Here is a 57,671-nt window from a genome sequence, read left to right as displayed (position 1 = left end):
TCGATCATCGCCAGGCCGATGCGGTCCTTGATGGAACCGCCGGGGTTTTGCGATTCAAGCTTGAGAAACAGGGTGCAAGGGCCAGTGTCAAAGCGGCTGACCTTGACCAGCGGCGTGTTACCGATCAGTTCAAGTACGGCGGGGCGGGGGAGGTTAGGCATGTCGTCACCTGGTTACGGAATGGGCGTAGGGTGGGGGACAGCAGAATGCACAGCATGGCTAGAAACATAGGCCGGTCCCGCCCGGGCTGCAACCAGGCGGTCCGATGCATGACTTTTTTTGGCGCATGGAGGGTGAGGGGGGAGGTGGATGGCGGGCACAGCACCCGCAGGCAATGCAGATCAAATGTGGGAGTTGTCGAGCCCCAGCGAGGCTACGAAGGCGGCGGTACTGCTGGCCTATAAACCACCTGACCCACCGCTATCGCGGCCTCGCTAAAGCTCGTGCGCTCCCACATTCATACACCCCATCAGCGCCCGGCGATGGCGGCTTCAATAGTGGCAATGTCAATTTTGCCCATGGTCATCATCGCGTCAAACGCTCGCTTGGCGACCGCCGGGTCCTTGCTTGTCACCGCATCGACCAACACCCGTGGCGAGATCTGCCACGACAGGCCCCATTTATCCTTGCACCAGCCACACGCGCTTTCCTGCCCGCCATTGCCGACAATGGCGTTCCACAACCGGTCAGTTTCCTCCTGGTCATCGGTCGCCACCTGGAAGGAAAACGCTTCACTGTGCTTGAACATAGGGCCGCCATTCAGGCCCAGACAAGGGATGCCCAGCAGGCTGAATTCCACGGTCAATTCATCGCCCTGCTTACCGGCCGGGTAGTCGCCAGGCGCGTAGTGCACCGCCTTCACTTCGCTATCCGGAAACGTCTGGGCGTAGAAGGTCGCCGCCTCCAGCGCATCGCCGTTGTACCAGAGGCAAATCGTATTTTTATTGTTCATCGCAGGCTCCTCAGGTTGAAAGGTGCCTGGAGTCTAGACGATCGCTACGCCAGGGCGTCTTTACCACAAGCACCCGCGCGCCGCGAACGCCAGCCCAACCCGAGCACCATCAACAAACCCAGGCCAGCCATCAACGCACCTGCCAGGGAAATGGCGGGGTAGCCCAGCCCGGCATTGATCACCGCACCGCCCAGCACCGCACCGATGGCATTACCGAAATTGAACGCGCCGATGTTCATTGCCGAGGCCAGGTTAGGCGCATCTTTGGCGGCCTCCATCACGCGCATCTGCAACGGCGGTACCAGGGCAAAACTCGCGGCGCCCCACAGCAGGATCGACAGCGCGGCGGGCAGCGGCCATTGCATCAGCACCGAAAAGGCCAGCAGCACGGCGATCAACACCACCAGCGAGGTAATCAACGTGCGGTCTACCGAACGGTCCGCCGACTTGCCACCCCACACGTTGCCCAGGGTCAGCCCGATACCGAACAGCACGAGCATACCGGTGACGAAGTTGGTCGACGCATGGGTGACATCGCGCAAAATCGGCGCGATGTAAGTGAACACCGTAAACATTGCACTGGAGCCCACCACGGTCAGTGCCAACGCCGCCAGCACCGGCCCGCGCCCCAGTACGCGGATTTCCGCCATCAGGCTGCCACCCTTCGGCGCGGGTGCATTCGGCAGCGCCCACCACAGCGCGGCCATCACCACCGCGCCCAGCCCGCTGATGCCCCAGAACGCCGTGCGCCAGCCGAAGTTCTCGCCAAACCAGGTGGCCAATGGCACGCCGCCAATGGTCGCCAATGTCAGCCCCAAAAACATCGCGGCCACAGCCCCCGCGCGCTTCTCCGGCGCGACCACACTGGCCGCCACAATCGAACCGATACCGAAAAACGCCCCGTGGTTCAGCGACGTCACCAGCCTGGCGATCATCAAGGTCTGGTAATTGGTCGCCAGCGCCGACAGCAGATTACCCAAGGTGAAAATCGCCATCAGCCCGATCAACAGATACCGACGCGGCACCCTGGCCGTCGCGAGCGTCATGATCGGCGCGCCGATCAGCACGCCGATGGCATAGGCACTCACCAACAGCCCGGCGGCGGGGATGGATACGCCAAGGTCGGCGGCAATACCGGGCAACATGCCCATGGGGGCAAACTCCGTGACCCCGATGCCAAAGGCACCGATGGACAAGGCTACAAGGGGTGGATTGATACGCATGGGTGACTCCTCATCTGTGTGCCGAATGCTACAATCCAGCCTTTTGCAGCAGTAGCCCCTGGTTGGGAACTACACCTTTGCGCAGGAGGCACAAATGGACATCGGCGGCCGCTCGGGAGAGATGGAAGTGTTCGTCATGGTCGCCGAGCACGGCAGCCTGTCGGGCGCCGCGCGCGCCCTGGGGCTGACGCCGTCGTCCATCAGCCGCATCATCACCCGCACCGAACGGCGCATCGGCACCCGGCTACTGCTGCGCACCACCCGCGCCATCACCTTCACCGCCGAAGGCGAAGCCTACCTGCGCGGCGCCCGGCGGATCCTGGCCGACATGGCCGAAATCGAAGACGCCATCACCGACCAGGGCGCCCCCCGCGGACGCCTCAGAGTCAGCGCAGCCCTGGCCCACGGCCGCCTGACCGTTGTGCCACTGATCGCCGCCTTCAGCGCCCGCTATCCCGCCATCGTGGTCGACCTGATGCTCGGCGATGAACTCGTGGATATCCTCGCCGGCCAGGCAGACGTCGCCATCCGCTTCGGCCACCTGGCCGACAGCCCCCTGACCGCCCGCCATATCGGCTCCACCGGCCAAGTCATCGTCGCCTCACCGGACTACCTGGCCCGCCACGGCACCCCGGTGACGCCGCAGGATTTACTTGAGCACAACTGCCTGCGCTTCAACTTCCGCAGAGCGGCGCCGGATTGGCCGTTTCGGGTGGATGGGCGGGATTTTTCGTTGAAAGTGACGGGGACGATTGAGGGGAATAGCGGAGAGGCGTTGGCGCAATTGGCGAAGCTGGGCGCGGGGATTGCGCGGGTGGGGGCGTTTAGTGTGGCGGAGGATCTGGAGCGGGGGGAGTTGGTGCCGTTGCTGGAAGCGTATAACCCGGGGGATGTGGAGCCGATTCATGCGGTGTTTGTGGGTGGGGCGGCGATGCCGGGAAGGGTTAGGGCGTTTGTGGATTTTTTGGTGGGGTGGGGTTGGGTGTGAGGGGGGAGTGACTGGCGGGTTTCGGCAAGGAGCGGTCATTCATGCATTAAAGCAAGTCATAGGCAGTGTGTTGCTCCTTGACCATCTCCAGATACGCTATGAACGCGGCCATGGCGTAGCCATGTTCCTGTTCAAAAATAGGCAGTAGCTCACTCAGTTGCATTGGCTCCTGTTGCCCGAACGACCAGCCGACCCGCCCGTTGATTTCGATTCGCCTGACCACATTGATGTGTCCTAACGCGATTGAGCGAGGATGGCCATGCTCATGCTGATTCCGAAAGTCGCTTGTCGCCTCATTAAAGGTTTGTTCTGCCATTCGATTCAATGAGGTAGCAAGCACTGGCCAGCGGGACCACGCTTCGCTCATGGTCTTGGCCTGCTTCATACTTGTATGACCACCATTCCAGGGCGGCGGGTTTTCAGGCCATTTCAGGAATGCATTTGCATGAAAAGAGGTCGCAGTTGCTGCATGTATTAGTCGGCCACGCAGGGCTTGCGGCGCCGAGAGGCACAGAGTGGTCAGCGGTTTGACATGGTCCAACAGCAGATTGTATTGATCCTCCTCTGAAGCCTTCTCGTAGATCGGATGCCAAGCGTGCAAGAAATGAATGTATCTCACGAAGCCGTTAATTGAGTTGGCAATCTCACGCAATGCATCCTGCGCAACCGCATGAAAAGGCATCGCCACCATGTTGAAGCTCTCCCCTCCAAACAGTTTCGGGTAGGGTGCCAGCTCCAGTAGCGGCGTACTTCGCCGATTGCCCCTGAACGCTGCATAAAGCTCAAGGGCGCGATCATCTGTATATGTGTCGACCATGGCTACGCTCAGCAAAGGTATTCGCTGAAGACTATCTTATATGCATGGAAACTCGAAGTGTGAACTCACCAATCCGCCGGAAAGGTTTGGATTAGCATGGTCCAGCCTTCGCGCCCGGCCCGGAGCAAATCCGAGGTGAGGCCTGCGCAGGCTGCCAGTGTGAATCGTCCCTACTGTCGAAGACAATTTCAAGCGTCAGCTTTAGAGTGGAATCTACACTTGGCAAGTGTCCGCTTTTGACCGATAGCCGTCTTCCGCTCCGACAATGGCGCGTCCTGTTCTACTCTCCGATCAGATCTCATGCCCTCCAGCTCAAGGGCATTTCGAAAACTTTCGCAAGCCGAGCCAGCTTCTCGGCAGATCTGTAGATAGTATCGGTGTTAGGCCACTTCGGTGTGATGCTGATGCAATGATTACGCCCTTCTTTTTGCTCCACCACGAAAACTCCATGAAGAATTCGTCGTCTGGGAAGAGCACCCCATTATCAACCGCACTGTATTAGCCACACTGGCTCCGCCCCCTATGCTCCTGATTTCAGCTACGGACGCCCTTAAGCAGAAGCTCAAGTGCCCCCAGGGCCTGCAACAGCCTGCCTGAACCTGGCTCAGCTTCTGCGATCCAGAATGCTGCTTCGCACAAGGCACCATGGATCAGCATTGCCAATGCTTCGGGATCGGTTTGTACAACCGTCTCTTGCAGCATCAGTTGCTCAAGCATCTTTTGTAGGGAGGCTGCACAGTGCTGATGCGCTTCTGGTGGGGAGCTACCCAGAACAGCGCGCGCATCCCGCAATACGATGCGCTGTATTTCAGGCTCCTGTGCCATTTCCAGGTACATGCGACAGCGGTCCCTGAAAGCCTCCCATGCGTTGTCCGTACTGTCCGAAATCACTTGTAGCCGCGTGTCCATCTCCGCATCAATTTGAGCGACCACGGCCGTGAGTAAACCTTTCTTGTCGCCGAAATGATGGTAAAGCGCGCCCCTCGTCAGGCCAGCCAGCGCTGTCAAATCATCCATGGACGTTTCGGCATAGCCATGTTCGCTGAAAACCTGGCGCGCGGTCTTCAGCAACGTGGCACGTGTTTCTTCCATACCAGCGCGTGTACGTCGAACCATAATATCTCCCAGACCAACAAGCTATTTACATTCACTGCGTATGATTATAGGATTTTAATCATACGTAATGAATGTATATTCCCAGTTCAGCGACGGCCCGACAAGCTGAACTCATTCGATAAGGAGTATCGAGCATGGCCAATCCGTACCGAATACTGTTCCAAGCCCCCGGCACCAAGGGATTCTCCCTGGCAGGCCTCCTCGCCCGTTTACCGCTCCCCATGACAGGTATCGGCATCATCACCATGCTTTCGCAGTTGCGGGGCAGCTACGCACTGGCAGGCGCGGTTTCTGCCACCTTCGTCCTGACGTATGCATTGATGTCACCGCAAGTTTCACGCATGGTGGATCGATACGGTCAGCGCAGGGTACTGCCCTTGTCTGCTGGTATCAGCGTTTTGGGTATTCTTTTACTGCTTGCCTGTACTTACTGGCATACGCCCGATTGGACTTTGGTCGTGGCCGCTATGTTAGCGGGCTTCATGCCGAGCATGTCGGCCATGGTCCGCGCTCGCTGGACTGCGATCTACAGGGGCAAGCCGCACCTGCAAACAGCTTATTCACTCGAAACCGTGCTGGACGAAGTGACATTTATTGCAGGCCCCCCGATTTCTGTTGGTTTGAGTGTGGCCGTCTTCCCCCAGGCAGGACCGTTAGCGGCAGTTGTACTGCTGGCGATTGGCGCACTTGCTTTGGCAGCACAAGTATCCACCGAACCGCCAGTAGAATCCGCTGAAGAAAAGAGCACGCGAACAACCTCGATTTTTCGTCTGGCGGACGTCCGGCTATTAACATTGCTGATGGTCGCGATGGGCGTCATCGTTGGAACGGTCGATATCGTGAGTGTCGCGTTCGCTGAACAAATGGGCAGTCCGGCGGCGGCCAGTATCGTGTTGTCCTGTTACGCCATCGGCTCGTGCGCCGCGGGCTTGTTGTTCGGTGCGCTAAAACTGAAAACGCCGTTGCACAAACTCCTGCTGTTGGGTGGCGTTGCAACTGCCGCAACGACACTGCCCTTGTTGATGGCTGGTAACATTGCCAGCCTCTCGGGAGCAGTGTTGGTGGCCGGGTTATTCTTTGCGCCCACCATGATTGTGGCAATGTCCTTGGTTGAGCGAACTGTGCCGGAACGACAATTGACCGAAGGCATGACTTGGCTACTGGCAGGCTTGAATGTTGGGGTGGCGATGGGTGCTGCGGCGTCGGGCCAACTCGTGGATATGGAAGGTGCTCGGTATGGGTTTAGCGTTGCTCTGGCAGCCGGAGCCGCTGTATTGCTAGTAACTATTTGGGGGTATCGACGGATGCGAGAGCAGTCGCTTGCGGCATCGTACTCGGTATGAAGTCCCTGCTGTGACGCGCCCTGCTCAGAGTAATCTGCAGAAAGAAAAGCCACTTGTGAGAGTGGCTTTTCGTTAACTCAGAGCGAAGAGTCGGCTCTTCCACATAGCCTTTACCACAAGCAGCTTGAACGCTGCGCGGAGTTAGAGTCGCTGCTTTCTGTGTATTAGCATTTTGGATGACCGCTTTTGGCCGATAGCTGCCCTTCGCGACAGGCAGTTATCGATCCCCAAGGGACACACCGGAGCAGGTTATCTACCAGCAGTGTGTTTGGAGGTGTGTATTGTTGAATTTGCCGTTACCTTCTGGGACATCACGCAATAAGGACTATGCACATGAATGTCGGAATGGCTCATGCGATTGAGGCCGCAGAAAGCGAGTATTTGTGTGCCCGCGTCGAGAGTTTGTCTCGGATAAGTGGAAACCCTTTTGGTGCTCGTGTGTTTTTCAACGAGGCTTTTCCATGCTTTCAGGTGAAGGCATCACCTAGCCCGATGCTCAATCGCATCTACGGCGATAGTACCGACAGACCCAAGTCACTATTGAGCTTGCTCAAGGAATCAGCAGAGTATTCGACAGTAACGCCTCTTATCGGAAAGGCCTCGACTTTGGAACAGTACGCTTTGGTGGGTGAGAAGCGGCTGGAGCGTCTGAGGGGGTGGACGCATCTGCAACTCGCGTGCACCATCGAAAATGTGGTCTTGAATCACCACTCATTCGAAATCGAAGAAGCCACCTCACAAACGCTTCCTGAGTTCGCAGCCGTGCATGCGAGTGGATTTCATACCAAGCCAGAGCATCTTCAGTTGAGCCAGGCTTCGTTCGCAGGACTGATGTCAAATGAACGTCTGAAAATCTACGTCCTTAAAGCTGATGGAAAGGTCGTGGCAGGAGCGTTGATGTACCTTGCCTGCAATGGAGTTGCCTACCTTGGGACGGCTGCCACCCGAAAAAATGCAAGAGGCCAGGGCTACCATGGAGCCCTGATATCTCATCGGATAGAGCAAGCAAAAAAACACGGCAGTCTTGTGATCGCCGCAACCGCGCTTCCCAGTTCGCAAAGTCGCCGAAATTTGCAGCGTACAGGGCTAGCGACATCCCACGCTCAAGCGCTATATCGCCTGGTAGATAGCTGAAGTCTGTTCTTGGCAGAAAGCAGGCGCCGCTCTCGTCATCGCAGAGGGGTTTGTGCCGAGGCAGGGATCCCCCAAGGCCATCAAACGCCAAATCGCCGAGTCGTTGTATGTAGCTTGCGACGACGCGGCGAGTCATCGGTCTAATGAGTTGAGAAGCTGATCATCAGCCAGGCAGGGCACTTCTCGGTCAAGGAGTCTGGCGGTGAGGAGTACGCCCATTTCGCTCAGTTGGTGGATGGCCAGGGCGACGTCGCGGTGTTTGCCGTTGAGGTCTTCGGACAGGTCGAGCAGCAGGGTGCTGACGCTGGTGAAGGTTTCGTAGCTGTTGGTGATGAGGCTTTCGTTGCTGGCGTTGGGGTCAACATCGAAGAGGGCACTTGAATCTGATTTGAGCATGTTTGAATTCCTGTTTAGGGCCACCATCCTTTAGCTACTAAACATAAGGGTGGCGGCTGTGCGCAGGTTAGTAGACCGGGGAATCCAAACAAAGCCGGCGCACCCGAAGGTGCCCTGCGCACAGCCACCATCAAACACAGACGCAATGTCTGATCGATGAAGCTTGTGCACATTGTTTGGATAAACCCTCAGGCTACTAAACCCGATCACTGAACAATTCAGCGACCGAGCCACCTTAGAGACAGCCTCTCTAGCGCACAAGCCGGCGGATTCTGACGCACGCGTAGGCAATGGAGCAAGCCGCGGCGAGGGAATCGGATTTTGCCTTCAGGCGCTGCGAATTGCGGCGAAAGATGCGGTGCTCAACAGCACGCCTGACCCTTTGCAGCCCCTTTAGTACAAGCCCTGCGGCGAATGCGGGTTGAAGACAATGGCCCCATAACTTGGGTGATTGGTCAACAGCGGGTTGTTATCAAGGTGCGGGTAGCTGGACAATAGGTCCGGCCGAGCCGGCAACGAGGGACCAGGTGTGCGAACTTTTAGTTCGCTCGGCTGGGATCTACGAACTGCAAGATTACTGATCGGAAAAAGACCAATGCTAGGGAAAGTCAGCAGTAAACATCTTGTCTGGGCCGCAGTCGCACTTTGCGTGACCCTTCTGTCCGGGTGCGCTACGTCACGCTACGACGGCAAGCACGCACCGGACCCGAGTAAGGCAATCATCGTGGGTTCGATTGGTGAGAGCTATGTGATGATGCAGCCGCATGGGCTGGTGGTTGAGATCAACCAACAGGGGGCACCCGGCACTGCATTACGGCTGACGACGCTGGGCAATGAAGATGATCAGCCATCACCCCATGTGCTGGGCCACTACTTCATGTATGAAGTGCCGCCTGGAGAGTATGAGTACACGCAGTGGCATTACGTGTATTACGCGGGCCGATCGATGCCGCGTCCTGTGCCTGCGGTTTTCTCGGTGAAGGCCGGGGAAACCCTCTATATCGGCGATCTGCGCGCCGATGCCCTGCGCTTTTGCCTGGCCAACGTGAACAATGCCGAGAGCACTGTGCAGGAGCTGAAGCGCAAGTACCCGATGCTCAAGGAGCGGAACATCTTGAATGTGACGGCAAAGAGCGGTTTCGCGCCTTGGCCGAGTTCTGATGCCACTGACTTCGGTAAAGGGCTGTGCACGATCTGAATCCGGTAACGGTGACAGTCATCGAACCCGACGCCCATTGATCCCAGTTCAAGGAGTTTCATGCTATGAAGCGCTCTACGCTACTCTGGGCCAGCCTGTTCGTAGGCCTGGCCTCACTGACCGGCTGCATCAGCGGTCCAGACCTGACGGGCCAGCCATTCTTCACATCACCGGCACAACCCCGTCCGGACGAGGCCACGGTTTACTTCTATCGCACTTCCGCCAGCATCGGTAGCGGGGTCGCTCCGACCATTCTGGTCGATGGTCGCGCTATTGGCAGCTTGCCCTCCGGTAGTTTTTTCAAAGCCGATATTCCCGCCGGCAAGCACAGCGTCGCCTCCACCTCGCCACCCATAATAAGCGGTATGGTTAACAAGCGTTTCGATATCACCGTCGAGAATGGAAAGGTGTATTACATCGCAGACCAACTCAGCACATCTGCTTACAAGGACGGACAGACCTTGGGCGAAATCGACGAGGGTCGTTTCGGTGGAACAATGTTTTACTCACGCTATGCGCTTGTGCCTGCTGAGGAAGCGCTGCGTTCTATCAAATGGTGCCAGGAGTTGCCGGCGACTGCACCGTAACCACGCGTACCTCATGCCTCGGCCAAGTCCATCACAAGCCCAGCCGTCAACGTTGGGCTAATCCAGTATGAGGGCGAGCAGGGAAACCAGTATGGATAGACTGACCCACTTCAAGCGCTCGTGAGCCTTCAAGCTGCGATCCGAAAGGGCGTATAGGGCCGCCTTGTGTAACCGATTTTCAAGAGCGAGAAGGCGTCTGAGCAGACCAGATAGGAAGGTCTCTTAACTGCATATTGTGCAAGAGTTGAAGTCTCTAAAAAATACGCAGAGCTTATGGAGAGTTTAAGGTATGAAATATTTAAAATACTTAATATTTGTGCCGGTTTTAATATTGTCAGGTTGTTCTACGATAGATAACCTAAAATCTTTTACGACTGCATATATTGAGCCGCCTAATCCTACATCAAGCAGGCTCAGAGTTATCACCAATCAAACTGTACGTCTGGTTCCAGGTAGCACCTGTGTCGACTGGGCACTTCCCGGCGTTGGAATGGTGAACTCAAGATCATTTGCTATTGCAAATGATCGGACGTTCAATGATCGCATGCTGGGAATACCGGGTAGTGACGGGATTAAGAATAGCTCAGAAGTATATATTGAGCCGGGCAAGCCGATAACTCTAGTGTATGCAGGTACGCCAGCAAGCGGGAGGTATCAATGTTTTACAAGTGTGCACTTTTTACCTGAGGCCCGCGCTGACTATGAATCTAACTCAGGGCTGTGTTACATCACAATTGAAAAAATCACCAAAAATGAAGATTCTGGAAAAATAAGCCGCACAGCTGTTGGAGGCCGCGAAGCTAAGGTTTGCACTTACTAATTAGCCCTTGATCGAGTTGAAGGAATACGACGGACAGTTGGACACATGCTGCAGCGGCCGTTTAGGGTGTATGAGTTCCTCATTAGGGTGTAAAGGAAAATCGGCAACCGCGCCTAGGGGCTTGGTGAAAAGCCGGGCTCGCCCCCGATCAGAGAGGATTGACCTCAATGGAGATTCAACGGATCACCCATCTGCCGCCCCAAATCCTCGACCTGGAAAAAGCGGCAGTTGCAGAAGGCTTCAGGTTTCTCACCCGACTGACTTCAGACTGGGAGTCAGGCACCAATCGCTTCGATGCGCCTGGCGAATGCCTTATGGCAGCGTATCTGAACCAGCAGCTTGTAGGCATTGGAGGTCTGTCTGTTGATCCGTTCAGCCATGACCGTACAGGAAGGCTGCGACGCATGTACGTGGCGCCTGCGCCACGCGAGCAACAGGTTGGCCGCAGATTGGTTAGCGCATTGCTTGCCCACGCCACATTGCATTTTGAACGTGTGCGCCTCTATACCGACACTTTCGAGGGGAGCACTTTTTACCTGCGCTGCGGGTTCATTCGAATAGAAGATGCTCACGCTAGCCATATTTTGCGGATCGCAGACCTTTGAATTTGTTGGATATCGGCCAAAAGCGCCCGGTCAAAGATGCCAAGCGATCGACCTTCCAGGAGTCAACGCTGGACTGGCTTTTTCGGATTTTTTATAACGTTCAACGGGGTTTCTAAGAAACTCCCCCTACTACCGAGCAAGCTTAGATGGGCTAAATGAACATTTACGAATAGAATTTCAACTAAATGTTAATTACGGAAAGCTGACGGCATGGAAAACTACTACATCGAGCGGAGACTTTATGTTGACGAGGACTCCGTTTCTGAGGCCGATTGCTTGTCCAGAGGAGGAGTCATTATCGTGCTCGCAGAGCCGGGTGCAGGTAAAACGGAGCTCCTTAAAAGTTTTGCGCGTCAGCTGGGTGTTAAAAGCCAACGCGCTAGCATTTTTCGTTATGGAATAAATGTCGTTAAGTCGACAGCGATCGTGATAGACGCATTAGATGAAGTATCGAGACAAGATCCATCGGCGGTTGATCAAACCATCGTGAAGACGCTTGAGTCGGAAGCCTCGACCATCGTCCTCGCTAGTCGGTCATCCGAATGGGGCAATGAGCGAAATCGTTTTATTGAAGATTGTTTTGGTGTAAGGCCGATCATCGTTCGCTTAAGCCCATTTGACCAAAGCGAACAGAAAGAATTATTCGAGCGGATTTTCCCTAACGAACAATTCGATATCTTTTTAGAAGAAGCTACAAGGTTTGGGCTAGTGCAAGTCCTCGGCAATCCGATGTTCTTCAAGTTATTTGTCGAAGGCTATATACAAGGTGGCCGGATTTTCCAATCCAAACATCAGATTTTTAATGACGCGGTTGACCGACTTGCTAGTGACGATGGAAAAGGAGGAAGTCGAACGAAGAGGCCTCCGAACTCCCAAGTTGTTTTAGCTGCATCCGAAATATTCGCAAAGTTATTATTGTCCGGAATTACCGGGGTTTCTACTGTTGAGCGATTAGATTGCGGAGGTTATCTTTACATCTCGGGCATCACTCAAAAGGAAAACGCTGCTATTGCTGCACTAGACAGTAGGCTGTTCATCTCGACAATGAATGTTGATTTTCATGAACCTGTGCACCGGATAGTCGCCGAGTATTGCGCTGCTCAATACATCATACAACGAATTAACGACCCTGCTGATCGACTATCAAGTAGACGGATTCTAGCATTAATTGCGCCCAATTCAGTAGTGCGGGACGAGCTTCGCGGTCTATTAGGTTGGCTAGCAGCCCTGGGGAACAGCGCTTTGCAGGAAACAATAATAGAAATTGATCCGTATGCAGTGTTGGCCAATGGCGATCCCGCTCAACTAAGGGCAAAGTCAAAGAAACTTTTGCTCCGTAGCCTACGCAAACTATCTGAACTTGATCCCTATTTTCGACGCTCCGATGCGTGGCGCAAATTTAATATCGTCGGCTTTTTTACTGATGACGTTATAGAGGATGTGAAAAATATTCTCGGAGATCAGGGCAATGGCTCTCACCTGCCTCAACTCATTCTCGAGCTGTTACTGGATGCTGAAGCGATAGAGACGCTAATTGCTGATCTTCGTAAATTTATGCTCAATGCATCTAATGATTTTAATTGCCGGCTATTAGCGTATCAATGTCTATCGAGGTTTTCAGATTATTCCGCTATAGACGATTTTCTGTGTCTGCTCGATGAGGGCAATCATGATGCGTTAACGATTGCGGCGAATTTCATAAGCCTCTCCTCATTACACCCCATTGAAAGGAGTCTCGTTCTCCAGCTTCTTAACCAGCTTGCAGCGCTAAATCCTCCGATGTCTGCCTCTAGGCCTGCGCGACGTAACGATCTTCGTTACCTTGTCAGGCAGTTAGTTAGTTCAATAAGTTTTGATGACACTATATGGCTCTTGGACAATCTGACTGTAAGCTTGAAGTGCCGTTGCAACGTAGAGCCCCGATTAGATTGCCTTTGCTTCGCGAACATTAGTAAAATTGTCGCTCAGTTACTAGATCATTATTTCAATATCGTACAGGGAGAGCACGACCCTAAGAAAGTCTGGGGCTGGTCAAAGAAGCTGAAATTCGAACGCGAGGGTTTTTCGGAAAGCCACGCGGTCAAAGCGCTACACAATGATGATCACTTGCGCCAGTCAATCCACATCCTAGCGTTTGAGAATATTACCCAATCTGCCCAGATTTGGGAGATGATCAGCCACCTGCATTGGGGGCAGCCTCATGAGGGGCTGCGATTCAAACACAAAGATGTAGAGGCTATTGTTGATTATGGCTTCGACACCGATAACTTAAAACTCTGGGGAGGATTTGTGAGTCCCCACAATCGTTACGCGAAGGAAAAAAAGCCCGACACTTTACGCTCGAAGATGCGTGCTCAAGCGCGCGATAAGCCAGAATTTATGCAGCTATGGTGTCGACTCGATAGGAGTTGGCGCAGCGCTCAACGTCCTCGCTCGCATCTACAACGTAACAGACGGTTGCAGCTCCGGAACCAAGAAATCCGAGATTTTAATCGTGCGTATCTTAAAGCCAACCGAGCTCGGATAGAGCAAGGAAACGATTGGTGGTGGAATCAGAAATTCGCCCAAACCTATCTTTATTTTCCTGAAAATCTGCGGACAATTGTTGACGACGCTATTACAGCGGAGAAAGCTCTTGCCAATTACCTGACTTCGCTGTTGACCCCTCCACCTACGCTCAGTGAGCTTGCAAAGGGACACGGGCAAGGTGTGGCAATGGTTTTACATGCCGGTTGCCTGATTCATTTTCGTATAAACCAATCACTCGCAAATGTAGATGAAAGGGTTCTGCGGGCAGTGAAGACGGATCTTGGAGGAGCGAGGTGTTACCGAGACGGAGAAGCCGAGGCGCTTGAGGCAGAAGTCGATGCTCATATTTTCCGATGCGAGAAAGATATTGAAGATTTCGCGCGTGAATTTATTGAGCCTGCCCTATGGAATCTCCCTGGAGAGCCAAATAATTTATGGTGGCTTGAGAATAAAGCGGCCTTCAAATCGTTAAGGGTGAAGTTGGGGCTCGAATGGATCGAGCGCTACAACGCTATGCCATTAGAAGCTACTGGTCGGCTTTTTGACGTTTGCGCTAAGGAATGCAGCCGTTCACAATTGACCGCGCTGATCGAAAATCAATATAAAGAATTAGTCAGAGCAAGTATTGAACTAGAGAGCTATATTTCAACGGAACGCAAAGAGTTTTGGGCATTACGACATTTATTTTTCTCCGATAATGATAAATGCGATCTTTGGCGCTACGCTTTGATACACCCTGATAGTATATTTGCAATCGAGCAGCGTGTAAGCCGGTTCGGTCATGAAGTAGAAACAGGCTGGCCAGAACTCAACGCAGACAAGATATTCCTAATTGTCGATGCCTATGTACCTTTTTGGCCGAAGGTAGATCTACCCACTTCTTGGGGGTCGGAGTCGCCAAAAATTGAGAGGGCGTATCGTTTTATACGGGAAGTTATTTGGCGGATAGAAAAAGATGATCCTAGTCGAAGCATTCCAGTAATCAACAGGATGTTACTAGATTGTAAATTTTCTGATTTTTATAATGATTTGCGCAGCATGAAGATGGCTGCCATACGCAAAAACGGATTGCGTGATTTTAAACCTCCAACCTCCAAGGAAATTATTTCAGTACTGGACGGCGGTGGCGTTGCATCCGTTGAAGATATGAGAGCGTTGCTTATTGAAGAGTTAGAGTTATTGCAAGCATGGCTTAAAGGTGCCGAGACTGACCCCCTAGATGTTTTCTGGCCCCAAGGAGTGCGTGTGGATGAAAACATCGCGCGCAATAGAGTAGTAGAAATGCTGCAGGTGCGAATGACCGCGCTGAACGCTTCTGTAGTGATCGAACATCACATGGCTGCCTCAAACCGATGTGATTTTACCGCAGCTAAAGTCATAGATGGTACCACTCATCTACTTGTGTGTGAAGTTAAGGGGCAGTGGCACCCAAAGTTGTTCTCTGCCGCGTCTAATCAATTAAACGATCTTTACGCTGCCCATCCAAGTGCAGGCTCTCAAGGCATCTACCTTGTTTTATGGTTCGGTACAGAAGTCAAAGTAGCTGGTAAAAAAAATCATGGATTTATGACTCCTAAAGATCTTAGAGATGAAATTTTGACGAGAATGCCTGCGGAGTTGAATGGCCTAATTGACGTATGCGTGCTCGATCTATCCAAGGCAATTCCCTTTTAGAATCAGCTTGACGTCTATTAGTTTAGTTAATTATCACATGTTTCTCTGTTTTTGGACGAATTACGCAATGGCTAGCCTAGTTGAATAGTGTTTTCGCTCCGAATATGGGCGGATTGCTCGCCCGCCTCTCACCGGACTTAGGCCAAAATTGAGTGCTCCCTATTGGCCAACTGCAGTCGATGAGATGAAACCCACTCTGTCTCCATGCGCTGGCTTTTTGATTACAGCGCGCTGAGATCATCCATCAGTTAATGCGTCGGCAGACGCAACCTCTACCTCGGTAACCTCCTTGCGCAATTCGCTCGATGACAGCCATCAAATCAAACCCGTCCTATAAACGGTATCGCCAGCACTGCGCAACTCCCGAAACCACGACGCAGCCCCGTTTTCACCTCCCCCAAAGGGCAATGTTCTCAACAGAATATGCCAAAGCTCAAACCGCTCACCCCGCTTTTTTTGGTCGCAGCTGCCTGCGATGGCACCGACTCGATTTTCCAACTTCACTTCAACCCCTTTTTGGCACTTGCCCACCTAATACCACCCTTTACGCTTGCTGAAACGTTTAATCAAGTCTATAAAACTGCCACAACTCCAAGAAAGGCTACCCCCATGACCCCCCTAAAATTCGCTGTCGCCCTCATCGCACTCTCCGCCGCCTCCCACGCCATGGCCTGGGACTATGTGCTTCTCGACACCGACAAAGCCGCGCAAAACTGGCAGGTCACCAGCCAGCAACTCGGTGTGCAAACCGACAAACCCTTCAGCGTTACCCTGCGCACTCTGCACGGCGGTCGGCAGGAGGGGGTGAGCATTGTCGACATCGATAACGGCACGATGAAGCTCTCGGTGGTGCCGACTCGCGGTATGAACGTGTTGCAGGCTTCGGTCGGCGATGTGCGCATGGGGTGGGATTCGCCGGTCAAGGAAGTGGTCAATCCTTCCTTCATCGAGCTCAATGGTCGCGGCGGGCTGGGCTGGTTGGAAGGTTTCAATGAGCTGGTCACCCGTTGCGGCTATGAATGGGTCGGTCACCCTGGCATCGACAACGGCGAATTGCTGACGCTGCATGGCAGGGCCGCGAATATTCCTGCGAACAAAGTCACCCTGCACATCGATGAAAAGCCGCCGTACGCCATCACCCTGCGCGGCGAACTGAAAGAGCAGGCGTTCAAGAAGGTCGATTTTTCCGTGGCGACCGAACTGGTCACCGAGCCCGGCAGTGTAGTGTTTGCTCTCAACGACACCCTGACCAACAACGGCGACTATCCGAAGGAATACCAGGCGCTGTATCACAGTAACTTCAGCACTCCGTTCCTGGAGCAGGGCGCGCGTTTTGCCGCACCGGTGAAGCAGGTGTCGCCGTTCAACGACAAGGCCAAGGGCGAATTGGCCGACTGGCAAACCTACCGCGCGCCCACCAAGGACTACGACGAAACGGTCTACAACGTGGTGCCCTATGCCGATGCCAAGGGCGATACCTTGACCGTGCTGCATAACAAAGCTGGCAGCCTGGGCGTGTCGGTCGGGTTCAATACGCAGACGCTGCCGGTGTTTTCCCTGTGGAAGAACACCGATACTCAAGGGCAGGGCTATGTCACGGGGCTGGAGCCGGGGACCAGTTTCTCCTACAACCGCCGTTATCAGCGGCCACTGAACCTGGTACCCACCATTGGGCCCAAGGAACACAAGCAGTTCCGCATCAGCTACAGCTTGTTGGCGGATAAGGCGGCTGTGGACAAGGCCTTGCAGCAGGTCAGCGAAATTCAGGCCGGGCGCGAGACTGAGGTGCGGCAGACGCCGTTGGTTGATTTGACCAAGGGGTAAGGGCGCCCCCACCGCTTCCACAGGCCGGCGCGGGAGTTACGCCCGGCGCGCCGTCAACAACACCGTTGCGGCCGCCGACAACAACCCCGCGCAGCACCGATTGAAGATCCGCTTACCCCTCGGCTCGGCAAACCAGCGGCGCATATGCAGGCCCATATAGGCGTAGACGCTGATGGCGATCCATTCCAGGGCCAGGAACATTGCGCCCAATAAAGCGAATTGCGCGGTTATAGGTTGGCCGGGCACCACGAATTGCGGCAGGAAGGCGGTGAAGATCAGGATGGCTTTGGGGTTGCCCGCCGCCACCAGAAACTCTTGCCGTGCCAGGGCCCATAAGCCCACCTTGTTGGCGGCTATTTCCGCTTCTGCCCGCGGGTCTGCGCGCCACAGCTGATAGGCCAGGTAAAACAGATACGCCGCACCAAGCAGCTTGATCCCGTAGAACAACAACTCAGAAGTTTGCAGCACCACCGCCAGCCCGGCGGAGGCGAGGGCGATCATGCCGGCGAAGGCCAGCAAGCGGCCGAGGCCGGCGAGGCAGGAAGTGCGGTAGCCGTAGCGGGTGGCGTTGCTCACCGACAGCAGGTTATTGGGGCCGGGAGCCATGTTCAGGGCGAAGCAGGCGGGCAGGAAGAGGGCGAGGGTGGCGAGGTCCATGGCGGCTCCGGATTCGGTCGGACGGGAGCGTCGAGGATAAGGGGAGTGGGACAGTGCGGCAATCGCGGCCGAATTATGTCGAGGATAGAGAAACAAATTTCGTCATGTGCCCGCATGCATACTGAGACGACGTCAGCACTGCGTGAAGGAATACCCATGATCCGCCAAGCGTTACCCACCGACGCAAAGGCCATTGCCCAAGTGCATATCCGTAGTTGGCAAGAGGCATATCGCGACCTGATGCCTGCCCACTACTTGAACGCGCTGGACGCCACGCTGGCTCAGCGCGAATCCCATTGGCGGCGCTCGATTGCATCGGGCGAACCCGGTGTATGGATCGCGGAACTGGATCAACAGATTGTGGGTTGGATAGCAGTCGGCGCCAGCCGTGATGACGATGCCGCTGGGGCAGATGCAGGCGAGGTCATGGCCCTCTATGTGTTAGCCAGGTACTGGCAAACTGGCGTTGGGCTCGCCTTGTGGCACGCGGGTCTGCAGGACTTGCTGGAGCAAGGATACGAGCGTTTAACGCTTTGGGTCCTGGCCCGTAATGAAAGGGCTATCCGATTTTATCGCAGGGCAGGGTGTGTCGAGGACACGGGGAGTGAGCGCAATCTTGAAAGAGGTGGCGCCGCCTTGGTGGAGGTCAGGTACAGGTTGTCCTTGACCTAAGCCCTCGTCCCAAACAGCCGATCAGCCAGCTCCCGACCGCGCTCCAGCCCTTGTGTCGTCAACCAGACCGATTTGTTCTTGTTTACCGGGTTATCGATAAAACCCTGTTCATGTAATCGGTTCATGACCTGAAAATCGTGCCCCTTCCATGAGTTTCCGTCATCGGTGCTGAAGACTGTCAGCAGGGCCAGCACGGCTTCCTCTATCAGCTTTTCGTCGTATTCCATAGTGGTTATCTCTCTCGTGAATCGGGCGCGGCTCGTTTCAAGCAACGCTGTTCTCTGGCTTATCAATCGGCACTCGCACGCTAAACACCGTCCCCTGTTCCGTATCAGAACTTACCTCAATCGCCCCACCATGAGACGCCACGATTTCCGAGGCAATGAACAGGCCCAAACCCAACCCCTCCGTGGGGCCGTGATTGATCGCGGTACGCTGGGAGAAGCGTCCCATGGGGTTGAAGATGAACGGGAGGACGTCCTCGGGGATCGCTTCACCGCTGTTGTGCACGGTGAAGACCGCGAAGCCCTCGCGTATGCCCAGCTCGACTTGGATCGGCCGGGTGGTGTCCCCATGCTGCACCGCGTTGCTGACGATGTTCGAGAAGACCTGCTCCATGCGCGGGCCGTCGAATTGCCCGGCAACCGAGGTTTTGGCGTCGAACATCACGATAGCTTCAGGATGAAAGGTGCGGATTTCTTCTATGACGCGTTGGCACAGCGGTGAAAGGTCGATATCGGCGGTTTTGACCGGGATGCCCGGCCCCATCTGGCAGCGGGTCAGGTCGAGCAGGTCGCCGACGATCTGGCTCGCGCGGCGTACGCTGGTGTAGATCTGGTTGGCGATTTTGGTCGCGCGGGCGCCGGCGTCCTGTGAACGGCGTAGCACGTCGGACCCCAGCAGGATCGCGCCGAGTGGGGTGCGCAAGTCGTGGCCAAGGATGCCCAGGAACATATTGCGTGACGCCTCGACCGCGCGGGAGTAGCTGGCGACGGACTCGGCCAGGGCCTGATCAATGGCTTCGTGGAAGCGGGTCATGTCGTCGACATTGATCGGGGTGCCGTCCTTGATCTGGCGCATCCACTGGCTGACCACGCTGGTGCGCAAGGCGCGGTATTCCGAGACCATCTGGTCGATGGTGAAACCCGCCATCAGCCGCGTCATGGCATGGGTTTCCGCCGCGGTTTCCTGATCGTCCGTCGGCGCCTGGCCCTGAGCCTTGGCTATTTGTTCCTGGCGGGTCTGCTTGGTTCGCAGGTCGCTGACGATGGCCCGCAACATCTGCTCGGCATGGTCGCGCAGCCCGACACTGTCGAGCTCCTCGCCCGGTGTCTCGATGGTTCTGGCGAAATCTTCCCAGGCCTGCAGGATCGGCTCGAGGTTTTCCAGGATGAAATCGGGCAGGCGCATGTCTGTAAATCCTGATGCGAGTCGGGCAGAAGAGCGAGGCTGCGCAGATGAAGGGAAATTCCCGGCAGTGTAGGAGGTTGTTCGCCGCTTTTAAAGGGCGGCCGGTGCCGGGGCTGCCGTGGATCCAATCTACGCGCGCACAGCGGTCATGCGCCTGACCTTACAGGCCCAATGTCAGGGCCCTCAGCCTCTGTTCCACCACGCTGTCGAAATGGCTTGCCAACTGCTCGCAGCGCTCCGAAGTCAGCCCTTCACAGCAGGTAATGCCCAGCACGAACCCCTGGGCTTTGGCACCGCTTTTGACGGCCAGGATCATCGACCCTGCCAGTTCGATCTCACGCAAAATTCGGTCAGCCTGTCGTTTTATAGGGCCGGGCAAATCGCTAATGGCTTCTTTCATGGCCGTCTCCGCAGGCATTCACTACACACACAAAGCACCCGAGGCACTGTCGGCCTCTTGAAAGCATCGACCGGCGGAAGGTTCAGGAGTTTCGTAGTGCGCGAGCGGGAGGCGATGACTTGCAGTTGCGCAGGTACAGTTGTTCGCTAGTTTCAGGCCGCCATCGGGGGCTTGCCCTAATGCCGGTCAGTTAAGAAGTAGCAGGAGCGAGAACTAACTTGTGGCGAGGGAGCTTGCTCCCGCTGGGGCGCGAAGCGGCCCCAAACAATGGGACTGCTGCGCAGTCCAGCGGGAGCAAGCTCCCTCGCCACAGGTTCGGTGTCGCCTTAACTGGCGGGCATTAGAGCAAGCCCCCTCCCACATTTGGAGCGCGGGGCTGCAGTTAGAGAAGCTTCGGCTGCTGAGCCGATGGCGTGAATCAGGGGTGAAACCTGCGCCCCAGCGCATCCAGGCGCACGGCAATTGGTGGCAGGCGTTCGCTGCTGCGGGCCAGGGTTTCCACGTCGTCGGCGGTGTTTTGCGCGATGTGCTGCACCGACTGGAGGCGCTCGACAATTTCCAGGTTCGCCGAGGTCTGCTCGCGGGTGGTGGTGACGATGCGGCCGTTGAGTTGGTCGATATGCGCGATGTCTTCGCCCACGGCGCGCAGCATGTCGACTGCCACCTGGCTGTCTTCCACGCACCGCTCCACACCCTGGCGACTGTCGTGCATGGCCTCGACGGCCTGGCGGCTGCCTTGCTGCAGGCCTTCGATGATGGTCTTGATTTCCTGGGTGGAGAGGGCGGTGCGTTGGGCCAAACTGCGCACCTCGTCGGCGACCACTGCAAAGCCACGGCCTTGCTCGCCGGCGCGGGCGGCTTCGATGGCGGCATTGAGGGCGAGCAGGTTGGTCTGGTTGGCGATGCTGCTGATCACCTCCAGCACCGAACCGATTTGCTCGGCCTGCACCGCCAACGACTGTACGGTGGATTGCGTGCCATTGATGCGCGAGGCCAGTTGGGTGATTTCATGCTGGGCGCGGCCAACGCTTTCCTGGCCGCGCACGATCTGCCGGCTGGCTTGGCCGGCGTGTTCCACGGCTTGTTCGACGTGCAGGGTGATGTGGCCCATGGAGTCTTCCATGCGCTGCATCGAGCCGGTCATCTCATTGATCTGTGCCAGTTGATGCCGCGCGCCCGTTTCCAGGGTGCCGCTGGCCGTGGCCAGTTCCTGGCCGAGTTGGCCGAGGCCATGGGAGTCGCGTGCGACGCCGTCGATCAGGTGGGTGAGTTGCTGCAGGAAGTGGTCGAAGCGCTTGGCGAGGGACACACGCACCTTGTCTTCACCCTTGGCGGTTTCGGCTTCGAATTGCGAGGTGACAGCGAGCATTTTTTCGAGCATTTCCTGGCTTTCGACCGCCTCGGCGTGGCTGTGCACGGCGAGGTAGAGCAGGGCGACCGTTTCCATCACCACGTAGAACGCGTGCACGAAAATCATCGTCCAGCCGCCGTGATGCGCCATCACAAACACGGGCAGGCCCTGATGTTGCAGGGCATGGAATACCAGGTGATGCACGGCGATGGTCAGCGCCGCCACCAGGATCGGCAGCCAGTCACGGTAGAACGTCAGCACCGCCAGCAGCGCGAAAATACCGAAGTGCGCCTCGATCACCCCCTGCGCCTGATTGATGTGCAAGGCCGCCATCACCATCAGGCCGGCACCCAGCACACACCGCATCACGCGGGTGCCGCCGATGGCGCGGTAGAGCGCGGTCAGCACCACGCCGGTGCCGCCCCCGACGATCAGCGCCTGGGTGAAGGTGTCATGCCAGAACGCCAGGCCCAAGGAGAACAGGAACATCAGCCAGATCAACGCCAGCATGATGCGGTCGGCCTTGCGGTAGTGCTCCATAAAGCGTGTGCGGTTGAGCATTCACGTGTACTCCATGTGGTTTGGCCAGGAACCAAGCATGCGGCGTGCCACGCTGGCCGCAGGAAAAGCAGGTGTGGCGATGGGTGCCGGACAAAACCCGACAGACGGTTATCGGCAAGCCGAGAGGGGACTTAAGCACGGCCGCCCGAGCGGGCAGCCGCGGATGACGATCAGAAGCTGTACTTGGCCGTCAGCATCATGTTGCGTGGGCTGCCGTAGGAATCGCCGCCATAGGTGACCGCGTCGGAAATGGACTGGTAGTAATGACGATCAAAGATATTGTTGGCGTTGAGCTGCAGGTCCAGATTCTGATTGACCCGGTAGCCGACCATCAGGTCGGTGACGGCGTAGCCGCCTTGTTTGAGGCGATAGGTGCTGCCGTCCGCCAGCTGGATGTCGTTGTACATGCGGCTCTGCCAGGAGACGTTGCCGCCCACGCGGAGTTTTTCCAGCGGGCCCTGGAAGTTGTAGCGGGTGGTGACCTTGAACAGGTGCTCCGGGGTATCGGTGTCGAACTGCTTGTTGACCTTCTGCGGGTTGGCGGCGTCCTTGAGGGTGTGGGTGCGCGCATAGGTGTAGCCACCGCCGACCTGCCAGTTCTCGGTCAAGGCGCCCTGCAGTTCGAAGTCGATACCCTGGCTGCGAATCTCGCCCGAGGCCTGGTAGCAGGAGGCCTGTGGGCAGTCCGGCACGACGATCTGCACGGCGCGGTTTTCCTGGTCGACACGGAACAGCGCCACGCTGGCATTCAGCGCGCCGCCCAGGTATTCGCCCTTGATGCCGACTTCATAGTTTTTGCCGACGATGGGCTTGAGCGGGGTGGCGCCGGTGCTTTTTTCACGTTGCGGCGTGAAGATGTCGCTGTAGCTGGCATACACCGAGTGCTGGTCGTCCAGGTCGTAGATCAGGCCCGCGTAGCGGGTGAGGTTACGGGTGACTTTATAGTCGCCGTCGCCATCGCGGTTGTCGTAGTCGTACCAGTCCAGGCGCCCGCCGAGGATCAGCTTGAGCGGGTCGGCCAGGCTCAGGCGGGTGGTGACGTAAACACCGTCCTGAGTGGTGACATCGCGCTGGTTGTTGGTGTGGGTAAAGTTCGGTTTGCCGGCGTTGATCGGCCAATTCAGATCGTACGGGCTGTAGTTGCGGGTGGTCAGGTCGTAGATGCGCTTGCTGGTGCCCACGACCAGCTCATGGGTGCGCCCGAACGCCTGAAACGGGCCGCTGGCAAAGGCGTCGAACCCGGCCTGCTTTTCATCAGCTGCGGACTGGTACACGGTGCGGGCCAGGGTATTGTCGGTCCAGCGCGACTGGTAGGAGCCGGAAAATAGTGCGTCTTGTACGGCGTAGTTGGCGTTGACCTGCAGCGCCCAATCATTGGCCAACTGCTGGCGCAGTTCGACGAAGACGGTGTTGATTTCCTGGTCTTTGTTCTCCCAGTCGGTGCCGGGATTGTACGAACGCGACAGGTCGAGGTGATGGCCATCCAGGCCGATCATCGACGAGCCCCAGAAGTAGTTGGTCTTGTCTTTCTGGTTGGAGTAGCCAAGGGTCAGGCGGGTGTCTTCGCTCAGGTCGGCTTCGGTCACGGCGTAGAACAAACCGTGATCCTGCTCGGCCTTGTCGATGAAACTGTTGGCGTCGCGGTAAGAGGTGACCACCCGGCCACGCCAGGTGCCGCTGTCATTGAGCGGGCTGGAAGCGTCGAGTTCGCCACGGTAGTCGTCCCAACTGCCGGCGGCGCCGGTCAAGGTGACTTTCTGCTCGGCCAGGGGCCGCTTGCGGATCAGGTTGATCGCCGCCGAGGGGTTACCGGCGCCGGTCACCAGGCCGGTGGCACCGCGTACCACCTCGACGCGATCGAACATTGCCAGGTTCGGCTGGGCACCGACGTTAACGCCGTCATAGCCGCTGGGAATGCCGTCGTACATGAGGTTGTCGACGTTGAAACCACGCGCGGTGTAGCCCTGCCGACCGGGGCCGCTGGAGTAGTTGAGGAACAGTCCTGGCGTGGCGTTGACCACATCATTGATGCTGGTCATCGCCTGGTCATCCATGCGTTGACGGGTAATCACGGTGACGGCCTGTGGGGTTTCGCGCAGGGTGAGGGGCAGTTTGGTTGCGGTTTTCATTGAACCGGTGGTGTACGACTCGCTGCCTTCAGTGGTTTCGCCAAGCTGGTGCCCCGAAACCTCGGTAGCGCCGAGCTCAATGGTAGTGGGCGGGGCGTCAGCTTCGGCCGCGAAGGTCGCCTGGGTGGTGGTCAGGCAGATAGCCATTGCTATCGAACTCGGTGAAAACCCTTTGCCGCCATGGTGTCGCACAGACATGAATGTAGCTCTCCCGGAACGCCATCCTTAGCGAATAATAAATCTGTTGATAATTATTCGCATCAGTGTGGCAGATTGAGCTTGTGGGAAAAAGCCTACGAGATGAATCAGTTAACGAAATTTTCATACGCCGGGCACCGGCGGTTTGCCACCTTTGCCTAGGTGAGCACTATTTCGTAGGGCTCGCGCATGCGCTCCAGCAACACCTGGGCAAGCATCGGCGCCAGGCCGATGGCGGGGTCGCCCATCAGCTGGCTGGCGTAGGCGTGCACGGCGTGCAGCTTGTGCGCCACGCTCCAAGTGTCGAGGCACAACTTGCGCGCGCGTTGCCAAGGGATCACCGAGCCTTCGCGTGCCGGCCAGTGCCAGGCCCACATCGGCAATTCATAGAGTTGCGCGCCCACCAGCGTGCACGCGTTGGCGCTGGCACGGCCGACGGCTTCGTGGTCATCGTTGCCATCATGGCGCCAGGTGGTGAACACCACATCACCTGGCTGCAGGTAGCGGGCGATGAACTGGCTGATCGGCTGTTCATGGCTGGCCAGGGCGTTATCGCGAAAGCCGCCACGAATCCATTTCAGGCTGTGCAGTGGCACGCCCAAGCGGCGCAGGGCCTCGGCGCTTTCCTGGGGGCGCACCGCGCTCAGGCGGTTGGCCGACCAGACCTGGGAGCCAGGGTGGCTGGCGCTGCCATCGGTGATGGAAATTAATTTCAACGGGTGCGCGCGGGTGCTGAGCAGCTGCAGCAGGCCTCCGCAGGCGAGCACTTCATCGCCGGGATGGGGGGCAATCACCACCACCCGGGCGCCGGGCGGTACCAGGCTGGTCAGCGAGATAGCGGGAATATGCGCCAACTGCGGCGCGCTGTTCCAGATTTGCGCGGGGCCGCGACGGCCCTCGCTTAACGAGGCGGTTTTCATGGGGTGTCACATCCTTGTCGGTTCAAGCGTGTGTGTTCACCCCAGGCTCCGCTGCGGTGAGTGCGCGGCGCTCCGATCCTGGAGCGCTGTGCGATAGGTTATAAGCATAGACAAGAAATGTGGTTCTTTTTAAGAAACCTGCATCAGGCTCTTCAAATAGTCACCGAAACCACCCTGGGCGCGACACTCCAGGCGTGCGCTGGTGATCACCTGCGGGCTGTGGCTCCAGGCGATGGACGCACCGCAACGTTCCAGGTTGCGCACCAACTGCACATCTTCATGGCACGCCAGGGGTTCAAAACCACCTGCCTGCAGATAGGCGCTGGCGCTTACCCCCAGGTTGGCGCCGTGGATATGCCGATGCCCGTCGCGGGCCTGGTAAGCCTGGTGATAGCGAATCTGCGCCGCCGCGTCGAAGTCTGCACTCCAGGCGTCCACGGTCACGGTGCCGCACACGGCGCCGCAGCCCAGCGCCAGTTGCGCCACCAGCCAGTCCGGAGCAACGAAGCTGTCGGCGTCGGTGCAGGCGATCCAGCGTGCGCCCAGGCTCAGCAGGTGTTGCGCGCCAACCCCACGGGCATGCCCGACATTCCGTGCCTGCACCGCCAGGCTGTGCACCCCGTGCGCGCGGGCAATGGCTTCACTGCCGTCGCTGCAGCTATCGAGCACCACCAGGATCTGTACCGCTTCGCCGTGCAGATCCGAATGACGGGCGGCTACTTGTGCAGCCCTCAGGCACTCGCCCAGCAACGCTTCTTCGTTGTGCACTGGAATCAGAATGCCGATCATCGCAGGCCTTCAAGGCTGGCGACCGAGGCGCCGTCGCGGCCCCACAGGTCGAGCAGGAAATCTTCTTCATGGTGGCGCACTACCGAATGCAGGCCCAGCCGCTGCTGGAGCAAGGCGTGGACCTGTTCAGCAGTTTGCGGGCAGCCTTCAATGGGCGGACGCCAATGGCACGCCAGCAGTTGGCCGCCATCCGTCAAGGTGTCGAGGCAGCGGTCAATCAGGCGCTCGAGATCAGCGGCGTCAAGGTAGTAACACAGCTCACTTAACACGATCAGCTCGAATTGCCCCGATGGCCACTGTTCGGGCAACCGGCATTGCTCCACCTGTACGTTGGAAAACCCCGCGAGCCGCTTCTTGGCCAGCGTCACCGCAGCGCTCGCCGTGTCACAGCACAGCAAGCGATCACAGCGCGCCGCCAACTCGGCGCTCAACTCGCCGTTCGCACAGCCGGGTTCGAATATCGAGGTGTAGCGTGCGCGGGTCAGTACGGCCAGGGTCATGGCGCGCTTGCGCCGTTCGTACCAACGTTGGCGAAATGCCCAGGGCTCGTCGTTGCCAGCGAACATCTGGTCGAAATAGGGGGTTGTCACACTCAAACGAACACCACTTCAAAAGGTTGCAACAAGCGCTCCACCACATAGGGCGCCAGCACGGGTGGCAGGCCGATCTGGGGGTCGCCCTCCAGCTGACTGGCGAAGGCGTGGACGGCATGGCGTTTGCGCGCCACCCGCTCGGGCGTCAAAGGGATCTTGCGCGCACGGTCCCACGGCACCATGCCGTCTTCGGCGGTCGCCCAGTGCCAGGTCCACACGGGCAGTTCGTACAAGGTGGCGCCCACGGCCTGGGCGGCTTTCGCACTGGCGCGGCCGACAGCCTCATGGTCGCAATGGCCGTCTTCGCGCCAGGTGGCGAACACCACGTCGCCGGGTTTGAGGTAGCGCTGGATAAACACGGCCAGTTCTTCCTCGCGCTCGGCAACTTTGCTGTCGGTGAACCCGGCGCGCAGCCACTTCAGACTGTGCATCGGCAAGCCCAGGCGATGCAGGGCCTGGGCCGACTCCTGGGGGCGCACCACGCTCAGGCGTCGCACCGGCCAGCGTTGCGAGCCTGGATGGCTGGCGCTGCCGTCGGTGACCGAGATCAACTGAATGGGCCGGCCCAGGTCGGCCAGGCCTTGCAGCAAACCGCCGCAGCCAAGCACTTCATCGTCCGGGTGCGGGGCGATGATGACCGCACGATGCCCCTCGGGTACCAGTTGCTCAACGCTGATGTGCGGCAGTTCAGCCAGGCGCGACGAGGTTTGCCAGTAATGTAGGGAGGTGCCTTGGCCGACAATCGGGTTGGGTTTCATAACTGCCACCTCCCTGAAGGTTCGCCGGCGACCTGCATGCCCAGGGCGGCCAAGTCGCGTTCGGCGTGGCTTTGGCGCACGTACACCGGCAAGTCCGCCATTAATTGGGCGAAGTGCGGGTCCTTGCAGTAAGGCCCCGCGCCTACGCCACGGCCGACATGCTGGATCACCTGCTCGACGGTTTCCTCGACGCACGCGCGAACTTGCTGGGCCAGCAACCGGGCATCGGCGGTCGGCGCCCGGTCGATCTGCTCGGCACTGGCGCGCAGCACGCAGGCTGCGCTGTTCAATGCACTGTCCACCGCGCCGAGGTGGGCCAGGGCATGCGGCTCAGGGTGCTTGCTGCACTGCTCGCGCAGCACTTCGGCCAGGCGCTGCGCCGCGCCATACCAGCACGCCGCAATGCCGATGCCGCCGTGCCAGAAGCCCGGGCGCGCCAGATAGTCGCCGGGCCCGCCGACTGCGAGGCCCCGGGCCTCGCTGAAGACGATCTCGACGCTGCCGGTGGCGGCCATGCCCACCGCATCCCAACCTTCATCCGTTACCCTGACGCCCGGCTGGTCCATTTCCACGGCCACCAGTTGCTGACGATCTTCCTCGTCCCACGCGGTCAACAACCCGTGCGAAACCACGGACGCGCCTGAACACCAGGCTTTACGCCCGTCGACGATCAAGCGCTGGCCGTCGCGCCGCACGCGCACCTTGGCGCTCGGCGGCTCGGCGGCCCACATTCCCCAGATGCTGCCCAAGGGCGGCAGCGGGCTGTCGAGTTCAGCAATGATCGCCAGCGCATCGGTGTGGCCTTCGAACAGCTTGCACAGGCGCAGGTCATGGCCGGCGACTTGCGCCAGCCCGCTATAGCGCGAAAGCGTCTGGCCGCTGCCGGGCAACGGCAGTTGGTCCAGGCCTTCTTCCTGAAGGTCCTTCAAGGCCTTACCCAGGGCTTGCGTGTCCGCATAGCCCCGGTAGCCGGAAAGGAATCCGTGCAACGCCATCTCACACCTCGTCGTCGTGTTGCAGCTCAAACAGTAGCAGCGAGCGGCCGGTGGCAGCGTACTCGTGCTCGAAGTCAAAGCGCTCCTGGCCACGCACCGCAGGGTCGTTGGTATCGAGCAGGCAATTCCAGAACTCGCCCTGGGGTACCGGTGGCAGGCGGAAATTGACCATATCGTGATGGGCATTCACCACCAGCAACAGAGTGGCATCGGCGCCAGCACGCCGAATCCCAGTCTCCTGGGCGCGGCCATCCATCAGCATGCCCAGGCAACGACCGTTGCTGTCTTCCCACTGCTCAGTGGTCATTTCATTGCCATCCGGCGCCAGCCAGGTGACGTCTTTGACGCCGATGTCTTCGTTGTAGTCGCCGACCAGGAAGCGCCCGCGACGCAGGATCGGGTACGCCAGGCGCAACTTGATCAGGCGTTTGACGAACTTGAGCAGCGCCTTTCCGTCGTCGTCCAGGTCCCAGTTGACCCAACCGATTTCGCTGTCCTGGCAGTAGGCATTGTTGTTGCCGTGCTGGGTGCGGGCGAATTCATCGCCAGCCACGATCATCGGCGTGCCTTGGGCCAGCAGCAGGGTGGCGAAGAAGTTGCGCATCTGGCGCAGGCGCAGCTCGTTGATTTCCGGATCGTCGGTAGGGCCTTCGACGCCATGGTTCCACGACAGGTTGTTGTTGCTGCCGTCCTGGTTGTTTTCGTCGTTGGCTTCGTTGTGCTTGTCGTTGTACGACACCAGGTCGTGCAGGGTAAAACCATCGTGGGCGGTGATGAAGTTCACCGAGCTGTAAGGTCGGCGCCCACGGTGGTTGAACATCTCGCCCGATGCCGTCATGCGCCCGGCGAAGTCCGCCAGCTGGCCGTCGTCGCCTTTCCAGAAGGCACGCACGGTATCGCGGAAACGGTCGTTCCATTCTGCCCAGCCAGGTGGGAAATTGCCCACCTGATAGCCGCCGGGCCCGCAGTCCCAGGGTTCGGCGATCAATTTGAGCTGGCGCAGGATCGGGTCCTGGCGGCATGCCACGAGGAAGCTGTGACGTTCGTCAAAGCCGTCGCGGTAGCGCCCCAGAATCGTCGCAAGGTCGAAGCGGAAGCCGTCGACGTGCATCTCGGTGGCCCAGTAACGCAAGGAGTCGGTGACCATCTGCAGCACGCAGGGGTGACTCAGGTCCAGGGTGTTGCCGGTGCCGGAATCATTGATGTAGAAGCGCTTGTCATCGGGCATCAACCGGTAGTACGAGGCATTGTCGATGCCGCGCATCGACAGGGTAGGGCCGCGCTCGTTGCCTTCGGCAGTGTGGTTGTAGACCACATCGAGGATCACTTCGAGCTTCTGCTCATGCAGGTGCGCGACCATCTCCTTGAACTCGGCGATCTTGCCGCTGGCCAGGTAGCGCGGGTCGGGCGCAAAAAACGCGATGCTGTTGTAGCCCCAGTAGTTGGTCATGCCTTTTTCCAGCAAATGCTGGTCGTTGACGAAGGCGTGGACCGGCAACAGCTCGACCGAAGAAACCCCCAACTGGCGGATGTGCTTGAGCACGTCATCTTCCATCAGCCCGGCGCAGGTACCGCGCACGGATTCGCCGACCGAAGGGTGGCGCATGCTGATGCCGCGCAGGTGGGTCTCGTAAATAATGGTGCGGTCCCACGGCACGCGCACCGGCTGGTCATTGCCCCAGGTGTGCGCCGGGTCGATGACCTTGCATTTGGGCACGAAGGGCGCACTGTCGCGCTCGTCGAAGCTGAGGTCGTCGTCGGGGTGGCCGATGGTGTAGCCGAACAGCGCTTCAGACCATTTGAGTTCGCCCACCAGTTGCTTGGCATAGGGGTCGATCAGCAATTTGTTGTGGTTGAAACGATGGCCGTTGGCCGGGTCGTAGGGACCATACACACGGTAGCCGTAGATCAGCCCGGGGTGGGCGTCGGGCAGGTAGCCGTGGAAGATCTCGTCGGTGTATTCGGGCAGTTCGATGCGCTCCAGTTCCACCTCGCCAGCATCATCGAACAGGCACAGTTCGACCTTGGTGGCGTTGGCCGAAAACAGCGCGAAGTTGACGCCCAGGCCGTCCCAGGTGGCGCCAAGAGGGAAGGGCAAACCTTCACGAATCCGCGACGGCTCGTGGTCCGGCGTCGTTGAGGCTTTTTCGGGCTTGCTCATGGTGTTGCTCCTGCAGGGGTTCTTTTTTTCGGGCCGAACGCGGCCGTACTGACAGTTATTCAGCGTATGACGTAGAGAGATAAAAGCTCCCCCGACAGCAAGGCAGTCAGGGGGCGCGGCGATCAATGAGCGGGAGGTTTGGGCTTTTTCGGCGCGGCGGGCTTCTTTGGCGCCGGTTTGGCGGCGGCAGGCTCAGCCGGCTTGGCTTTGGCCGCTGCCTTTGGGGCAGTCTTCGGCTTGGCGGCCGGCTTGGGCTTGCTTGGCGTCAGCGCCTCGGCTTCGGCCAGCTTGCGCGCCATTTCCCAGTGACGGGCATCTTCACCGTGAGGCTTGCCTTCGGACTCCCAGATCTGATGCGCTAGTTCGCGGATGCGTTTGTCTTCATTACTCATCACACACTCCTCAGAGAAAATGTTCAGCTTTCTTGACTATCGGAATTGATAAAGACATTGACCGGGAAATCCCCCAGGGCAGCGCTGATCAACAGCTCCTTGTCTGGTGTGACTACGCTCGTCTGAAAAAGTCCCTTCCAGTTTTGCGTTGCGGCGGCGAACGGTAATTTCACCCGCGTATCGCCCCAAACCTGCGCAGGAATCAACGGCTGCAGCGCATTTTCGAGCAAGCGCCGGGACCAGCGTGGCACCACCACCAGCACATGGTTGCCTTGGTGTTCGCGGCAGAAGGCGACGACGTGCTCGGCCTGTTGCCCAACCACCTCCAGGGCAGTGTAGGCACCGTCGCTGAACAGCTCGAGGTTAGCCTTGCGCAAGGTCAGTACCTGTGCGATCAGCGCCTGTTTGATACGCCCGTCGCGCCAGTTGGCCAACAGTTCAGCGGTGTCCACTGGCGCCTCCAACGCGCGTTGCCGCGCCTGGAAGTCCACCGGGCGGCGGTTGTCCGGGTCTACCAGGCTGAAGTCCCAGAACTCATCGCCTTGATAGACATCCGGCACGCCCGGCACGCTCAGGTGAAGCAAAGACTGCGCCAGCCCGTTCAAGGCACCAGCGGGTGCAATCGCCTCGGCTGCAGCGGTAAGGGCGCTGCGCAGCGGGGCGCCGGCCTCACTGAGCAAAACGCGCTTGAGGAACGCTTCGACGCCCTGTTCGTAGGCCTCGTTGGGCGCGCTCCAACTGCTCTGCAGCTTGGCTTCGCGCAGGGCTTTCTGTTGCCATTGCCACAGGCGTTGCTGATAGGCCTCAAGGTCGGGGTTCGGCTCCAGCGGCCAGCTGCCGAGCAGCACCTGATACAGAATCAGTTCATCGCCTGCCGAAGGGCTGTCGGCGCTGTCGCGCAACGGCGCGGCCAGGCTGCGCCAGTGCTCGACCTGCTCGGCATACCAGGAAGCGCACTCACTCAGCACCGCCAGACGGGCGCGGGTATCTTCGCCGCGTTTATGGTCGTGGGTGGCGGTGGCCAGCAGGTTGTGCGGGAAGCACCGCAGCCGCTGCTGGTTGACCGCGTGAAAATCGGCCAACGGCGCGCTGAACTGCTCGGTGCTGAAGCCTACATCGTTACGCGACAACAGCACCGCCGAACGGTAGAACGCCGTGTCTTCCACGGCCTTGGCGGCGGCGGGCGAGGTCAGTTGCTGGAAACGCACGCAGGCATGCTTGAGCATCTTGCGCTCGCGGCCCAGCGGGCGATTGCGCCAGGGTTGCCCACCCAGCCATTTTTCCAGGTGATCGAGCACCGGCCAGTCACCTTCGCTCAGGGTGCTGCGCGCGCCGTCCATGGCCTGCTGGAACACTTTGTCGTCAGCCGCGCTGCGCCCGCGTGCGCTGATATAGGTGCGGTACACCGGGAAGTGCACGATCAGTTCCTGCAAGGCGCGACGGATCGCGCCCAGGGTCAGGTCGCGGGTCATTACGTCGTCACGCGCCACTTGCAACAGCGCCTGGGCCACGCTTTCGAAATCGCCGCCCAACGAGCCATTGAGAATCTGCTGGCGCGCCAGTCGGGCTTCTTCGATAAATGCCGAAGGCCGTTCGCTGTGGCGTGACCACAATTCGGCCAGCGGCGCGAAACCGTCCGGATGATGTTGCAGCAACGACAGTTGGTTCATGAATTCGTAGCCGGTGGTGCCGTCCACTTGCCAGTCTTCGCGCAGGGTTTCGCCTTCACCGAGAATCTTCTCCACGAAGATCGGCAAATGCCGCTGCGGCGACAGCGCATCCACCCGACGCCGAAGCTTGCGGCAGTAACCGCGCGGGTCGGCCAGCCCGTCGATGTGGTCGATGCGCAGGCCGTCGATCAAGCCTGCGCTGATCAACTCGAAAATCTTGCCGTGGGTGGCCTCGAACACCGCCGTGCGCTCCACGCGCAGGCCGCCCAGCTCGTTCACATCGAAGAAACGGCGCCAGTTGATGTCGTCCGCCGCCGTGCGCCAACTGGCCAGGCGGTAGCTTTGTTGTTCCAGCAGTTGATGCAGGCGCGCGAAACCTTCCGGCGTACGCCCGTCGAACGCGGCGAGGCGCTGTTCGATGGCGGGCAGCAGTTCATTGGCGCGCTCGGCCAGGGCCTGTTTGAGCAGAGCGGCTTCGGCGTAGGCGTCATCCTGATAAGCCAGGGTGGCGAAGCGATCGGCCAAGGGCTTGAGCCCCTCGTCGCCGCCAAGCACCAGGGCGTAATCCCGCGGGCAGATCGGGAAGCGGTGTTCGTAGTGCTCGACGTAAAACGCACCCTGCGCCGCGTCAAACTTCAGCACCAGGCTGCCGCTCTGCAGTGCTTCGCCGTAATCGCTGCCAAGGAACGGCATCAGCAATTGGCCTTTGAGCAGCGGGTCCGGGGAGTGCCACTGAATATCGAAGAATTCGCTGTAGGGGCTCAAGCGCCCCCATTCCAGCAGGTCCAGCCACCAGGGGTTGTCGGCACCGCCGACGGCCATATGGTTGGAGACGATGTCGAGGATCAGGCCCATGTCGTGTTGGCGCAACGCGGCCACCAGTCGCTGCAGTGCCGCCTCGCCGCCCAGTTCCGGGTTGACGCGGGTGGGGTCGACCACGTCGTAGCCGTGCATCGAACCGGCACGGGCTTTGAGCAGGGGCGAGGCATACAGGTGGCTGATGCCCAGTCGGGCGAAATACGGCACCAATGGCACCGCGTCATCCAGGGTGAAGTCTTTATGAAATTGCAGGCGCTGGGTAGCGCGCAAGGGCAGTGCTTTCATCGGTCACGCTCATAAGCTTGGTTGCGCGCGACGGCCAGCAGCTCGAGGCGGCGCGCGGCGCCGGCATTGTCGAGCAGGCTGGACGCTTCGCCTGGCAGGCGGCGGCGCCAATTGGGGTGGGTGTCGGTGGTGCCGGGCAGGTTGGGTTGTTCCTCCATGCCCAGCGCATCCTCCAGCGGCAGCAACACCAGCGGCGCACGGGTGTGGCCGAGGTAGCGCACGCTGGCATCGATCATGTGGTCGGTGTCGTTGCGGATTTCATCGACGAAGTTCTGCGGGTCCTGGCTCAAGGCCTGGCGCAGGGCCTGACGTTCGCGCAGGCGGTGTTCGCTCCACTGGTCTACGGTTGGCGCGTCGATCAGGCCCAGCTGGATATTCCATTCGATGTCGCGGCTGTGCCACCAGCCATTGAGGGTCGGCAAGTCGTGGGTGCTGGTGGTGGCCAGGGCGTTGTCGGGCCAGTCGAGGATAGGCCTGAACTGGCCCTCATGGTTTTGCTCGAACAACAACACGCGCATGCCGAGGATCGCCCGGCTGCTGAGTTTTTCGCGCAGGCCGTCGGGCACGGTGCCCAAGTCTTCACCGAGCACAATGGCCTGGTGACGATGGGATTCCAGGGCCAGCAGGCGCAGCATGTCGTCCACCGGGTAATACAGGTAGGCGCCTTCGCGCGGCGATGCGCCGTTCGGGATCACCCACAGGCGTTGCAGGCCCATCACATGATCGATGCGCAGGCCGCCCGCGTGGGCGAAATTGGCCCGCAGCATTTCAATGAACGCGCGGAAACCGTTGCGTTTGAGGCCCTCGGGGGAAAACGCGGAAATGCCCCAACCCTGGCCTGCACGGTTGAGAATGTCCGGTGGCGCGCCGACGGTCAGGTCGGCGAGCAATTCATCCTGGCGACTCCAGGCCTGGCTGCCGGCGCCGTCGGCGCCCACCGCCAGGTCGGCGATCAGGCCGATACCCATGCCGCTGCCACGCGCCGCCTGTTGCGCACGTTGCAGGCTGCGCACGATCAGCCATTGGGTGAAGGCGAAATAGCCGATCTCCTCGCGGTGCTCCTCGGCGAACTGCACCAGCGCCGGGCTCTGCGGTGTACGCCAGTCTTGCGGCCAGTGGCGCCAATCGAGCTCTTCGCCGGCGGCGGCGCGCAACGCTTGCACGGCTTCGAAACGGCAGTGGTTTTCCAGGGCTTCGCCGCCAGTCTGGCGAAAGCTCTGGAAATCGGCGTGTTGCGGATGGTGGCCGTGGCGGAAATCTTCATACAGGGCGCGCAGCAGACGTTGCTTGGCCTTGGCGGCGGCGGGCCAGTCGATCAGCGTGAGCTGTTCCAGCTCATGCAGCTCCTCGGCGAGGCCTGCGGTTTCGATGGCATTGCGCACTTCACGCTCACCCAAAATGCAGGCCGGCGAGGCATACAGGCTGTTGAGAAACAACCGGCTGGAAGGCGAATAAGGGCTGTAGCGCTCGGCGTCGGCGCTGAACATGGCATGCATCGGGCTGATCGCCAGGGCGTCGGCCCCGCGCTCGGCGGCCGAGCGGGCCAGGTGCTCCAGGGCCAGGGTGTCGCCAAAACCGCCGTCGCCCAAGCGGCGCAACGAGTAGAGCTGGGCGCTCAGGCCCCAGGCGCGGGCGGGGTTGGTGTCGACCGCTTCGGCCACGCTATAGCATTGGGCGGGTGCAACTGCGAGGGTAAACGTCTGGCCATCAATATGCGCCTGATGGTAGCCCACGGCGATGACGCCAGGCAGCACGGCATCCCCGTCCAGACGCAGCTCCAGGGTTTCACCGTTTTCCAGATGGACGCGGCACGGCGTGTCGGGTGCAAAGAAACGCGCCAGGTCCAGGCCTTCACCACTGTCGACGGTCAGCAGCGGGGGCAGATGCTTGTCCTGCTGGGCCTGCTCCAGTTCTCGCAGGCTGGCGTCGATCTCGGCCTCGGTATCAGCCGGGTGCCCCAGCCCTTTTAGCACGGCGCGCAGGGCGTCGGGCTGCACATGTTGCGGGCGACCGTTGGCATCGATCCAATCGACGGCCAGGCCCGCGCGGCTGGCGAGTAGTTCCAGGTTCGCTTCGCTCAAAACTCTTCTCCGACGGGGAATAAGGACACGCGTGCGCTGAGGGGCGGCAGGTGCGCCACGGGCTCGGCAGGCGTTTGAAAGATCACATGGGGCGAGGCGGGCTGGTCGATAGGCTCGGCGCTCAGGTTCAGGTCGATTTGCAACACGCTGCCATCGCCCAGGCGCCAGCGCGCAGTCACGGCGCTGTCCGCCAGCACCTGCGCCCCCAGGGCCACACTGCCGGGCAGATGGGGCACCACATATTGATGGCGCAGGCCCAGCAAGTGGCGATAGAGCTGGGCATGCTCGTTTTCGACCAGGGACGGCTTCGATTGCAGGAAGGTCGTCACTGCGTTGGGATCGGGAATCCGTTCGCGCTGCTCGGGGTCATGAAACGCGGCGAAATCGGCGAACTCGTTACGTCGGCCCTCACGGACGGCCTGCGCCAGCTCCCCGTGATGATCGGTGAAGAACAGGAACGGCTGCGCGGCATTGACTTCATCGCCCATGAACATCAGCGGGATCATCGGCGACAGCAGCAACAGCGCGGTCGCCGCCTTCAACGCCTGGGGCGAGCATAGTTGATGCAAGCGTTCGCCCAGGGCGCGGTTGCCAATCTGGTCGTGGTTCTGCAAGAACGCTACGAAAGCGGTTGGCGGCAGCTCCGCACTGGGTTCGCCGCGTGCATGGCCGTGGCGGGTGGGCTGGCCCTGGTAGATAAAGCCTTCACCCAGGCAGCGTGCCAGTTTGGCGGTGGGCTGCTCGGCGAAGTCGCTGTAGTAGGCATCGGTTTCGCCGGTGAGCAGTACGTGCAGCACGTTATGGAAGTCATCGTTCCATTGCGCGTCGAAATCCTGTTTGAGCAAGCTTGCCTGGTTCAGCTCGTTTTCCAGCATCAGCCACACGTGGCGGCCGGTGTCGACCTGCTGGCGCACCCGTTGCGCCAGTTCCAGCAGGAACCCGGGATTGTCGATGGCGTGCACCGCATCCAGGCGCAGGCCGTCGAAGCGGTATTCAAGCAGCCACATCAAGGCGTTATCCAGGAAGAAATCCCGTACTTCACGGCGTTCGAAATCAATCCCCGCGCCCCATGGGGTGTGCACGTCTTCCTGGAAGAAGCCCTTGGCGTACTGGCCCAGGTAATTGCCATCCGGGCCGAAGTGGTTGTAGACCACGTCGAGGATCACCGCCAGGCCATGCCCGTGGGCACTGTCGATCAAGTGCTTGAGTTGTTCGGGGGTGCCATAGGTAGAGTGAGGTGCGTAAGGCAGTACCCCGTCGTAGCCCCAGTTGCGCTCACCGGGGAATTGCGCCAGGGGCATCAGTTCGATGGCGGTCACACCCAGCTCGGCCAGGCGCGGCAGCTGCTTCTCGACTTCGGCGTAACCGCCCATAGCGCCGACGTGCAGTTCGTAGATAACCGCTTCGTGCCAGGGGCGGCCTTGCCAGTGGCTGTGCCGCCACTCATACGCGAGCGGGTCGACGACGCGGCTCCAACCGTGCACATCCAGCGCCTGGGCCCTGGAGGCGGGGTCGGGAACATCCCGTTCGCCGTCGATATTGAAGCGGTAAAGCGTTCCGGCAGGGCAGGCCACTTCTACTTCGAACCAGCCATTTGCCTGGGGCAACATGGCGATGGATTTCCCGTCCTGCAATTCAACGCTGACATAAAACGCGTCTGGCGCCCACAAGGCAAAACGCGTGTGTTGCGCGTCCAGCATCAGTGCGCCGTGGGGCCAGGTTTCCAGAGTCCGTAACGGCATCTATGAAGACCTCTCTTGATTATTTAGTCGATTTCCCCAGTGCTTTAACCACCAGTTGTTCATACAGCTCGGCGTAGGGTTCCACCGCCTGTGACCAGTTAAAGGGTTGGGTCATGGCGCGGCTGCGCATGGCGTTAAGCAGGCCTGGGAAGGAAAACACTTTGAACGCGCGCTCCAGGGCTGCTTTGTAGCTGTCGACGGTGGATTCGTTGAACAGGAATCCGGTGACGCCGTTTTCAATAGTGTCGGCCAGGCCGCCAGTGTTGCGCGCTACCGGCAACGAGCCGAAACGCTGGGCATACATCTGGCTCAGGCCGCAGGGCTCATAGCGCGATGGCATCAGCAGGAAGTCGCTGCCGGCGAACATGCGGCGGGCGTCGGTCTCGTTGAAGCCGATGCGCACGCCAACCTGGCCTGGGAAGCGCAGCGCCAGCTCACGCATGGCCTGTTCTTCTTCCGGCTCGCCACGCCCGATGATCGCGATCTGGCCACCGTTTTCAACGATGAAGCTGGCGACCGCTTCGGTGAGGTCCAAGCCTTTCTGGTAGACCAGGCGCGACACCACGGCGAACAACGGGCCGGTGGAATCATGCAGGCCGAACAGCTCGCGCACTTGGGCGGCGTTGATGGCCTTGCCTTCCCAGTCACCAATATTGAAGTTATGGGTCAGATGGGGGTCGGTGGACGTTTCCCAGCTTTCGTCGATACCGTTGGGAATCCCGCTGAGCAGGCCTTGCTGGGTTTTGCTGGCCAGGAAGCCATCAAGGCCACAGCCGAATTCCGGCGTGGTGATCTCCTCGGCGTAGGTGGCGCTGACCGTGGTGATGTGGCTGGAGTAGGCCATGCCGGCCTTGAGGAACGACATCTTGCCGTAGAACTCCATGCCTTCCTGTTGCAGGGCATGGGGCGGGATGCCCAATTCGGGGGTGCAGCCCAGGCTCACCACGCCCTGGTAGGCGAGGTTATGAATGGTGAACAGGGTCGGTGTGCGTGAACCACGCCAGTGCATATACGCCGGGGCTAGGCCAGCGGGCCAGTCGTGGGCGTGCACCAGGTCCGGGCACCAGTGAATCTGGGCGAGGTTGGCGGCCATGTCGGCGGCGGCCAGGCCCAGGCGGGCGAAGCGGATATGGTTGTCCGGCCAGTCGCGGCCATTGTTGGCGCCGTAGGGCGTGCCTTCACGCTCGTACAGCTCGGGGCAGATCAGTACATAGATGACCAGGCCGTCCTTGAGGTCCATGCGCCCGATCTTGCACGGTGGCAGTGCCGCGTGGCCGCCCAGCTCACCGACGATATGGATCGGGTTGTCGCTCTCCATCACCTGCGGGTAACCGGGAATCAGCACCCGCACATCGTGCAGGTGCGCCATGGCGCGGGGCAGGGCGGCGGAGACGTCGCCCAGGCCACCGGTCTTTACCAAGTCGGCAAACTCGGAGGTAACAAACAGCACTTTCTTTCGATTCGGGTTCTTACTCACGATCGGCCGCACAGTGTTGGGCAGGTCGGCCAATGATGTAGGCCCCCCTGCCGGCTGACTAAAACGCTCTCCCTGAGTTACTACTGCGGCACTGATCATAATGCACTCCCCTTGTTTCGTTGGTCGGCTAATGGCCCGCTGCCATCAGCTCCGATTGACCGCATCCTGCGGCCAGGCGCACAAGCGCAATACAAGCTGGCAAGGCGTATGCCAGTTGCACGGTTAGCTGAAAAAGTTTGGATGGGCGGGCATGCGGCCTGAACCGGATATGTTCGCCTTACCTAAAACTGGACCTGCGGCAGAGTTCGAAAGTTTCGATTTTTTGCGGGGTTTTTGTTTTGGAACGGACCCATCGGTCATCAGTCTAGGACAGATTCCAGCATCCATAGGGTTTAAAAGGGAATTTTGTAGGACAAAAAACTTTTAACCTTAAGCCTGCGGATGCGCATCGCCCCTGTAGGAGCGAGCTTGCTCGCGAAGGACGTCAATGATGACGCAGGCATCCTGAATGCACGCGGCGCCCTTGGGTTTTTCGCGAGCAAGCTCGCTCCTACAGCGGCCACGTGGTCATTTCATTCAAGGTCATGCCCCGAAACGGTGCGTCAGCCGAGCACCCGAATGGGCACGCCGTCCGTCCAGGCCTGGATGTCTTCGATCATCTGCTGATAGAACTGCCGGTAGTTCTGTTCGCTCACATAACCGACATGGGGCGTTGCCAGCACATTCGGCAGGGAGCGGAAGGGATGTTCAAGCGGTAGTGGCTCCTGGCTATATACGTCCAGCGCCGCGCCAGCCAGTCGCCCGCTGCTCAATGCCTCAACCAGCGCCTGTTCATCCACAATCGGCCCGCGTGCCGTGTTCACCAGCCGGGCACTGGGTTTCATCCAGCTCAACGCCTGCGCATCGACCAGGCCGCGACTGCGCTCGCTGAGTACCAGGTGAATGGTCAGAATGTCAGCCTGTTCGAACAGCTCGCGCTTGCTGACCCAGGTCACGCCGGACTCAGCCGCCCGTTGCGGCGTGAGGTTTTCGCTCCAGGCAATCACGCGCATGCCGAATACCTGGGCGAACTGTGCGACTTTTTGCCCGATGCTGCCCAGCCCGAGGATGCCCAGGGTCTTGCCATACAGATCGCCGCCCAGGCCGACTTGCCAACCGCCTGCGCGCAGGGAATTGGCTTCGGCCAGCAGGTTGCGCGTCGAGGCCATGATCAGCGCCCAGGTCAGCTCCGGCGCGGCCTGCTTATAGCTGTCGGTGCCGCACACCTGAATACCCAATGCCTTGGCGGCGGCGATGTCGATGGCGGCGTTGCGCATGCCACCGGTCACCAGCAATTTGAGCCTGGGCAGCCCTTGCAGTAAGGCCTGGTCGAAGAGGGAGCGCTCGCGCATCACGCAAATAACGTCGAACGCCCGCAAACGCTCGGCCATCGTGGCGGTATCGGTGGGGTAGTCATGGAGAAAGTGCACCTGGCCCAAGGGCGCCAGCACCGACCAATCCACCACGCTGCCGGCCACTTGCTGCCAATCATCAATGACTGCGATCTGTAGCGACATGCACGCGTGCCTCACTTAGATTAAAGGGCCTTCAAACCCTGCAACAGCGCTTGATGAAACCGCGCCGGTTCTTCCATCTGCGGCGCATGGCCCAAGCCGTCGAACTCCACCAGGGTCGCATGGGGAATCAGCTTGGCCACCTGCTTGCCCAGCACCTGGTAGTTGCCGACCTTGGCTTTCACATCCGGTGGCGCCAGGTCTTTGCCGATGGCGGTGGTGTCGCTGGTGCCGATCAGCAGCAGGGTGGGCGCTTGCACGTCCTTGAACTCGTAGTACACCGGCTGGGTGAAGATCATGTCGTAAATCAACGCCGAGTTCCAGGCCACCCGGGTATGCCCCGGGCCTTGGTTGAGGCCGACGAGCATGTCCACCCAGCGCTCGTACTCGGGCTTCCAGCGGCCCACGTAATAGGTGTCGCGCTCGTACTTGCGCACGCCGTCTGCGTTCAGTTTCAACTCGCGCTGATACCACTGGTCAACGCTTTGGTGCGGCACGCCCAAGGCCTTCCAGTCTTCCAGGCCGATGGGGTTGACCAGCGCCAGTTGCTCAGTTTGTTCGGGGTACATCAAGGCATAGCGCGTGGCGAGCATACCGCCGGTGGAGTGGCCGAGCAGCGTGGCTTTTTGAATGCCGAGCTTTTCCAGTAACTGATGGGTGTTGAGCGCCAGTTGCTGGAAGCTGTACTGGTAATGTTCGGGCTTGCTGGAGGTGCAAAAGCCAATCTGGTCCGGCGCGATCACCCGGTAACCGGCGTCGCTCAAGGCTTTGATCGAGTCTTCCCAGGTGGCGCCGCAGAAGTTCTTGCCGTGCATCAGCACCACGCTGCGGCCGTTGGCTTTGCCTTTGGCCGGGACGTCCATATAGCCCATCTGCAGGCTTTTACCTTGGGACTCGAAGTTGAAGCGTTCAACCGGATAGGGGTACTGGAAGCCCTGGAGTTCAGGGCCGTAGGTGGCGGCGAACACAGGCGCGGCGCTGGCGGTAAGCAGGCCGGCGACGCATAAGTCACGGATGGAAGGCATGGGCATCAACTCCGGGAAAAGATGCTCCGGATGCTGTTTGGGAGAGATTAACGGGGGATTAACACACCCGCTGCAGGGTTACTGCGTCGAGCCGCTGGCGTTTTCCAGTCGGTGCTTGAGCCGGTCCAGCGCGATACGCGAGAGCTCGATCATGCGCTCATGCAAGGTCACCAGTTGCAGTTCGGTCTCATAGCTCAGTACCCGCGTAAACAGCGTGCCGCCAGGCTGTGCTTGCAGGCAATAATGCAGGGAACCGTCGACCACCACTGAGGTGAACACGGTCATGAACTCAAAGGGGCAGCGCGCAATGTGTACGCGGTAGCTCAGCGGCACGCGGATACCCAGCAGGTCGATGATTTCGGTAAACCGCGCACCGGTCGGCAGGGAGCCGTGGGTGCCGGTGTCGGCGCTGAGGGAGGTGGGGTGCCATTCGTGCCAGCGATCCGGTTGGGTCACGTAGTCGTAGACGGCCTCGACCGGGGCGTGGATGAACCGTTCCTGGCTGATTCGCTCCACGCGGATCGGATGCTCGATAGCGTGCATGACACACCTCCTGTGTGGCGGGTTTTAAACCAGGAGCTGTGAGAATAGTCCGACTCCCGCGCTTTGCACGGGAGTATTCAGGCGTGGATCAACGCACTTTGAAGCGCCCCATCAAGGCAATCACTCGGCCATTCGCTTCCAGCAGGCTGTGGGTATTGGTTTCAGTGGCATGGCCGCTTTCGACCAGCTCTTCTACCATATGTCGGATCTGTACCATGCTGCGATTGATCTCTTCGGTCACGGCGCTCTGTTGCTCGGCGGCCGTCGCGATCTGGGTGCTGAGGTTGTTGATATGGCTGACCGAACCGGCCATTTCATCGAGCCCGCTGTTCACCCGCGCGGTGGCATCCGCCGCCGACTGGCAGCTGGCCTGGGTGTTTTCCATGGCGGTGACCGATGAGCTTACGCCGGTGGTCAAGCGCGCCAGCATCTCGTTGATCTGCGAGGTGCTGGCCTGGGTGCGTGCGGCGAGTGCACGTACTTCATCGGCCACTACGGCAAAACCGCGGCCTTGTTCACCGGCCCGCGCCGCTTCAATTGCGGCGTTAAGCGCCAACAGGTTGGTCTGACCGGCGATGGCGCCGATCACGCCGAGGGTTTCGGTGATACGTGCGGCGTCCTGGCGCATGTTCTCAACGGTGTGGGTCGCGCTGGCGACCTCACCGATCAAGGCGCTGACACTGGTGGACGCTTCGCCCACCACCACCCGGGAACGGTCGGCGTGTTCGTTGGCGCGCTGGGTGAACGCTGCGGTTTCAGCGGCGTTTTGCGCGACGGTGTCGGCGGTGGAGCTCATTTCGGTGATGGCGGTCACCGTCTGGTCGGTTTCTGAAGCGTGGCGCACCAGGATCTGGTTGGTGTGCGCCGAGGTCTGCTGCAGCTGCGCAAGACCCGAGGCCATGGCGCCGGTGGCCTGGGTCACTTCGCCGATCATGTTTTGCAGGTAGACGATAAAGTGGTTCACCGAGTGACCGATAGCGCCCAGTTCGTCTTCGGCGCGGATGGTGATGCGTCGCGTGAGGTCGGCGTCGCCGGCAGACAGCGCGTCGATATTGCCCTTGAGCGCTTTCATGCGCTGTACCAACTGGCGAATGGCATACGCCGCGAGCAGCACCAGCAGGATCACCATCGGGATTTGCAGCAACGCCAGGCTGCCGAGCACGTCATTGCGCTGGGCGGTGATCAGCGAGGTGGGCAGGGCGGTCGCCAGGAACCACGGGGTGCCCTCGATCGGGCGCATGTAGAACGTGCTGGCCACGCCCTGGTTGTCAAACTCGCTGCGTTGCAAGGCCTGGTCACGATGGGCAAGGGCTTTGCTGACCTGGGCGGCAAAGGCCGAGGTGCCGGTCAGTTCGCTGATGTTCTTCAACACCACCGGGCTGCTGATGCGCGAGCTGTTGCTGATAATCTTGCCGTCGCCCTCGACGATCAGCATTTGCCCGCCGATGTCTTTTTCCTTGCTGGCCACCAGGTCATTGAAGAAGCCCAGGGTCACGTCGATGGTCGCCACGCCATAGGCGGCGCCGTCACGCTGGATCGCCATGGCGCAGTTGGTGCGCGGCTCCTGGCTGGCGTCGTCCTTGTAGGCGGCGGCCCAGGCGCATTGGCCACGGGGCGAGGCGAGGCCGCCCTTGTACCAGCTCTGGTCGTAATAGTTGGGCGCGGGGTCACTATTCCAGAAGGTGTTGACCGCCAACTTGCCCGAGGCGTCACGGTGCCAGAACGTGCTGTGTTTGTTACGCCCAGGCGTGCGCTGGTTGGGCAGCGGCCAGATACCGCCGCCGAATACTTTCAGCTCGCCGTATTGATCAACCAGGCCGGGCAGGACCTTGTCGATGGCGTCGCTGTCGAGCAGCGGAATCGTTTGCGTGATGGTGCGTTGCTGGGCCTGAACCTTGTTCAGTTCGCCCTGGATCTGTTCGGCCACTTCGCCGATGCGATTGAGTACCACCTGTTCTTCGGTGTATTGCAGCTTGGGTGCGACCAACTGGCCGATACCCACGACAGTCAACACCAATAACACCAGGACGAACAGCACCAGGAACAGGGTATAGCGAGCTTGGATGGAGCGCAGTGGGGGCATGGGATCGTCCTTACGAAGCGTTATTGTCGGCGCGGCTTTGTTAGAGCTTCGTAGGGCTATCGGCTTGGACGGTAGGAGCTTTAGGTAGGTGTGTGTAAGAAAGTGCCGACGCCGTCGAGCGGCGCCGCCAGGTCAGATATTGAGCATCGACATCACGTCCTCGGGGTAACGCATGCCGGCGGTTGCGTGCGCCGGGAAGATCGCTGCCAGCGCCGACACTTCAGTCGGCGTCAGGCTGATCGACACGGCCGCCACGTTCTCTTCCAGATATTTGCGCTGCTTGGTGCCTGGGATCGGTACGATGTAGTCGCCCTGCGCCAATACCCAGGCCAGCGCCAGTTGGCCCGCCGTGATGCCTTTATCCGCCGCCAGCGCCTGCACCTGTTTGACCAGTTGCAGGTTTTTCGAAAAATTCTCGCCCTGGAAACGCGGGTTGAATCGCCGGTAGTCGTCAGCGCCGAAATCTTCCGGGCTTTTCAGTGCGCCGGTCAGAAAGCCCCGGCCCAACGGGCTGTAAGGCACGAAGGCGATGCCCAGCCGTTGGCAGGCGGCGAGGCAGCCGTTGTCTTCCTGCTCGCGGCTCCACAGTGAGTATTCGCTTTGCAAGGCGCTGATGGGGTGGACCTTATGCGCCCGTTCCAACGTGGCGGCAGACGCTTCGCTCAGGCCCAGGTAGCGCACCTTGCCCTGTTGCACCAACTCGGCCATGGCGCCGACGGTTTCTTCGATGGCCACCTCGGGATCGATGCGGTGCTGGTAGTACAGGTCCAGGGTTTCAATGCCCAGGCGTTGCAGCGTGCCGTCGATGGACGTGCGAACGTACTCGGGGCGCCCATTCACACCGCGCAGCGCCGGGTTCGCCGGATCGCGCAGGATGCCGAACTTGCTGGCGAGGAACACCTGATCGCGCTTGCCGGCGATGGCCCTGCCGATCAACTGTTCGTTGGTGTGGGGGCCGTACATGTCGGCGGTATCGAGGAAGTTGACCCCCAGTTCAAGGGCGCGGTGCAGGGTGGCGATGGCTTGCGTGGTGTCGAGGCCGGGGGTATAGAAGTCGCTCATGCCCATGCAGCCGAGGCCGATGGCGGAGACGTGTGGGCCGTTCTTACCGAGTTGACGAGTGCGCATGGTTCAGCTCCTTGGATGAAGGCGCCTATTGTCGCCCTCGACAAAACCTGGATAAACCGGCTAAAAGCACTATCACTATTTGGAAATTCTTAATAATCCTCAGAGGCTCACCGTGGACCGTTTCAATGCCATGCGCGTTTTCACCCGGATTGTGGAGTTGGGCGGGTTCGCCAAGGCGGCGGACAGCCTGCAACTGCCGCGCGCCTCGGTGACCGTGCTGATCAAGCAACTGGAGGCACACCTCGGTGTGCAACTGCTGCAACGCACCACGCGCCAGGTCAACCCGACCCTCGACGGTGCGGCGTACTACGAGCGCTGCGTGCAGTTGCTCACGGACCTGGAGGAAACCGAGGCGGTGTTTTCCTCGCGCCGGCAAAACCCGCGAGGCAGGCTGAGCATCGATATGCCGTCGGGCATTGGCCGTCTGATCGTGATTCCGGCGCTGCCGACGTTCACCGCGCTGTACCCGCAGATCGAGCTGGATATCGGACTCAATGATCGCCCGGTGGACTTGATCCGCGAAGGGGTCGATTGCGTGCTGCGCGGTGGCCTGGCGTTGGACGAATCGCTGGTGGCGCGACCGCTGGCGATGATGGACCAGTTGACCCTGGCCAGCCCCGCGTACCTGCAGCGCATGGGTGTGCCCACCAGCCTGGACGACCTGGCCCGGCATCAGATGATCGAGTACGTCTCCAGCGCCAGCGGCAAGCGCTTTGGCCTTGAATTCCAGCTCGGCACCGAACTGCGCACGGTCAACTTGGCGAAGCTGGTCGCGGTAAACAGCTCCGATGGGTATTTCGCCGCCTGTGAAGCCGGCTACGGGCTGATCCAGGCGCCGCATTATCACGCCATGGAGCAACTGGCCGAGGGCACGTTGGTGGAGGTATTGCCGCAAGTGGCGGTGCCGACCATGGCGCTGACTGCGCTGTACCCGCCGCATCGTCAGCTGTCCCTGCGGGTGCGCGTGTTTGTCGATTGGCTGGTGCAGCTGTGCGCCGCGCCGGGCAATGGCTTGCGGCGCTAGCTTTGCGCGCGGCGGTAGGCGCCCGGTTGTTGCCCGGTGACTTTATGAAAGGCGCGGGTAAACGCCGCCACCGATTGATAGCCCACCGCCAGCGATGCATCGGCCACGGTCTGGTCTGCCTTGAACAACTGGCAGGCGTGGCGCATGCGCATCATCAACAACACCTGGCCGGGTGATTGTCCGCACAGTTCATTGAAACGCTTGAAAAACGCCGAGCGTGACAGCCCGGTGCAGGCGGCCATGCTCTCCAGCGTCCAGTTTTCGGCCGGGCGTGCAATCAGCTGTTCCAACAAATTGGAAAATGCCGGGTGCCGAGCGAGTGCCGCCAGACCGCCCAATTCGCGGTTATCCAGCACTTGTTGACGCAGCACATACAAAAACAACAGATGGCACAGCCGTTCGAGCATGGCCGAGGAGGGCGCCGGCTGGCGCTCGCACTCTTGCAGGATCAGTTCGAACAGATTGCGCGCGGCAGTCAACGACGGGTCGCCGGCGCGCAGGATAATCCAGGCGGGCAGGTTGTCGACGATCATCGCCGACAGCCCGGACTGGAAATGAAAGAAGCCGCAGACAAGACCCACACCGTCCGTGGCGTTGTTGTCGAGCGCCAGCATCGGGCGGCGCGGGCATTCCTGCGCGCCCTGCGCAGTGTCTGCACCGGACAGCCGATATTCCAGGTCGCGCAGCAGGAATACCGCATCGCCGTTGTTCAGGTACTGCGCAGGCTGGCCGTGGATGTGCAGCCAGCATTCGCCTTGCACAATCAAATGAAAACTCGCCCTGGCCAGCCCATGGGTGCTCGCGTGCCAGTCGCCGCAATAGCGGCCGACGTGGAACAGGCTAGTGTTGAGTTCAAGGCTGTCTAATAACCAATCGACGAGCGCGCTGGACGAATTCATCTAATGAAAAGACTCTAGAGCAAGTAATCGCTACTTTAGCCTATTGAGCGGTTTTTTTATAACCAACAGACTGGAGTCATTCACCCATGAGGAGACCACTCCATGTCCCGCGTACCGCTGCTCACCCTTGAAACCGCGCCGCAAGCCGCCAGGCCCTTTCTGGAAAACGCGCTGAAAGGCTCAGGGTTCATACCCAATCTGCTCGCCGTGCTGGCCAATGCTCCGGCCGCGTTGGAAACCTACATCACCGTTTCCGGCCTGAATGCCAAGTCGGAACTGAGCCTGGCTGACCGCGAAGTGGTGCAACTGATCGCTGCCACCCAGCACGGTTGCGATTTTTGCGTGGCCGGGCACACCGCCGTCGCGCGTAACAAAGCCAAACTGCCCGAAGACGTGATTGACGCGCTGCGCCAGCGCGGTGAGTTGCCCAATGCGCGCTATGAGACACTCGCCGCGTTCACCCGCGAAGTGATCGCTACCCGTGGCGATGTCAGCGATGCAGGCTATGACGCGTTCCGCGCCGCCGGCTACAGCGACGGGCATGCGCTGGAAGTGATCCTGGGCGTCAGCCTGGCCACGCTGTGCAATTTCGCTAATGTGTTTGCGCGCACGCCGCTGAACCCGGAGCTGGCGCAATACCGTTGGGAAAAACCGGCAAGCTGAACCGGCGATGGTCCACCTGTAGGAACAAGGAGAAACGTACATGCTTGACCCAATCTTGAGCCGTTGGCTCGATGTTCAAGCGCAGGCCCTGGACGTGGGCAGTTGCGATCCACAGGAAGTGCTGCCACGGCTGGCAGAGGCCAATGTGTTGCGCGTTGGCGTGCCCAAAGCCCTGGGTGGCCTGGGCGGCGACGTGGCCGGGGCCGTGGAGGCCATCGCCAATATCGCCAGCCATTCCCTGGCGGCGGCGTTCGTCTGCTGGGGCCAACGCTCGTTTATCGAATACCTGCTGCAGAGCCCCAACGCGCCGCTGCGCGAGCAACTGCTGCCGGACTTGCTCAGCGGCAAGCTGGCCGGTGCCACCGGGCTGTCGAATGCGATGAAGTTCCTGTCCGGCATCGAGACGCTGCAGATCAGCGCCGAACCCAACGACCACGGCTGGACCCTCAACGGTCGCCTGCATTGGGTGACCAACCTGCGCAAGAGCGGCTTCGTCGCCGCTGCGGCCGTTGAACACGCGGCTGGCGGCGCGCCGTTTATCCTGGCGATTCCGGATTCAGTGGCCGGCTTGCAGCGCTCCCGCGACCTGGAGTTGCTCGGGCTGCAGTCGAGCAATACCGCTGCCCTCGGCCTGGAAGGCGTGGAGCTGAGCCGCGACTGGTTATTGCATGAGGACGCGCGCCAGTTCCTGCCCGCCGTGCGCCCGGCGTTCCTGGGTTTGCAATGCGGCCTGTCGATCGGGCTGGCGCGCCGCTCCCTGGCGGAGGTGGCTCATCATTTGGGCGCTTCGCGCACCGTATTGCGCGAAGAACTCGAAGCGCTGCGCGTGACCCTCGATCACCTGGTCAACGAACTCAAGAACGGTCTGCTGGCCGGACGATTCGCCGCTGAACCGGTGCCGTTGTTCAAGCTGCGCATTGCCCTGGCTGAAACCGCCGCCAGCGCTGTGCAGCTGGAATTGCAGGCCAGCGGCGGCAAGGCCTACCTCACCGCCCACGGCAGCGGCTTTGCCCGGCGCTGGCGTGAATCGGCGTTTGTGCCCATCGTCACGCCCAGCCTGGTGCAACTGCGCACCGAATTGCACCGCCAGGCCAACCTATGAACCCGGCGGTATTGACGGCGCAGGGCGTTTGCCTGGGGTATGCCAGTGGCCCGGTGTTGGAAGGCTTCGACCTGCAGTTGCAGCCCGGCGAAGTGGTGTCGATCCTCGGCCCCAGCGGCGTGGGCAAGTCCAGTCTGTTACGTGTGCTGGCCGGTTTGCAGGCGCCCCAGGGCGGCAGCGTACGCGTGCTGGGGGAGCCTTTGAATGGCCCGCATCCTCGGGTGGCGGTGGCGTTTCAGGACCCGAGCCTGCTGCCGTGGCTGAACCTGGAAAAGAACGTCGCCTTCGGCCTGGATTTCGCCCGGCAACCGCACTTGGACAATGAACAGCGCCGCCAGCGTGTGGAGCATGCGATCGCCGCTGTCGGCCTGGAACACGCCCGCCACCAATTTCCCGCGCAGCTGTCCGGCGGCATGGCCCAGCGCACCGCATTGGCCCGCTGCCTGGCCCGCCAGCCACAGGTGTTGCTGCTGGACGAGCCCTTCGGCGCCCTCGATGAAGTGACCCGCGCGGACATGCAGCACCTGTTGCTCAAGGTCAATCGCGAACAGGGCTCGGCGGCCGTGCTGATCACCCACGACATCGACGAAGCCTTGCTGCTGTCTGACCGCATCCTGCTGCTGGGCAACCGCCCTGCGCGCACGTTGGGCGAGTGGCAAATCGACTTGCCGCAACCGCGTGAGGACCAGGTCGAAGCCATTGGCGCGCTGCGCATCGACATTCTTAAAACCCTACGGCAGGCGAGCCGCCCTCAACCCAACCCCCTTGATCTGCTGGAGTTTAGCCATGTGTCTGGATGACCTGACCCACTCGCGTCGCGATTTTCTCAAACTCTCGGCGGTGCTCAGCGCCGCTGGTGCCTTGCCGTTGCTCAGCAGCCTGCAGGCGCGCGCCGCCAGTGAGCCCGACGCGCCGGTGCGCATCGGCTACCTGCCGATCACCGACGCCACGCCGCTGTTGGTCGCGCACAATAATGGGCTGTTCGAAGCCGAGGGCATCAAGGCTGAACGCCCGGTGTTGCTGCGCAGCTGGGCCCAGGTGATCGAAGCGTTCATCTCGGGCCAGGTCAACGTAATTCACCTGTTGTCGCCCATGACCGTGTGGGCGCGCTATGCCAGCAAGGTGCCGGCCAAAGTGGTTGCGTGGAACCACGTCGGCGGTTCGGGCCTGACCGTGGCGCCGGGGATCACCGACGTGAAGCAGCTGGGCGGCAAGTCGGTGGCGATTCCGTTCTGGTATTCGATTCATAACGTGGTGGTGCAGCAGTTGTTCCGCGATAACGGGCTGACGCCGGTGGCACGCGCGGCGGGCGGTGCGATTGGCGCCAATGAAGTCAACCTGATCGTGCTGCCGCCGTCGGACATGCCGCCGGCATTGGCCAGCAAGCGCATCGACGGTTACATCGTCGCCGAGCCGTTCAACGCCCTGGCCGAGAACCTCAAGGTCGGCCGGGTGCAGCGCTTTACCGGCGACATATGGCGCAACCATGCCTGCTGCGTGGTGTTCATGCACGAACATGACCTGACCAACCGTCCTGAATGGTCGCAGAAAGTGGTGAACGCCATCGTCAAGGCCCAGGTCTGGACCCGTGACCATCGCGAAGAGGCGGTGAAGCTGCTGTCCAAGGACGGCCCGAACCGCTACACGCCGCATGCCGAACCGGTATTGAGCAAGGTGCTCGCGCCTGCCGCCGCCGATCGCGCCGGGTACCTGGCCGATGGCGCGATCCAGCACGGCAACTGGGACGAGCACCGCATCGACTTCCAACCTTACCCATTCCCCAGCTACACCGAAGAACTGGTGCGCCGCCTCAAAGACACCTTGATCGAAGGCGACAAGCGATTTCTCGCCGACCTCGACCCGGCGTTCGTTGCCAAGGACCTGGTGGACGACCGCTTTGTGCGCAACGCCATCGAGGCCGTCGGCGGCATGCAGACCTTCGGCTTGCCCGACGGTTACGCGCGGCATGAGGAGATTGGCGTTTGAACAACGGAAAAACCGGCGCGTGGCCGGGCTGGTTGCTCGGGTTCGGCGGCCTGGCCGGATTGTTGGTGTTGTGGTGGCTGGGGGTAGAACTGTTTGGCGTGGCGGACGGCCTGTCGGCGCGCTTTTCCCTGGCGGCGACCTTCAGCAGCCTGTGGGAATTGCTCGGGCGCGGTGAGGTGTATGTGCACATCGCGGTGAGCCTCAAGCGCATCTTCGTCGGGCTGTTCCTGGCCTTGCTGGTGGGGGTGCCGCTGGGCTTATTGGTAGGCAGTTCACGCAACCTGGAGGCGGCGACCACGCCGGCCTTCCAGTTTTTGCGGATGATCTCGCCCCTGTCCTGGATGCCGATCGTGGTGATGCTGATGGGGGTAGGGGACCAGCCGATCTATTTCCTGCTGGCGTTCGCCGCCGTGTGGCCGATCATGCTCAACACGGCGGCGGGCGTGCGCCAGCTCGACCCGCGCTGGCTGCAATTGAGCAAGAGCTTGAGCGCGACGCGCTGGGAGACGTTGCGACGGGTGATCATTCCGGGCGTGGTGGGGCATGTGTTGACGGGCGTGCGCCTGGCCATCGGCATTCTGTGGATTGTGCTGGTGCCGTGCGAGATGCTTGGGGTCAGTGCGGGGCTTGGGTATTACATCCTCGATACCCGTGACCGGCTGGCGTATTCGGAACTGATGGCGATGGTGTTGCTGATCGGGCTGCTGGGGTTTGCGCTGGACGCGTTGGCGCGGTGGCTGCATCAGCGCTGGGTGCATGGGGGGTAGCGGTTTTTCCAGGGTGAGCGTCTCGCCGGCAGCGAGACGCTTGTTCATTCAGCGGTGCTCGTAGCCTGGGCCACCGCCGTAGCGATGGTCATGCCAGCCGCCGCCACCTCGTGGGAAAAAGAAGCAGCCGCTCAGGGTCAACATGATCAGCAAGGGAATCAGCAGGGTGATTCGACGCAGCATTGGGGCAATCCTCCAGGGGCTCACAAGGTCAATCGGGCGCGGAACGAGCCAAAGCTTTTCATCGCCTGTAACATGAGACCTTGCCGCCCAGCGTCCATCCCCGTTTTCGGGTATGTGCTTGGCATTTGCGGCGATACACACTGGATACATTCTTTAAGGTTCAGGAACTCGTCATGACCCAGAAACAACGCTTGAAATACTCGATTCTGATTGCCCTGGCCGTTCTGGCCTCGATGTTCGGCCTGTCCTACCTGCAGAACATCGGCGCTATCAGCGAGAAAACCTTCCAGTACCTGGCCATTGCCATTGCCGTGGTGGTGGTCGTGATCAACGGCATCATGCGTCGCAAGGTCAAGCCACACTTCTGATGCGCGCGTGGTTCAGGCGCGTCCCTCGAGCACTTTGGCGGCCTCTTCGTGGAGGCTGTAGCTCTTGTCGGCATTGAGGGTGATCACGCCTTCGCTGCACAGGCGCTTGAGCACCTCGCGCACACTGAGAAACGACAGCGGGATGCCCAGCTCCAGCAAATGGCTGTGCACGCCGCGCACGCCGAGGGTGCGCTGGTTGCCGGCAGCGGTGAGCAGGGCGTCGATGACCTTCAGCCGGATCAGGCTGGTGCGCAGACCGAAACACTTGAGCAAATGGCGAATACGCTGGTTGCCCTGCTGTTCGGGCGTTTTGCCGAACCCATGGGGGGTGTTGCCGACATTGGCCTCGGCGGTCGATGAATGTCCATCCGTGGGCACTTGCGGGTTGTACATGCAAAAACTCCTTATCAGAGCCTGATCAGGAAAATGATGGTGCTCTTATTCAATAAGACGAACGAACGCGCAAAATCATGAAGTGCAGGATGTAGAAATTTTGTCGGTATCGGGTTTGTCACAGTGCGAGCGCCCGGAATAAACCGCCCACGCCATTAAATTATTTTCGGTTGGCTGCGTCCTTACGGTGGGGGAGTTGTCCCTACCGAGGGTGTTCAATTTGACTGTGGAGTCGGCGTGATTATTTTCAACGGGTTGTCCAGGGTATGCGTGGCAGGGCTGTTGCTGGGAATGAGCCTGGCGGCATCGGCGCGGGAGCCGGTGGCGCAGGCGTCCACAGAGATTCGGCGTACCACCTACGGCGTGCCGCACATCCGCGCCAATGATGAGCGCGGCCTGGGTTTCGGCATCGGCTATGCCTATGCCCAGGACAACCTGTGCCTGCTGGCCAATGAAGTGATCACGGTGAACGGCCAGCGCGCCCGGTTCTTCGGCCCCGAGCAGGCAACCCTGGAGGAACGCAACAACCTGACCAGCGATGTGTTCTTTACCTGGCTCAACACACCCGACGCGGTGGAGGCGTTCTGGAAGGCGCAAACGCCGCAGATCCGCCAGCGTATCGAAGGCTATGTGGCCGGTTACAACCGTTATCTGAAAGAGCAGGGCGCGCCAGCGCAGTGTCAGGCGGCGTGGGTGCGTCCGCTGGTCAAGGAAGACCTGATCAAGCTGACCCGTAGGTTGCTGGTAGAAGGCGGCGTCGGCCAATTCGCCGAAGCGTTGGTGGGCGCGACGCCGCCCCAGGCCGTCGCCGCTGTGCAGCCCGATGCCAAGGCATTCGAATTGGCCGCTGCCAATCAACAGCGCTTCACCCTTGACCGGGGCAGCAACGCCGTCGCGGTGGGCCGCGATCGCTCCTTCAATGGGCGTGGCATGTTGCTGGCCAACCCGCACTTCCCGTGGGCGGGCGGCATGCGTTTTTACCAGATGCACCTGACCATCCCCGGCCAACTGGATGTGATGGGCGCGGCGCTGCCTGGGTTGCCGGTGGTGAACATCGGCTTCAACCAGCACGTGGCCTGGACCCATACGGTCGACACCTCCAAGCATTTCACCCTGTATCGCCTGACGCTCGACCCCAAGGACTCCACGCGCTACCTGCTCGATGGCAAGTCCGTGCCCCTGGATAAAACCACGCTGACGCTACAGGTCAAGCAGGCCGATGGCAGGGTCAAGGACGTCACCCATACGGTCTACAGTTCGCAGTTCGGCCCGGTGGTGCAGTGGCCCGGCAAGCTGGATTGGGACAACCATTACGCCTTCAGCCTGCGCGACGCCAACCTCGGCAACGACCGCGTGCTGCAACAGTGGTACGCCATGAACCGCGCCGGCAGCCTCGCGGAACTGCAAACTTCGGTGCACACCCTGCAAGGCATCCCCTGGGTCAACACCCTGGCCGCCGATGATCAGGGCCAGAGCCTGTACATGAACCTGTCGGTGGTGCCCAACGTCAGCGCCGCGAAACTGGCGCAATGCAGCGACCCGCGCGCCGGCCTGCAAATGATCATGCTCGACGGCAGCCGCAGCGCCTGCGCCTGGGACATCGACCCACAGGCCGCCCAGGCCGGTATCTTCGCGGCTGCCCAGTTGCCGCAACTGCAACGCACCGACTATGTGCAGCATTCCAACGACTCCGCGTGGATGGCCAACCCCAAGGCGCCGCTTACCGGCTTCTCCCCGGTAATCAGCCAGGACCACATCGGCCTCGGCCCCCGCGCCCGATTCGCCCTGCAACGCCTGCAATCCCTGGAGAAACAACCCATCAGCGTCAGCGCCCTGCAAAACATGGTCATGGACAACGAGGTGTACCTCGCCGGGCAAGTCATGCCCGACCTGCTGCAGTTCTGCGCCAAACAGCTTGGCACCGATGCTGCCGCGCTGCAGGCGCTGTGCACCAGCCTGAAAACCTGGGACCAACGCGCCAACCTCGACAGCGGCCTGGGCCTGGTGCACTTCATCAACCTGGTGGAACACCTGCAGCAAATACCCGATGCCTGGCGCGTGGCCTTTGACCCGGCGCACCCGCTGACCACCCCGAGCGGCCTGGCCATTGACCGCGCACCCGTGGCCAAAGCCCTGCGCGAAGCCATGCTGGCCTCAAGCACCGCTGTCGACAAACTCGGCCTGAGCCGTTGGGGTGACATCCAGGTCTCCGGCCAAACCCCGATCCACGGTGGCCCGCAAGAGCTGGGCATCTACAACGCCATGCAAACCGTGCCCCGCGCCGACGGCAAACGCGAAGTCGTCAGCGGCACCAGCTATTTGCAAATCGTCACCTTCGACGACAAAGGGCCCCAGGCGGTCGGCGTACTGGCGTTCTCCGAGTCCAGCAATCCTGAGTCAAACTACTTCAAGGACCAGACCCAAGCATTCTCCGAGAAAAAGCTGCGCCCACTGCCATTCACCGACGCCAAAATCAAAGCCGACCCGCACTACCAGGAGCAACGCATCCAGGAGTAGGGCAGGCACGCAACCCCTTGATGCCAATGCGAAATATTTTTGAAATCAAGGGGTTGCAGGCAAAAGCAAATGAGTACATAATGGCGCCCATCGAACGCAATGAAGCATTAAAAACTTTAATGTATTCAATAAGTTAGAGTAGAGGCGCGCTTCACAGAGCCCACTCAAGTTTGTACGCGATGAATGCCGGCAACACAGGCATTGATCGTTTGAGGCCGAGTAGCAAAATGGTTATGCAGCGGATTGCAAATCCGCCTACGCCGGTTCGATTCCGACCTCGGCCTCCACTCTTAGAAACCCCGTAGATTAACGTCTGCGGGGTTTTTTATTGGGTGGGATTTGGTTATTGCTTTCGCAATTTTTCGGATTGCATCCGAAAGCCTACCTTTTCCTCGGGGAATTCGAGAGCTGTTATTGGTATGTCACTCTTAGATTTAGATTGGGCGTGGGAATGTGTTCAAGACTGAGGGGTCTACGTGTCCACTAACGACCAAAAGCAGGCATCCTGTAAGCAAACTCCCAGGTAGAAAAACCTTCCAGATGCTGACAAAGAGGGTTTCTTGGAACCTATCATCCCTTAGGAGATAGGTAGTGCGTCGTTGCTAAAAGATTGATCGGCTAAGAGTAGTCATCGAGTGTCCACAAGACAAGTCACTGAACTAGGGAGTCTCCTACGCGTCAGCTAGACAGCCTTAAGGCCGATCGGTAACGTCTAGCCATCGCGTCACCTTGGTTGGTTTGGTATCTTTTGCCTTTTATGTGATGGTTGCGCCTGGCTTAGTCGAGCTTTCCATTTTTGCGCCTCCACCAATCAGGGGTTTTACTACATGACAATGGATTTTATCAAACAGCTCAAGGCGTGTTATCCACCGGCAATGCCGCCTAATTAGTAGTCAGGCCTTTTCACAGGAGATTGGAATCTATGCTCAAAGCGATTCAGACCCGTTATAAAGGACATAAATTTAGATCGCGTTTAGAGGCCAGATGGGCAGTATTTTTTGATGTTGCTGGAATTAAGTGGATATACGAGCATGAAGGTTTTGTGATTGATAATACGCCATATTTGCCAGATTTCTTTTTGCCAGAGTTCGGTTATTTCGAGGTCAAGGGCAAGCCTGAGTATGATGGGAACCTAATGCAGGAGTTTTCAAATCAATCTGGGGAGCTTGTTATTCTTGCATTTGAAGAAATACCTTTTCTCGAAAATGGAAATGGATATCTAAAAGTACTGTCCCCAAATTCATATCATGAAGGTGGTGATCTAATGTTTTGGGGGTACAATGATATGTTTTTGCAGTGCGATGGCTGCGGAAAAATAACAATTCAAAATGAAGTTTACGACACGATTAAGGGTAACTGTTGCGATGGCTTCCGAGAAATGTCCATTGAGCACGCATTACTAACGGCTAGGGAGGCCCGATTTGAGCATGGGGAAAAACCTAACACCTAAAAAGGGGTTTGAATCGTTCGCTTCGTTCGCTGGAACGTGTTAAAGCCAGCCCCTTAACCGAGAGTTACGAATATGATGAGAAATACCTCTGAACGCTGGGAGCGCTTTCTTGACCCTGACGTGGTCAAACCCTCTCTTTTTCTAGCGACAATGTTCATCACAGCATTTGAGATACTTAAAAACTCGGTAATTGATCACCTGCGTAATTTTTATGCAGAAGGCTGGGACGAAAACGGCCCAATCATTAGCCCTGAATATCAGAATAGAATTTTGTCTCGCAACAAGAGCGCGCTTTATGCATCCTTTGATTGGCTGCAAGAAAGTGGAGCCATAGGCAGCAAAGATTTGGAGCAATACGAAAAGCTCAAAAGAACTAGGAATTTGTTAGCGCATCAACTATTTGAAGTGGTGACAGGTCAGATTGAATCGAAGCATGAAGCTCATTTCGAAGAGCTATTAGAACTGCTGCGAAAAATAGAGGTGTGGTGGGTTGTTAACCTTGAAATTGCCACCAATCCAGATTTTGGCGGACAGGAAATTGATGAGACAAGCATTGTTCCTGGCTCTATCTTGTCATTGCAGATGCTTATTGAAGTGGCGTCTGGCAATACTGAGCTTCTTGAGCAGTGGCGCGAAGCACAAAAGCAACGCGGAGCAGACGGAGACAATGCATATACGGACTCTCCCCAAAAATAGCGGGCGAAGCTTTTGATTTATCACT

At 59.5% G+C, this 57,671-nt stretch carries 51 protein-coding genes and 1 tRNA gene (1 of these 52 running past the window's edge); 21 read left to right on the top strand and 31 right to left on the bottom strand.

Going from position 1 to position 57,671, the window contains the following annotated elements:
• The 3 genes from C4J86_RS14360 to C4J86_RS14350 form a co-directional block, all read right to left on the bottom strand.
• On the bottom strand, window positions 1-161 hold the start of the coding sequence (locus tag C4J86_RS14360) for a cystathionine beta-synthase (protein ID WP_124367223.1). It extends 1,216 nt beyond the left edge of the window; 161 of the gene's 1,377 nt are visible here — the first part of the coding sequence; its start codon is at window positions 159-161; its stop codon lies off the left edge, out of view.
• A 308-nt stretch (window positions 162-469) separates the two neighbouring features.
• Entirely contained in the window at window positions 470-952 is a 483-nt protein-coding gene (locus tag C4J86_RS14355) for a VOC family protein (RefSeq protein WP_124370882.1), read from the bottom strand.
• A gap of 44 nt (window positions 953-996) precedes the next feature.
• A complete protein-coding gene (locus tag C4J86_RS14350; RefSeq protein WP_124370881.1) occupies window positions 997-2,175 on the bottom strand; it encodes an MFS transporter in 1,179 nt (392 codons plus the stop codon).
• A 94-nt stretch (window positions 2,176-2,269) separates the two neighbouring features.
• On the opposite strand from C4J86_RS14350, the gene C4J86_RS14345 reads away from it, so the two are divergent.
• The gene (locus C4J86_RS14345; RefSeq protein ID WP_124370880.1) at window positions 2,270-3,163 is read left to right on the top strand and encodes a LysR substrate-binding domain-containing protein; all 894 of its coding nucleotides are present in this window, start codon (window positions 2,270-2,272) and stop codon (window positions 3,161-3,163) included.
• Between the two features lie 46 nt (window positions 3,164-3,209).
• On the opposite strand, the gene C4J86_RS14340 is transcribed toward C4J86_RS14345, so the two are convergent.
• Window positions 3,210-3,980, bottom strand: a complete 771-nt coding sequence (locus C4J86_RS14340) for a hypothetical protein (RefSeq protein ID WP_124370879.1) — start codon at window positions 3,978-3,980, stop codon at window positions 3,210-3,212.
• Window positions 3,981-4,514: 534 nt separating this feature from the next.
• Entirely contained in the window at window positions 4,515-5,096 is a 582-nt protein-coding gene (locus tag C4J86_RS14330; protein ID WP_124370878.1) for a TetR/AcrR family transcriptional regulator, read from the bottom strand.
• A gap of 134 nt (window positions 5,097-5,230) precedes the next feature.
• On the opposite strand from C4J86_RS14330, the gene C4J86_RS14325 reads away from it, so the two are divergent.
• Both C4J86_RS14325 and C4J86_RS14320 read left to right on the top strand, forming a co-directional pair.
• On the top strand, window positions 5,231-6,439 hold the full coding sequence (locus tag C4J86_RS14325) for an MFS transporter (protein ID WP_124370877.1): 1,209 nt from the start codon (window positions 5,231-5,233) through the stop codon (window positions 6,437-6,439).
• Between the two features lie 333 nt (window positions 6,440-6,772).
• Window positions 6,773-7,573: a GNAT family N-acetyltransferase gene (locus tag C4J86_RS14320; protein ID WP_124370876.1), complete on the top strand. Its 801-nt coding sequence runs from the start codon at window positions 6,773-6,775 to the stop codon at window positions 7,571-7,573.
• 132 nt (window positions 7,574-7,705) lie between these two features.
• On the opposite strand, the gene C4J86_RS14315 is transcribed toward C4J86_RS14320, so the two are convergent.
• Window positions 7,706-7,969 (bottom strand): DUF6124 family protein, encoded by a 264-nt coding sequence (locus C4J86_RS14315; protein WP_124370875.1) that lies wholly within the window; start codon window positions 7,967-7,969, stop codon window positions 7,706-7,708.
• Between the two features lie 724 nt (window positions 7,970-8,693).
• Between C4J86_RS14315 and C4J86_RS14305 the strand changes: the two genes are divergently transcribed.
• The 6 genes from C4J86_RS14305 (at window position 8,694) to C4J86_RS14280 (ending at window position 17,206) form a co-directional block, all read left to right on the top strand.
• On the top strand, window positions 8,694-9,167 hold the full coding sequence (locus tag C4J86_RS14305; RefSeq protein ID WP_256681702.1) for a hypothetical protein: 474 nt from the start codon (window positions 8,694-8,696) through the stop codon (window positions 9,165-9,167).
• Window positions 9,168-9,232: 65 nt separating this feature from the next.
• Window positions 9,233-9,754 carry a DUF2846 domain-containing protein gene (locus C4J86_RS14300; RefSeq protein WP_124363056.1) on the top strand — a complete coding sequence of 174 codons (522 nt, stop codon included), beginning with the start codon at window positions 9,233-9,235 and terminating at the stop codon, window positions 9,752-9,754.
• Between the two features lie 289 nt (window positions 9,755-10,043).
• Window positions 10,044-10,574, top strand: a complete 531-nt coding sequence (locus C4J86_RS14295; protein WP_124370872.1) for a hypothetical protein — start codon at window positions 10,044-10,046, stop codon at window positions 10,572-10,574.
• 158 nt (window positions 10,575-10,732) lie between these two features.
• Window positions 10,733-11,179 (top strand): GNAT family N-acetyltransferase, encoded by a 447-nt coding sequence (locus C4J86_RS14290; RefSeq protein WP_124370871.1) that lies wholly within the window; start codon window positions 10,733-10,735, stop codon window positions 11,177-11,179.
• Window positions 11,180-11,389: 210 nt separating this feature from the next.
• On the top strand, window positions 11,390-15,382 hold the full coding sequence (locus tag C4J86_RS14285) for a hypothetical protein (protein WP_124370870.1): 3,993 nt from the start codon (window positions 11,390-11,392) through the stop codon (window positions 15,380-15,382).
• A 609-nt stretch (window positions 15,383-15,991) separates the two neighbouring features.
• A complete protein-coding gene (locus C4J86_RS14280) occupies window positions 15,992-17,206 on the top strand; it encodes an aldose 1-epimerase family protein (protein ID WP_124370869.1) in 1,215 nt (404 codons plus the stop codon).
• Between the two features lie 36 nt (window positions 17,207-17,242).
• Here the strand turns inward: C4J86_RS14280 and C4J86_RS14275 are convergent, their stop codons facing one another.
• Entirely contained in the window at window positions 17,243-17,863 is a 621-nt protein-coding gene (locus C4J86_RS14275; RefSeq protein ID WP_124370868.1) for a LysE family translocator, read from the bottom strand.
• 156 nt (window positions 17,864-18,019) lie between these two features.
• On the opposite strand from C4J86_RS14275, the gene C4J86_RS14270 reads away from it, so the two are divergent.
• Window positions 18,020-18,535 (top strand): GNAT family N-acetyltransferase, encoded by a 516-nt coding sequence (locus C4J86_RS14270; protein WP_124370867.1) that lies wholly within the window; start codon window positions 18,020-18,022, stop codon window positions 18,533-18,535.
• On the opposite strand, the gene C4J86_RS14265 is transcribed toward C4J86_RS14270, so the two are convergent.
• From C4J86_RS14265 to C4J86_RS14160, 21 genes are all read right to left on the bottom strand, one after another.
• Window positions 18,532-18,762 carry a DUF6429 family protein gene (locus tag C4J86_RS14265; protein WP_124370866.1) on the bottom strand — a complete coding sequence of 77 codons (231 nt, stop codon included), beginning with the start codon at window positions 18,760-18,762 and terminating at the stop codon, window positions 18,532-18,534. The two genes, C4J86_RS14270 and C4J86_RS14265, sit on opposite strands and share 4 nt — an antisense overlap.
• Window positions 18,763-18,799: 37 nt before the next feature.
• Complete coding sequence (locus tag C4J86_RS14260; RefSeq protein WP_124370865.1) at window positions 18,800-19,945, bottom strand: sensor histidine kinase; 1,146 nt, start codon at window positions 19,943-19,945, stop codon at window positions 18,800-18,802.
• 160 nt (window positions 19,946-20,105) lie between these two features.
• On the bottom strand, window positions 20,106-20,345 hold the full coding sequence (locus tag C4J86_RS14255; protein WP_124363049.1) for a hypothetical protein: 240 nt from the start codon (window positions 20,343-20,345) through the stop codon (window positions 20,106-20,108).
• A 418-nt stretch (window positions 20,346-20,763) separates the two neighbouring features.
• The gene (locus C4J86_RS27415) at window positions 20,764-21,456 is read right to left on the bottom strand and encodes a methyl-accepting chemotaxis protein (protein WP_256660191.1); all 693 of its coding nucleotides are present in this window, start codon (window positions 21,454-21,456) and stop codon (window positions 20,764-20,766) included.
• 971 nt (window positions 21,457-22,427) lie between these two features.
• Window positions 22,428-24,584, bottom strand: coding sequence for a TonB-dependent siderophore receptor (locus C4J86_RS14245; protein WP_124370863.1), 2,157 nt, complete (start codon window positions 24,582-24,584; stop codon window positions 22,428-22,430).
• A gap of 158 nt (window positions 24,585-24,742) precedes the next feature.
• Window positions 24,743-25,504: a PIG-L deacetylase family protein gene (locus C4J86_RS14240; RefSeq protein ID WP_124370862.1), complete on the bottom strand. Its 762-nt coding sequence runs from the start codon at window positions 25,502-25,504 to the stop codon at window positions 24,743-24,745.
• A gap of 129 nt (window positions 25,505-25,633) precedes the next feature.
• Window positions 25,634-26,293: a glycosyltransferase family 2 protein gene (locus C4J86_RS14235; protein ID WP_124370861.1), complete on the bottom strand. Its 660-nt coding sequence runs from the start codon at window positions 26,291-26,293 to the stop codon at window positions 25,634-25,636.
• Window positions 26,290-26,889: an SAM-dependent methyltransferase gene (locus C4J86_RS14230; RefSeq protein WP_124370860.1), complete on the bottom strand. Its 600-nt coding sequence runs from the start codon at window positions 26,887-26,889 to the stop codon at window positions 26,290-26,292. The genes C4J86_RS14235 and C4J86_RS14230 overlap by 4 nt, the downstream gene beginning before the upstream one ends.
• A complete protein-coding gene (locus C4J86_RS14225; RefSeq protein WP_124370859.1) occupies window positions 26,886-27,644 on the bottom strand; it encodes a PIG-L deacetylase family protein in 759 nt (252 codons plus the stop codon). Before C4J86_RS14225 ends, C4J86_RS14230 begins: the two co-directional genes overlap by 4 nt.
• Window positions 27,641-28,639 (bottom strand): acyl-CoA dehydrogenase family protein, encoded by a 999-nt coding sequence (locus tag C4J86_RS14220; protein WP_124370858.1) that lies wholly within the window; start codon window positions 28,637-28,639, stop codon window positions 27,641-27,643. Before C4J86_RS14220 ends, C4J86_RS14225 begins: the two co-directional genes overlap by 4 nt.
• Window position 28,640: 1 nt before the next feature.
• Window positions 28,641-30,800 carry a glycogen debranching protein GlgX gene (gene glgX / locus C4J86_RS14215; RefSeq protein ID WP_124363041.1) on the bottom strand — a complete coding sequence of 720 codons (2,160 nt, stop codon included), beginning with the start codon at window positions 30,798-30,800 and terminating at the stop codon, window positions 28,641-28,643.
• A gap of 122 nt (window positions 30,801-30,922) precedes the next feature.
• Window positions 30,923-31,192 (bottom strand): DUF2934 domain-containing protein, encoded by a 270-nt coding sequence (locus C4J86_RS14210; protein ID WP_124363040.1) that lies wholly within the window; start codon window positions 31,190-31,192, stop codon window positions 30,923-30,925.
• Between the two features lie 23 nt (window positions 31,193-31,215).
• Window positions 31,216-33,966, bottom strand: coding sequence for a malto-oligosyltrehalose synthase (locus C4J86_RS14205; protein WP_124370857.1), 2,751 nt, complete (start codon window positions 33,964-33,966; stop codon window positions 31,216-31,218).
• A complete protein-coding gene (malQ, locus tag C4J86_RS14200; protein WP_124370856.1) occupies window positions 33,963-36,047 on the bottom strand; it encodes a 4-alpha-glucanotransferase in 2,085 nt (694 codons plus the stop codon). The genes C4J86_RS14205 and malQ overlap by 4 nt, the downstream gene beginning before the upstream one ends.
• On the bottom strand, window positions 36,044-37,789 hold the full coding sequence (treZ, locus tag C4J86_RS14195) for a malto-oligosyltrehalose trehalohydrolase (RefSeq protein WP_124370855.1): 1,746 nt from the start codon (window positions 37,787-37,789) through the stop codon (window positions 36,044-36,046). Before treZ ends, malQ begins: the two co-directional genes overlap by 4 nt.
• A 19-nt stretch (window positions 37,790-37,808) precedes the next feature.
• Complete coding sequence (gene glgA, locus C4J86_RS14190; RefSeq protein ID WP_124370854.1) at window positions 37,809-39,365, bottom strand: glycogen synthase GlgA; 1,557 nt, start codon at window positions 39,363-39,365, stop codon at window positions 37,809-37,811.
• Between the two features lie 503 nt (window positions 39,366-39,868).
• Window positions 39,869-40,822, bottom strand: a complete 954-nt coding sequence (locus C4J86_RS14180) for a D-2-hydroxyacid dehydrogenase family protein (protein WP_124370852.1) — start codon at window positions 40,820-40,822, stop codon at window positions 39,869-39,871.
• 20 nt (window positions 40,823-40,842) lie between these two features.
• Window positions 40,843-41,844 (bottom strand): alpha/beta fold hydrolase, encoded by a 1,002-nt coding sequence (locus C4J86_RS14175; RefSeq protein WP_124370851.1) that lies wholly within the window; start codon window positions 41,842-41,844, stop codon window positions 40,843-40,845.
• Window positions 41,845-41,922: 78 nt separating this feature from the next.
• A complete protein-coding gene (locus C4J86_RS14170) occupies window positions 41,923-42,387 on the bottom strand; it encodes an SRPBCC family protein (RefSeq protein WP_124370850.1) in 465 nt (154 codons plus the stop codon).
• 88 nt (window positions 42,388-42,475) lie between these two features.
• Complete coding sequence (locus C4J86_RS14165; RefSeq protein ID WP_124367195.1) at window positions 42,476-44,470, bottom strand: methyl-accepting chemotaxis protein; 1,995 nt, start codon at window positions 44,468-44,470, stop codon at window positions 42,476-42,478.
• Window positions 44,471-44,602: 132 nt separating this feature from the next.
• Complete coding sequence (locus tag C4J86_RS14160) at window positions 44,603-45,598, bottom strand: aldo/keto reductase (RefSeq protein ID WP_124370849.1); 996 nt, start codon at window positions 45,596-45,598, stop codon at window positions 44,603-44,605.
• 112 nt (window positions 45,599-45,710) lie between these two features.
• Between C4J86_RS14160 and C4J86_RS14155 the strand changes: the two genes are divergently transcribed.
• On the top strand, window positions 45,711-46,622 hold the full coding sequence (locus C4J86_RS14155) for a LysR family transcriptional regulator (protein WP_124370848.1): 912 nt from the start codon (window positions 45,711-45,713) through the stop codon (window positions 46,620-46,622).
• On the opposite strand, the gene C4J86_RS14150 is transcribed toward C4J86_RS14155, so the two are convergent.
• The gene (locus tag C4J86_RS14150) at window positions 46,619-47,521 is read right to left on the bottom strand and encodes an AraC family transcriptional regulator (RefSeq protein ID WP_124370847.1); all 903 of its coding nucleotides are present in this window, start codon (window positions 47,519-47,521) and stop codon (window positions 46,619-46,621) included. The genes C4J86_RS14155 and C4J86_RS14150 overlap by 4 nt on opposite strands.
• Before the next feature lie 102 nt (window positions 47,522-47,623).
• Between C4J86_RS14150 and C4J86_RS14145 the strand changes: the two genes are divergently transcribed.
• Genes C4J86_RS14145 through C4J86_RS14125 form a run of 5 tightly spaced genes read left to right on the top strand, consistent with a single transcriptional unit; the run spans window position 47,624 to window position 52,039 of the window.
• Window positions 47,624-48,184 (top strand): carboxymuconolactone decarboxylase family protein, encoded by a 561-nt coding sequence (locus C4J86_RS14145; RefSeq protein WP_124363028.1) that lies wholly within the window; start codon window positions 47,624-47,626, stop codon window positions 48,182-48,184.
• A 40-nt stretch (window positions 48,185-48,224) separates the two neighbouring features.
• Entirely contained in the window at window positions 48,225-49,286 is a 1,062-nt protein-coding gene (locus tag C4J86_RS14140; protein ID WP_124370846.1) for an acyl-CoA dehydrogenase family protein, read from the top strand.
• The gene (locus C4J86_RS14135) at window positions 49,283-50,086 is read left to right on the top strand and encodes an ABC transporter ATP-binding protein (RefSeq protein ID WP_124370845.1); all 804 of its coding nucleotides are present in this window, start codon (window positions 49,283-49,285) and stop codon (window positions 50,084-50,086) included. Before C4J86_RS14140 ends, C4J86_RS14135 begins: the two co-directional genes overlap by 4 nt.
• Complete coding sequence (locus tag C4J86_RS14130; RefSeq protein WP_124370844.1) at window positions 50,073-51,272, top strand: ABC transporter substrate-binding protein; 1,200 nt, start codon at window positions 50,073-50,075, stop codon at window positions 51,270-51,272. Before C4J86_RS14135 ends, C4J86_RS14130 begins: the two co-directional genes overlap by 14 nt.
• Window positions 51,269-52,039: an ABC transporter permease gene (locus C4J86_RS14125; RefSeq protein WP_124370843.1), complete on the top strand. Its 771-nt coding sequence runs from the start codon at window positions 51,269-51,271 to the stop codon at window positions 52,037-52,039. The genes C4J86_RS14130 and C4J86_RS14125 overlap by 4 nt, the downstream gene beginning before the upstream one ends.
• 48 nt (window positions 52,040-52,087) lie before the next feature.
• Here the strand turns inward: C4J86_RS14125 and C4J86_RS27065 are convergent, their stop codons facing one another.
• Window positions 52,088-52,222, bottom strand: a complete 135-nt coding sequence (locus C4J86_RS27065; protein WP_256657411.1) for a hypothetical protein — start codon at window positions 52,220-52,222, stop codon at window positions 52,088-52,090.
• Window positions 52,223-52,395: 173 nt separating this feature from the next.
• On the opposite strand from C4J86_RS27065, the gene C4J86_RS14120 reads away from it, so the two are divergent.
• Window positions 52,396-52,590, top strand: a complete 195-nt coding sequence (locus C4J86_RS14120) for a hypothetical protein (RefSeq protein ID WP_124363023.1) — start codon at window positions 52,396-52,398, stop codon at window positions 52,588-52,590.
• Window positions 52,591-52,602: 12 nt separating this feature from the next.
• On the opposite strand, the gene C4J86_RS14115 is transcribed toward C4J86_RS14120, so the two are convergent.
• Window positions 52,603-52,983: a fe2+ zn2+ uptake regulation protein gene (locus C4J86_RS14115; RefSeq protein WP_124370842.1), complete on the bottom strand. Its 381-nt coding sequence runs from the start codon at window positions 52,981-52,983 to the stop codon at window positions 52,603-52,605.
• Between the two features lie 237 nt (window positions 52,984-53,220).
• Between C4J86_RS14115 and C4J86_RS14110 the strand changes: the two genes are divergently transcribed.
• The 4 genes from C4J86_RS14110 to C4J86_RS14095 all read left to right on the top strand — a co-directional run bounded on the left by C4J86_RS14110 (window position 53,221) and on the right by C4J86_RS14095 (window position 57,646).
• Window positions 53,221-55,500 (top strand): acylase, encoded by a 2,280-nt coding sequence (locus C4J86_RS14110; RefSeq protein WP_124370841.1) that lies wholly within the window; start codon window positions 53,221-53,223, stop codon window positions 55,498-55,500.
• 213 nt (window positions 55,501-55,713) lie between these two features.
• Window positions 55,714-55,787 (top strand) — tRNA-Cys (locus C4J86_RS14105).
• A 635-nt stretch (window positions 55,788-56,422) separates the two neighbouring features.
• Window positions 56,423-56,950: a hypothetical protein gene (locus C4J86_RS14100; RefSeq protein WP_124370840.1), complete on the top strand. Its 528-nt coding sequence runs from the start codon at window positions 56,423-56,425 to the stop codon at window positions 56,948-56,950.
• 72 nt (window positions 56,951-57,022) lie between these two features.
• Complete coding sequence (locus tag C4J86_RS14095; protein ID WP_218567876.1) at window positions 57,023-57,646, top strand: hypothetical protein; 624 nt, start codon at window positions 57,023-57,025, stop codon at window positions 57,644-57,646.
• Window positions 57,647-57,671: the final 25 nt, after the last annotated feature.

It is taken from the genome of Pseudomonas sp. R2-7-07, from assembly GCF_003852355.1.
Lineage (GTDB): Bacteria > Pseudomonadota > Gammaproteobacteria > Pseudomonadales > Pseudomonadaceae > Aquipseudomonas.
The sequence above is the reverse complement of the archived record's forward strand: the minus strand, read 5'-3'. Positions and strand labels throughout refer to the sequence as shown.

Coding starts and splice junctions, on each gene's coding strand:
- C4J86_RS14355 (WP_124370882.1), bottom strand. CDS start 952: ATGAACAATAAAAATACGATTTGCCTCTGGTACAACGGCGATGCGCTG.
- C4J86_RS14350 (WP_124370881.1), bottom strand. CDS start 2,175: ATGCGTATCAATCCACCCCTTGTAGCCTTGTCCATCGGTGCCTTTGGC.
- C4J86_RS14345 (WP_124370880.1), top strand. CDS start 2,270: ATGGACATCGGCGGCCGCTCGGGAGAGATGGAAGTGTTCGTCATGGTC.
- C4J86_RS14340 (WP_124370879.1), bottom strand. CDS start 3,980: ATGGTCGACACATATACAGATGATCGCGCCCTTGAGCTTTATGCAGCG.
- C4J86_RS14330 (WP_124370878.1), bottom strand. CDS start 5,096: ATGGTTCGACGTACACGCGCTGGTATGGAAGAAACACGTGCCACGTTG.
- C4J86_RS14325 (WP_124370877.1), top strand. CDS start 5,231: ATGGCCAATCCGTACCGAATACTGTTCCAAGCCCCCGGCACCAAGGGA.
- C4J86_RS14320 (WP_124370876.1), top strand. CDS start 6,773: ATGAATGTCGGAATGGCTCATGCGATTGAGGCCGCAGAAAGCGAGTAT.
- C4J86_RS14315 (WP_124370875.1), bottom strand. CDS start 7,969: ATGCTCAAATCAGATTCAAGTGCCCTCTTCGATGTTGACCCCAACGCC.
- C4J86_RS14300 (WP_124363056.1), top strand. CDS start 9,233: ATGAAGCGCTCTACGCTACTCTGGGCCAGCCTGTTCGTAGGCCTGGCC.
- C4J86_RS14295 (WP_124370872.1), top strand. CDS start 10,044: ATGAAATATTTAAAATACTTAATATTTGTGCCGGTTTTAATATTGTCA.
- C4J86_RS14285 (WP_124370870.1), top strand. CDS start 11,390: ATGGAAAACTACTACATCGAGCGGAGACTTTATGTTGACGAGGACTCC.
- C4J86_RS14280 (WP_124370869.1), top strand. CDS start 15,992: ATGACCCCCCTAAAATTCGCTGTCGCCCTCATCGCACTCTCCGCCGCC.
- C4J86_RS14275 (WP_124370868.1), bottom strand. CDS start 17,863: ATGGACCTCGCCACCCTCGCCCTCTTCCTGCCCGCCTGCTTCGCCCTG.
- C4J86_RS14270 (WP_124370867.1), top strand. CDS start 18,020: ATGATCCGCCAAGCGTTACCCACCGACGCAAAGGCCATTGCCCAAGTG.
- C4J86_RS14265 (WP_124370866.1), bottom strand. CDS start 18,762: ATGGAATACGACGAAAAGCTGATAGAGGAAGCCGTGCTGGCCCTGCTG.
- C4J86_RS14260 (WP_124370865.1), bottom strand. CDS start 19,945: ATGCGCCTGCCCGATTTCATCCTGGAAAACCTCGAGCCGATCCTGCAG.
- C4J86_RS14255 (WP_124363049.1), bottom strand. CDS start 20,345: ATGAAAGAAGCCATTAGCGATTTGCCCGGCCCTATAAAACGACAGGCT.
- C4J86_RS27415 (WP_256660191.1), bottom strand. CDS start 21,456: ATGGGCCACATCACCCTGCACGTCGAACAAGCCGTGGAACACGCCGGC.
- C4J86_RS14245 (WP_124370863.1), bottom strand. CDS start 24,584: ATGTCTGTGCGACACCATGGCGGCAAAGGGTTTTCACCGAGTTCGATA.
- C4J86_RS14240 (WP_124370862.1), bottom strand. CDS start 25,504: ATGAAAACCGCCTCGTTAAGCGAGGGCCGTCGCGGCCCCGCGCAAATC.
- C4J86_RS14235 (WP_124370861.1), bottom strand. CDS start 26,293: ATGATCGGCATTCTGATTCCAGTGCACAACGAAGAAGCGTTGCTGGGC.
- C4J86_RS14225 (WP_124370859.1), bottom strand. CDS start 27,644: ATGAAACCCAACCCGATTGTCGGCCAAGGCACCTCCCTACATTACTGG.
- C4J86_RS14220 (WP_124370858.1), bottom strand. CDS start 28,639: ATGGCGTTGCACGGATTCCTTTCCGGCTACCGGGGCTATGCGGACACG.
- glgX (WP_124363041.1), bottom strand. CDS start 30,800: ATGAGCAAGCCCGAAAAAGCCTCAACGACGCCGGACCACGAGCCGTCG.
- C4J86_RS14210 (WP_124363040.1), bottom strand. CDS start 31,192: ATGAGTAATGAAGACAAACGCATCCGCGAACTAGCGCATCAGATCTGG.
- C4J86_RS14205 (WP_124370857.1), bottom strand. CDS start 33,966: ATGAAAGCACTGCCCTTGCGCGCTACCCAGCGCCTGCAATTTCATAAA.
- treZ (WP_124370855.1), bottom strand. CDS start 37,789: ATGCCGTTACGGACTCTGGAAACCTGGCCCCACGGCGCACTGATGCTG.
- glgA (WP_124370854.1), bottom strand. CDS start 39,365: ATGATCAGTGCCGCAGTAGTAACTCAGGGAGAGCGTTTTAGTCAGCCG.
- C4J86_RS14180 (WP_124370852.1), bottom strand. CDS start 40,822: ATGTCGCTACAGATCGCAGTCATTGATGATTGGCAGCAAGTGGCCGGC.
- C4J86_RS14175 (WP_124370851.1), bottom strand. CDS start 41,844: ATGCCTTCCATCCGTGACTTATGCGTCGCCGGCCTGCTTACCGCCAGC.
- C4J86_RS14170 (WP_124370850.1), bottom strand. CDS start 42,387: ATGCACGCTATCGAGCATCCGATCCGCGTGGAGCGAATCAGCCAGGAA.
- C4J86_RS14165 (WP_124367195.1), bottom strand. CDS start 44,470: ATGCCCCCACTGCGCTCCATCCAAGCTCGCTATACCCTGTTCCTGGTG.
- C4J86_RS14160 (WP_124370849.1), bottom strand. CDS start 45,598: ATGCGCACTCGTCAACTCGGTAAGAACGGCCCACACGTCTCCGCCATC.
- C4J86_RS14150 (WP_124370847.1), bottom strand. CDS start 47,521: ATGAATTCGTCCAGCGCGCTCGTCGATTGGTTATTAGACAGCCTTGAA.
- C4J86_RS14145 (WP_124363028.1), top strand. CDS start 47,624: ATGTCCCGCGTACCGCTGCTCACCCTTGAAACCGCGCCGCAAGCCGCC.
- C4J86_RS14140 (WP_124370846.1), top strand. CDS start 48,225: ATGCTTGACCCAATCTTGAGCCGTTGGCTCGATGTTCAAGCGCAGGCC.
- C4J86_RS14135 (WP_124370845.1), top strand. CDS start 49,283: ATGAACCCGGCGGTATTGACGGCGCAGGGCGTTTGCCTGGGGTATGCC.
- C4J86_RS14130 (WP_124370844.1), top strand. CDS start 50,073: ATGTGTCTGGATGACCTGACCCACTCGCGTCGCGATTTTCTCAAACTC.
- C4J86_RS27065 (WP_256657411.1), bottom strand. CDS start 52,222: ATGCTGCGTCGAATCACCCTGCTGATTCCCTTGCTGATCATGTTGACC.
- C4J86_RS14120 (WP_124363023.1), top strand. CDS start 52,396: ATGACCCAGAAACAACGCTTGAAATACTCGATTCTGATTGCCCTGGCC.
- C4J86_RS14115 (WP_124370842.1), bottom strand. CDS start 52,983: ATGTACAACCCGCAAGTGCCCACGGATGGACATTCATCGACCGCCGAG.
- C4J86_RS14100 (WP_124370840.1), top strand. CDS start 56,423: ATGCTCAAAGCGATTCAGACCCGTTATAAAGGACATAAATTTAGATCG.
- C4J86_RS14095 (WP_218567876.1), top strand. CDS start 57,023: ATGATGAGAAATACCTCTGAACGCTGGGAGCGCTTTCTTGACCCTGAC.